Below are 57,530 nucleotides of genomic sequence, written 5' to 3' on the forward strand. Positions count from 1 at the left end.
TATCTCTTCCTCCCTCTATTTTATTCGCCGTGGCGTGGTTAATCTGGCGGATCAGAAGCTCAATATCTTCATGACTTTTATCGGCTCAATGAGCGGCGCGCTGTTGGTTCAGCATGTGCAGTCAGATATTCTGCGCCAGATCCTGCCGGTTCTGGTTATCTGTATTGGCCTTTACTTTCTGTTGATGCCTAAAGTGGGGGAGGAGGACCGACAGCGTCGGTTGCATGGGTTGCCTTTCGCGCTGGTGGCCGGGGGCTGCGTCGGCTTTTACGATGGCTTTTTTGGTCCGGCTGCGGGGTCGTTCTACGCGCTGGCTTTTGTCATGCTGTGCGGCTACAACCTGGCGAAATCGACGGCCCACGCCAAAGTATTAAATGCCACATCGAATATCGGCGGGCTGTTGCTGTTTGCCCTCGGCGGCAAAGTGATTTGGGCGACCGGATTTGTGATGCTCATTGGCCAGTTTATTGGCGCACGGATGGGTTCACGGCTGGTGCTCAGTAAAGGACAAAAACTCATTCGGCCAATGATCGTCATTGTCTCCGCCGTGATGAGCGCCAAGCTACTTTATGATAATCATGGACAGGAGATTCTCCACTGGCTGGGGATGAACTAATGAATAATACCCATCACTACGAACAGTTAATTGAGATTTTTAACGGCTGCTTTGCCGATGAATTTAATACCCGTCTGATTAAAGGCGATGACGAACCGATCTATCTTCCTGCGGATGCGGAATTACCGTATCACCGTATCGTTTTTGCGCATGGCTATTACGCCAGCGCGTTACACGAAATTTCACACTGGTGCATCGCCGGTAAGGCGCGGCGTGAACTGGTCGACTTCGGTTACTGGTACTGTCCGGACGGACGCGACGCGAAGACGCAATGCCAGTTTGAAGATGTGGAAGTGAAGCCACAGGCGTTTGACTGGCTGTTTTGCATGGCGGCGGGCTACCCGTTTAACGTCAGTTGCGACAACCTTGAAGGGGACTTTGAACCGGATCGCGTGGTATTCCAGCGCCGTGTTCATGCTCAGGTGATGGAGTACCTGGAAAAGGGGATCCCTGAACGTCCGGCGCGCTTCATTAACGCGTTACAGAATTATTATCACACGCCTGAACTTAAGGCGGAACAATTCCCGTGGCCCGAAGCGCTCAACTGAAGTCGCTGCCACGTTTACAATGAGGAAAGAAGATGATCGCGGAGTTTGAATCACGCATTCTGGCATTAATCGACGATATGGTAGAGCACGCCAGCGATGATGAGTTGTTTGCCAGTGGCTATTTGCGTGGACACCTGACGCTGGCCGTGGCCGAACTGGACGCTGGCGAGGACCATTCCGCTGAGGCATTGTACGCCAATGTGACCAGCAGCCTGGAAAAAGCCATCAGCGCAGGCGAACTATCGCCGCGTGACCAGGCGTTAGTGAAAGAAATGTGGGACACTCTGTTCCAGAAGGCTACTGCACAATAATTGCGGTAAATTGTGCCGGATGGCGACGCTCTGGTGTCTTATCCGGCCTACCTTGTTGGGGTGTTTGTAGGCCTGATAAGCGTAGCGTCATCAGGCCATGACGAGAGGGCACCCCATCCTTTTATTTCACCGCTTTACCCTTCAATAACTTCCTGACCCACAGACGATTTGGATTTAGCGCCGCCAGCGTGCTGGCATCCATGGGAATCGGTTCATTGCTCATTTGCGACGCCAGAATTTCTGCACACAGTGGGGCAGTACACAGCCCGCGCGATCCCAGCGCGCCCAGCATAAATAAATCGGAATAAACCGGCGCGCTTACGGCGTGCTCTTTGTCTGCAGCAAGTGTGGTGTACTGGCTGAGCGTGGCGTCATAGTCCGCGACGTTGCCGACCATTGGCATGTGATCGCGCGTGGCGCAGCGCACCCCACAGCGGGCGGCATTGTCACTAACGTCTACCTCTTTTGCCCACACAGCGTTCGGGAAGCAGTCGATTAAGCGTTGACGGTTTTGTTGCTGATCGTCCTCGCGATACGCTGTCTCTTCACTCCCTCGATGATAGCTGGCGCCAATGCAGTGCTGCTGATTTTGCGGGTTGTGCGGCGTGAGGTAGCCGTCATAGCACAGCACCTGACGTAACGCTGAAAGTGCAGGTGTGGTGGGAATATGACTCACCTGACCGCCCACGGAGTACACCGGTAGTGGCTGCGTTTGCTCAAAGCTGCTAATGAGATGGCCGTTAGCCAGAACGACTGCTGCGTGAGAGGCGGTTTCTCCACTGGAAAACTGCAATTGCCAGCTTGCTGTCTGGCGAGTCAGTGAGGCCAGCGTATGTTGGTAGCGGGTGCGTAATCCCAGGGTTGTTGCATAGTCCAGTACCGCGGCGGTTAACTGCGCCGGGTACAGCCATCCTCCGGCTGGATACTGAATCCCGCCGCATCCGGTTTCCACACCTGTTGTTTGTAAAACCTGCTGTGCGTCAACCCCGACGGCGAGCGCAGCGGGCAGTTCAAGGGACAGCATCTGGGTGATTTTTTGCTGGCTTTTCTCATCCCACGCGAGTTGCGTCACGCCGCACCAGTCATGCGCGAACTCAACGGGGAGGGCGTCATACAGTCGACGGGCAAAGGTAAACGCAGTGGGGAAAAAGAGATTAATGGCTGCGTCATGTTTGCTAAGTAGGGGGTAGAGCGCCCCCTGGCGATTACCGGATGCGCCCCCGGCAGGTTTATCGTCGGCGCAATACAGCGTTACCTGCCAGCCGCGGCGCAATAACGCCAGTGACAGCAATGCGCTGGCAATTCCTCCACCAATAATGGCGGCTTCGCGCTTATCTGTTCCCGTACGCGCAAACCATGGCGCCGAGGACGTGAGCGTCTGAGTCTGTTCCATCACGCCACAGAGCATTTCGCGTTTGCGCCCAAAGCCTTTGCATTTTTGCATTGTAAATCCGGCTTCCTGCAACCCCCGACGTACAAAGCCTGCCGATGTAAAGGTTGCCAGCGTCCCGCCGGGACGAGCCAGTCGGGCCATCGCGTTAAACAGCGTTGGCGTCCACATATCCGGGTTTTTTGCCGGTGCGAAACCGTCCAGGAACCAGGCGTCCACCTTTTGATTCAGAGAGTCATCCAGCGTACTGGTCAGTTCGTTAATATCGCCAAACCACAGATCCAGCGTGACGCGCCCATCATCAAGCAGCAGGCGATGACATCCCGCCAGCGGCAACGGCCATTGTTCTTGCAGTGCCGTGGCCCACGGGGCAAGTTCTGGCCAGTGCTGGTGGGCTAAGGTGAGATCTTCACGCGTCAGCGGATATTTTTCAAAGCTGATGAAATGTAATCTTTCCAGGGTAGCTTCTGGGTGGGTATCGCGAAAATCGGCAAATGCCTGCCAGAGCGTGAGGAAGTTAAGTCCGGTGCCAAACCCGCTTTCTGCCACCACGAAGAGAGGACGTGAATGCGCAGGGAATCGTTGTGCGAGATGGTTACCGCCGAGAAAGACGTAACGTGTCTCTTCCAGCCCGTTATCATTAGAAAAATAGACATCGTCAAAATCTCGGGAAACAGGTGTACCCTCAGCGTTGAATTCAAGGTTGGCAGGTTGTATAGCGTATTGTTTCACGTAAGTTACTCGTCTGACAGGCTGTGCCCCGATCTTAGCGATGAGTGCCTGGCTGCGCAAATTTCCACATAAAATGGCTGATCGGACTTGTTCGGCGTACAAGTGTACGCTATTGTGCCACTCGAAACTTTAAAATAGTGCGACTTACAGAGGTATTGAATGAAACGTGCAGTGATTACTGGCTTGGGCATCGTTTCCAGCATCGGTAATAACCAGCAGGAAGTCCTGGCATCTCTGCGTGAAGGACGTTCAGGGATCACTTTCTCTCAGGAGCTGAAGGACTCCGGCATGCGTAGCCACGTTTGGGGCAACGTAAAACTGGATACCACTGGCCTCATTGACCGCAAAGTAGTGCGCTTCATGAGCGACGCATCCATCTATGCATTCCTATCAATGGAGCAGGCAGTGGCTGATGCCGGCTTGGCTGCAGAAGATTACCAGAACAACCCGCGCGTTGGCCTGATTGCAGGTTCCGGCGGCGGCTCCCCACGTTTTCAGGTGTTCGGCGCTGACGCAATGCGTAGCCCACGTGGTCTGAAAGCGGTTGGCCCGTATGTGGTCACCAAAGCGATGGCGTCCGGCGTTTCTGCCTGCCTCGCAACGCCGTTCAAAATCCACGGCGTAAACTACTCCATCAGTTCTGCCTGTGCGACATCTGCGCACTGCATCGGCAACGCGGTAGAACAAATTCAGTTGGGCAAACAGGATATCGTTTTTGCTGGCGGCGGCGAAGAGCTGTGCTGGGAAATGGCGTGTGAATTCGATGCAATGGGCGCGCTGTCTACCAAATACAACGACGATCCGTCAAAAGCTTCCCGTACCTATGACGCAAACCGCGACGGTTTCGTTATTGCTGGCGGCGGCGGTATGGTCGTGGTTGAAGAACTGGAGCACGCTCTGGCACGTGGCGCGCACATCTATGCGGAAATCGTCGGTTACGGCGCAACGTCCGATGGCGCAGACATGGTTGCTCCGTCTGGCGAAGGCGCAGTACGTTGCATGCAGATGGCGATGCACGGTGTAGACACGCCGATCGACTACCTGAACTCTCACGGTACCTCGACTCCGGTTGGCGACGTGAAAGAACTGGGCGCAATCCGCGAAGTGTTTGGCAACAACAGCCCGGCAATCTCCGCAACCAAAGCGATGACCGGTCACTCACTGGGCGCGGCTGGCGTGCAGGAAGCTATCTACTCTCTGCTGATGCTGGAACATGGCTTTATCGCGCCAAGCATCAACATTGAAGAGCTGGATGAGCAGGCGGCAGGTCTGAACATCGTGACCAAACCGACCGAGCAGGCGCTGACCACCGTGATGTCCAACAGCTTCGGCTTTGGCGGCACCAACGCTACGCTGGTTATGCGTAAGCTGAAGGCGTAAGTCTCAGCTTGAATACGAAAAAAGGGAGCCAACAGGCTCCCTTTTTACTGTGTTTACTTCGGCATTTTTTCGTATTCCGTCGCGATCTCAGCGGACCATGCTCTGGCTCGCGTAATTTCTCCGGCATTGTAAATGGGCTGCTCGTAATGACGACCCGCGTCCCGGACACGATAAATTTTCCACCGTCCTTCCTCCCAACGGGTATAAACCTCCAGTCGAATAGGGGCTGACTCAGTGCCTAACTGCAGGTTCAGTTTTTCACCGCCGAGGAATGGCTGCGCCTGTCCAACCCGCAACAGCGGGATCCATGCCGGTGCGTAATCCTGCACATACATAAAGTAGTCCGCTTGCACGATCTCCTGCTCATAAAGCGTATCAATTAGCGCCAGACGCCCGATAACCTCTTTGGCGACATAGCGTTGCAGTAATGCTGATGTTTCGCGGGGCGCATCCGGATCCTGAGTGTAGTTCTTCATCCACGAAAGATAGAACTGTTTCACATCCTGCGTGCTGTCACGGTGAGAAGGGGTACAGCCACAAATCAGCAGGATGAGAACAATCAGTGGAAAGGCTTTCATTACTTCTTCCTGTAAATGGTGTATGACGGCTTTGCGGTCCGATAACCCGGACCGGCCCACATGTCTCGCTGTTTGAAGTCGGAATACCAGTCATGACCGTCATATATCGCCATGTGACCGCTCGGGTTTCCATTAGCATAAGGTTGAATGATGATGACATCCCCTTCGCGCGGCTCTTCAAGCGCGCCAATGGCGCTGAAACCGGCGTTTTTCAGCATCGGACCATAATCTTTGGCATGGTAAGTGCGCCCAAGAGTAACGCCGCCTGCCTGAACAGCTTTGCGGGTATATTCCGCACAGCGCCCTTGTGAATGTGAACTCGCGTGCGATTTGGCGTAATTGACCGCCACCTTTTTATCCCAACTCATAACGACTCCTGTTAATAACATACGTAATAGCAATTACGTGATGCTTTAACAGTATTTACGCAATTGGAAATGGCAAATAGTGCTATTAATATTCTCAATATATTAAGCTGGGATATTTATTAATTTATATGCTCGTTAAATTACGAGTGATCTATTTAATATTCAGTATTACTTGTTTTATCCTCTGGCTGCTGGCGTGGATAGCGTGACGGCCAAATCACGTCTGGCGAGGTTTCGAGCGCCTGCGCAATGATCTGCTCCGCTCTGGGCCAGCTTCGGGTAAATACATTGCGCAGTGAATCGGGCGATAATCCAGCCGCACGAGAAAGATCTCTGAGCGTGATTCCTTTTTTTTCCAGTGCACTTTTAATATCTGCACGATGCCAGTCTTGGCTTTTGTGTTCCATTCTGTAATCCTAAGGAAATGTGTTATCGGCGCCGATATTTTTCAGGGTATAAACCAGAGAAACAAAAGAATGTAACTTTCTTTTTGGTCACTGGAATATTGCCAGAATAAAACTGAAATTTCGCGTAAAAGAAAAAATATTTTTTATTCCACAGGCAGAAAGGAAAGAAACTAATGGCAAAAGAGTGGTTCACGGTAAAGGAATGTCTTGAATTGCCGGGGTTTCCAGGAAGCGCGCCTGCGGTTCGTTCCCGTTTAAACATGTACAGTGAAGGCAAAGAGGGCGTGAAGCGCAAACGTGTTAAATCAAAGGCTGAGGAGTTTCATATCTCCATTTTCCCTTTGTATCTCCGTCCTTACCTGAAAGAAACTGAAAAGGTGCTGGCCTTAGAGAGCCGTTGCGTACAGGAAGCGGAACCGAAAGAGATCTGGGATATGATGTTCAGACTGCTGACGCCGGGGCAGCGCAAGCAGGTGACCGGACTGTTTGGCACAAAAGGAATTGATGCGGTATTTCCTTTTTTATTCGACGAAAAGTCGTCTTTACCGTGAACCGACCTGGTGAGATTTCAGGGTTGACAAATTTAGTGGCTCACAGGCAGACTTCGCACTCAACATTATCTATCTGATAATGCGTAAGCGTTTAACGTTATCCAACGCACCTTAATCCTGAAAGTCAGGTAGAGGGGGCGTGGACATTCCTCGCCTTACTCTGCATTTTGGAGTAACGCATGACAGCTGTAACCCAACAAGAAAAAACACCTTCGGCGAACTTTTCGCTGTTTCGTATCGCTTTTGCAGTTTTCCTGACCTATATGACGGTCGGCCTACCTTTGCCCGTTATTCCTCTGTTTGTGCATCAGGAGCTGGGCTATGGCAACACCATGGTTGGTATCGCCGTAGGCGTACAGTTTCTGGCAACGGTATTAACGCGCGGCTACGCCGGGCGCTTAGCCGATCAATATGGCGCCAAACGTTCGGCGCTACAGGGGATGTTTGCCTGTGGGTTGGCGGGCGCGGCGTGGCTGTTAGCCGCGCTATTGCCTGTCTCTGTCCCTGTAAAATTTGCATTGTTAATCGTCGGGCGTTTGATCCTCGGTTTTGGCGAAAGCCAACTGCTCACCGGAACGCTGACCTGGGGGCTTGGGCTGGTCGGTCCAACACGCTCGGGTAAGGTGATGTCGTGGAACGGGATGGCTATTTACGGTGCGCTGGCCGCCGGTGCGCCGCTGGGCTTGCTGATCCATAGCCACTTTGGCTTCGCGGCGCTGGCGGGAACGACAATGGTATTACCGCTGCTGGCATGGGCATTCAACGGCACCGTTCGCAAAGTGCCTGCTCATGCAGGAGAACGCCCTTCTTTATGGAGCGTGGTAGGGCTTATCTGGAAACCGGGCCTGGGCCTGGCGCTGCAGGGCGTTGGCTTTGCGGTGATCGGTACGTTTATTTCACTCTATTTTGTCAGCAACGGCTGGACGATGGCGGGGTTCACCCTGACCGCGTTTGGCGGGGCGTTTGTGCTGATGCGCATTCTGTTTGGCTGGATGCCGGATCGGTTCGGAGGCGTGAAGGTAGCCGTTGTCTCCTTACTGGTTGAAACCGCGGGGCTGATTCTGCTGTGGCAGGCCCCATCAGCATGGATTGCGCTGCTCGGGGCGGCATTAACCGGGGCAGGGTGTTCGCTTATCTTCCCGGCATTGGGCGTAGAGGTTGTGAAGCGAGTGCCCGCGCAGGTTCGCGGTACGGCGCTGGGCGGTTACGCCGCGTTTCAGGATATCTCCTACGGCATAAGCGGCCCGGTCGCCGGGGTGCTGGCCACCGCGTACGGTTATCCCTCGGTATTCCTTGCCGGAGCGATATCCGCCGTGGTGGGGATTGTCGTGACGCTGCTTACGCTGCGCAAAGGTTAAGCGACCAGCCAGAAAATGGCTAATGCGATCATTAACGCGACAAACAGCAGTCCCGGTCGTGCCGACAGAGATTTTACCGTTTCAATCATCGGCGCGAACGGGCTGTAAATAGGCTGAAGATGGCGCGGATCGTTTAGCTCGCGTTCCCGTTCTACGCGGCGCAGGAAGATTTGATTCAGCAAGTCCTGCACCTGCACCGTGGTCAGAATCGTTTGTGGTTGGATCTGATACGTCTGCTGCGCGTACTCTTTTATTGCCGTCAGCTCATTCGGCTCTAATGGCAGCTTCAGGGCCGCCTGGAGCGTTTGTAGCGTCGGGGCGCTTTGTAGGCTGAGCGTCTGGCGCGCCTGCAGCCAGGTGACCAGATGAGTAAACTGTTTGGCGGGGATCAGCTCACCGCTTTTTACGCCAGACAGCTCTAACATTGACTGCCAGATCATCTTACCTGACTCTCCCGTGGCCGCCGCCAGTTTGGTAACCAACTGGTTCAGCGTATTGTGCTCTGCGGGTAACAACGGACGATCGGTGGCCGGGCGCTGTTGCGGTTGCGGTATAGAAAGCTGCCCTTGTTGCAGCAGCGTGAGCACGTTCTTCAATTGCTCAGGCGTGAGCTGGCTGAGCGCCGTTTGCCCATACTGCTGACGGATAAAATCACTTACCGCCTGGCGGTTATTTCCCTGACTCAGTAATTCAGTGAGTTGTGAGAGAACCTGACGATTAGCATGATTTTGCTGAGCAACACCCAGCCGCTGGTTCAGGTTTTGCTCCGCGGCAGGAAAGTGACGTGATTGCAGCGGCGTATCACTTTTGACGCCCAGATCGTGCTTCATTCCGGCCCACACCTCGGCGCTTTGCTGTTGGGTGAGTGAAATCAGACGGGTAATCAGTCGTTCCAGCACAGTACGTTGTTGTGTGGATAACGGTTGTTCACCCGCAGCAGAAGGGGCATTTTGGCCTTCGCCGGGAGGGCGTGCGGGTGTACCTGAAATGGGCTGCATCATCTCTGTTCCTTAAATCTGTGCTGACCAGGTCTCGCAGTATGCCTGGCGGCGAGATTATGGCACACTTGCCCGGTTAACTCTCGTTCTCAAACAGGTGCGAAAGACGTGAAAATCCTCGTTGATGAAAATATGCCCTATGCCCGCGAACTGTTCAGTCGTTTGGGGGAGGTCAAAGCGGTTCCCGGTCGCCCGATTCCCGTTGCCGAACTGGATGATGCGGATGCCTTAATGGTGCGCTCGGTGACGAAAGTAAATGAATCACTGCTTAGCGGAAAACCGGTTCAATTTGTCGGTACGGCAACCGCAGGCACGGACCATGTGGATGAAGCCTGGCTTGCGCAGTCGAAGATCGGCTTTTCCGCAGCGCCCGGCTGTAACGCGATTGCGGTCGTAGAATATGTTTTTTCAGCGTTGCTGATGCTGGCGGAGCGCGACGGGTTTGCGTTACGCGATCGTACTGTAGGCATCGTAGGCGTGGGCAATGTGGGCGGCCGTTTGCAGGCACGTCTGGAAGCACTGGGGATCCGCACGCTGCTGTGCGATCCGCCGCGAGCCGATCGCGGTGACGAGGGAGATTTCCGCTCGCTGGACGAACTGGTAGAGCAAGCCGATGTGTTGACTTTCCATACGCCGCTGTTTAAAGACGGACCGTACAAAACGCTGCACCTGGCAGATGATGCGCTGATTAGCCGGCTGAAGCCAGGCACCATTGTGATCAACGCCTGCCGCGGGCCGGTCATCGACAATACGGCATTGCTGAACCGATTGAATGCCGGGCAGTCGCTGAGCGTCGTGCTGGATGTCTGGGAAGGGGAGCCGGATCTCAATGTGGCATTGCTGGAGAAAGCCGATATCGGCACGGCGCACATTGCCGGGTATACCCTGGAAGGAAAAGCGCGCGGCACCACGCAGGTCTTTGAGGCTTTTAGCAAGTTTATTGGTCGCGAACAACACGTTGCGCTCAATACCCTGTTACCTGCACCGGAATTTGGTCGTATCACACTGCATGGCCCGTTAGATCAGCCAACGCTGAAAAGGCTGGTGCATTTAGTGTATGATGTGCGCCGCGATGATGCGCCGCTGCGTAAAGTCGCTGGAATTCCGGGTGAGTTTGATAAGCTGCGTAAAAATTATCTTGAGCGCCGTGAATGGTCGTCTTTATACGTGATGTGTGACGACGCAACGGCTGCTGCCTTGCTGTGTAAGCTGGGTTTTAACGCTGTTTATCACCCGGCACATTAATGTCTTCTTAATGCTCCCTGTCGAATAATGCGACAGGGACGCTTACGTATTTCTGGAGTAAATCACCATGTCTGAAGGCTGGAATATTGCCATTCTGGGCGCAACGGGCGCCGTAGGCGAAGCCCTGCTCGATACGCTGGCTGAACGCCAGTTCCCGGTCGGTGAAATTTATGCGCTGGCGCGTAATGAAAGCGCGGGTGAGCATCTGCGTTTTAACGGTAAATCGGTCCTTGTTCAGGACGTTGTAGACTTTGACTGGACGCAGGCGCAACTGGCATTTTTTGTTGCGGGCGCTGAAGCCACCGCCGCATGGGTGGAAGAAGCGACCAATGCCGGTTGCCTGGTTATCGACAGCAGTGGCCTGTTCGCGCTTGAGCCGGACGTTCCGCTGGTGGTTCCGGACGTTAACCCGTTCGTACTGGCGGATTACCGCAACCGTAATGTGATTGCGGTCCCTTCCAGCCTGACCAGCCAACTGCTGTCTGCGCTGAAGCCGCTAATTGATGACGGCGGGCTGTCACGTATTACGGTGACCAATATTATTTCTGCTTCCGCTCACGGTAAAAAAGCCGTAGATGCGCTTGCCGGACAGAGCGCGAAACTACTGAACGGCATCCCGATTGACGATGACGATTTCTTTGGTCGTCAGCTGGCGTTCAACATGCTACCGATGCTGCCGGATCGCGAAGGTAGCGTGCGCGAAGAGCGTCGTATCGTCGATGAAGTGCGCAAAATTATGCAGGACGACGGGCTACTTATCTCCGCCAGCATCGTGCAGTCGCCGGTATTTTATGGCCACGCACAGATGGTGAATTTTGAAGCTCTGCGTCCGTTGGCGGCGGAAGAAGCACGCGATGCGTTTTCACGCGGTGAGGACGTAGTGTTGTCAGAAGAGACCTATATCCCGACGCAGGTTGGCGATGCGTCAGGTACTCCGCACCTTTCAGTTGGCTGTGTGCATAACGATTACGGGATGCCGGAACAGGTTCAGTTCTGGTCTGTGGCAGACAACGTACGCTTTGGCGGTGCGTTGATGGCGGTGAAAATTGCGGAAAAACTGGTGCAGGAGTACCTGTACTAATGTCTGACCTGCAACAGCCGTCAACCCATAAAATTGCGCTGGGCATTGAGTATGACGGCAGCAAATATTATGGCTGGCAGCGCCAGAACGAAGTGCGTAGCGTTCAGGAAAAACTGGAAAAAGCGCTCTCTCAGGTGGCGAATGAACGCATCACTGTCTTTTGTGCGGGACGCACGGATGCGGGCGTTCATGGCACAGGGCAGGTCGTGCACTTTGAAACGACTGCCCAGCGTAAAGATGCAGCCTGGACACTGGGGGTAAATGCGAATTTACCTGGTGACATTGCTGTGCGCTGGGTGAAAGCTGTACCCGATGATTTCCATGCCCGATTTAGCGCCACGGCTCGCCGTTATCGCTACATCATCTACAATCATCGGTTGCGCCCTGCGGTTTTAGGTAAAGGGGTAACCCATTACTATGAACCGCTGGACGCTGAGCGTATGCATCGTGCGGCCCAGTGTTTGATTGGTGAAAATGATTTTACCTCGTTTCGGGCGGTGCAGTGTCAGTCGCGCACACCGTGGCGTAACGTGATGCACATTAACGTTGAACGTTTTGGTGCATATGTGGTGGTGGATATTAAAGCGAATGCCTTTGTACATCATATGGTCAGGAATATTGTCGGCAGCCTGATGGAAGTAGGCGCCAACAACCAGCCGGAGAGCTGGATAGCAGAACTGCTAGCGGCGAAGGACAGAACGCTGGCAGCGGCAACGGCGAAAGCGGAAGGACTGTATCTGGTTGCAGTAGATTACCCGGAACGGTTCGACTTGCCAAAACCGCCTATGGGCCCGCTATTTCTGGCGGACTAATTTGAGTCGTATAAAGGCAAAACTATGGACCTGATTTACTTTCTTATCGATTTTATCCTGCACATTGATGTGCATCTGGCGGAGCTGGTTGCGGAATACGGTATCTGGGTATACGCGATTCTGTTTCTGATCCTGTTCTGCGAAACCGGGCTGGTGGTGACGCCGTTCCTGCCGGGAGACTCGCTGCTGTTTGTCGCTGGCGCGCTTTCTGCGCTGCCAACTAACGATCTCAATGTTCATCTGATGGTGATGTTGATGATTGTGGCGGCGATTATCGGCGATGCGGTGAACTACACGATTGGTCGTTTGTTCGGTGAAAAACTCTTCAGTAACCCGAACTCTAAAATTTTCCGTCGCAGTTACCTGGATAAAACCCATGCGTTCTACGAGCGTCATGGCGGCAAAACGATTATCCTCGCGCGTTTCGTACCTATCGTGCGTACATTTGCACCGTTTGTTGCCGGTATGGGACACATGTCCTACCGTCATTTTGCGATGTATAACGTCGCAGGCGCGCTGCTGTGGGTATTGCTGTTCACCTATGCAGGCTATCTGTTCGGCGATCTGCCGATCGTTCAGGAAAACCTGAAATTACTGATTGTGGCGATCATCGTCCTTTCCGTATTGCCGGGCATAATTGAAGTGATTCGCCATAAACGCGCTGCGTCACGGGCTGCAAAATAGAAAGTAACTCAGCGGTTCGACCACTTTTTTATCCAAAGTTTCGGGCTGTTATGTTTTAATGTGCAACATTCATGGTCTGTTAGGGGCAAAAATGGCATTATGCGCCCCTTATAACAAAGCTGACTAGGGTTCAGGCAGAAAGGTCACCAATGAGCTGGATTGAACGAATTAAAAGCAACATTACTCCCACCCGCAAGGCAAGCATTCCTGAAGGGGTGTGGACCAAGTGTGATAGCTGCGGTCAGGTTTTATACCGTGCTGAGCTGGAACGTAATCTTGAGGTCTGTCCGAAGTGTGACCATCATATGCGCATGTCGGCGCGCAATCGCCTGCATAGCCTGTTAGATGAAGGTTCTCTTGTGGAACTGGGTAGCGAGCTTGAGCCGAAAGATGTGCTGAAGTTTCGTGACTCCAAAAAGTACAAAGACAGACTGGCTTCTGCGCAGAAAGAAACTGGCGAGAAAGATGCGCTGGTGGTAATGAAAGGCACGCTGCACGGTATGCCGGTCGTTGCTGCTGCATTCGAGTTCGCGTTTATGGGCGGCTCCATGGGCTCTGTGGTCGGCGCGCGTTTTGTCCGTGCCGTTGAGCAGGCGCTGGAAGATAACTGTCCGCTGATCTGCTTCTCCGCTTCTGGCGGGGCGCGTATGCAGGAAGCGCTGATGTCTCTGATGCAGATGGCGAAAACCTCTGCTGCGCTGGCGAAAATGCAGGAACGCGGTTTACCGTATATTTCTGTACTGACCGACCCAACAATGGGCGGTGTTTCTGCTAGCTTCGCGATGCTGGGCGATCTCAACATTGCAGAACCGAAAGCACTGATCGGCTTTGCTGGTCCGCGTGTTATCGAGCAAACCGTACGTGAGAAACTGCCGCCGGGATTCCAGCGTAGCGAGTTCCTGATTGAAAAAGGCGCTATCGATATGATCGTCCGCCGTCCTGAAATGCGCCTGAAACTGGCAAGCATTCTGGCGAAGCTGATGAATCTTCCTACGCCGAATCCGGATGAGCCGCGTGAAGGCGAGGTGGTACCTCCGGTTCCCGATCAGGAATCAGAGGCCTGATAGTTTACTCTATGGGTTTCGGGTTGCAGGCAGGCGATAAGAGAGTTAATCCCGATGAGCTTACACAGGTAAGTGATTCGGGTGAGCGAGCACAGCCAACGCATCTGCAACGTGAAAAACAACGTGTAAAAAAGGGCAGGCCGGTTGGTGCTGCCCTTTTGCTTTTCTCAACGTAAAGAATCTACAGCCATCATGGACAATAAACGTATTCCTCAAGCCGCGTCGCCCCTGGCATCGTGGCTTTCTTATCTGGAAAACCTGCACAGTAAAACCATCGATCTCGGCCTGGAACGCGTAAGTCAGGTGGCGCGCAAACTGGGTGTGTTGAAACCCGCGCCATTTGTTTTTACGGTGGCGGGAACCAACGGGAAAGGCACAACCTGCCGTACGCTGGAATCTGTGCTGACCGCAGCAGGTTATAAAGTTGGCGTTTACAGTTCGCCGCATCTGGTACGCTACACGGAACGCGTACGCGTGCAGGGACGTGAACTGCCGGAATCAGCGCATACCGCCTCGTTTGCTGAGATTGAAGACGCGCGTGGCGACATTTCCCTGACCTATTTTGAATACGGTACGTTATCGGCGCTCTGGCTGTTTAAACAGGCCCAACTGGATGTCGTCATCCTGGAAGTTGGGTTAGGTGGTCGCCTTGACGCGACCAATATCGTGGATGCAGATGTTGCGGTGGTCACCAGTATTGCGCTTGACCATACTGACTGGCTGGGCCCGGATCGCGAAAGCATTGGTCGTGAGAAGGCGGGAATTTTCCGTGCAGAGAAACCGGCTATCGTCGGCGAGCCGGAAATGCCTTACACCATCGCCGATGTTGCACAAGAGAGCGGGGCGATTTTGCAACGCTGCGGCGTGGACTGGCGCTATGCGGTCACGGAGAACGACTGGTCCTTTACGGACGATCACGGCACGTTGGCGCACCTGCCGTTGCCGCAGGTCCCGCAACCTAACGCCGCTACCGCACTGGCCGCACTGCGCGCAAGCGGGCTTAACGTCAGCGAGCAGGCCATTCGTGACGGTATTGAACAGGCGATTTTACCGGGGCGCTTCCAGATTGTGAGCGAGTCGCCGCGGGTGATTTTTGATGTTGCCCATAACCCGCATGCGGCGGAGTATCTGACCGGCCGTCTGAAAAAGTTAGTGAAAAGCGGGCGTGTACTTGCGGTTATCGGTATGCTACATGATAAAGATATTGCCGGTACGTTAGCCTGGTTAAAAAGCGTGGTTGACGCCTGGTACTGTGCGCCCCTGGAAGGGCCGCGTGGTGCTACTGCAGAACAACTGCTGGAGCATCTGGGCAAAGGCTACGCCTATGACAGCGTGGCGCAGGCATGGTCTGCGGCGCTAGCTGAGGCGAAGCCAGAAGATACCGTGTTGGTGTGTGGATCGTTTCACACTGTCGCACATGTCATGGAAGTGATAGACGTGGGGAGAAGCGGTGGCGAGTAAGTTTCAGAATCGATTAGTCGGCACAATTGTGCTGGTCGCGCTGGGGGTGATTGTGCTCCCCGGGCTGCTTGACGGGCAGAAAAAGCATTATCAGGATGAGTTTGCGGCGATCCCGCTGGTGCCGAAACCCGGCGATCGCGATGAACCAGACATGATGCCTGCAGCAACGCAGGCGCTGCCGACGCAGCCACCGGAAGGGGCGGCTGAAGAGGTGCGCGCGGGTGATGCTGCCGCGCCATCGTTGGATCCGTCACGTTTGACGACGGCAAACAGCGCGGAGTTAGATCCTGTCCCCGCGCCTGTAGAACAGCCGAAACCCAAACCGAAGCCGCAGCCGGTTGCCGTCGCTCCGACGCCAGCACCGGCTCCAGCGCCGAAACCGGCCGCGGTGGAACCGCCAGCTCCGACCGGCAAAGCGTACGTTGTACAGCTCGGTGCGCTGAAAAATGCGGATAAGGTCAATGAGATCGTGGGTAAACTTCGTGGCGCGGGCTTCCGGGTATATACTTCCCCGTCAACGCCGGTGCAGGGTAAAATAACCCGTATTCTCGTAGGACCTGACGCCTCCAAAGATAAGCTGAAGAACTCGCTGGGCGAGCTGCAGAAGATCTCCGGTCTGAGTGGCGTAGTGATGGGGTACACCCCTAATTAAGGGATTGCGCTGTTCACGGCGCTGCTCTTAATTCAGGACGGATAGGGCGTTTATACCGCTATCCGGCAGTGCCCGAAGAGGCATAAAACGGTATGGCGTTGAAGATTTTTTCAGCGCCATTTTTATTTACGCGTGGAAAGGAAATCCCTACGCAAACGTTTTCTTTTTCTGTTAGAATGCGCCCCGAACAGGACGACAGGGCGTTAAATCGTGGGACACTTATGGTCTGGATTGATTACGCCATTATCGCGGTGATTGGTTTTTCCTGTCTGGTTAGCCTGATCCGTGGCTTTGTTCGTGAAGCATTATCGTTGGTGACTTGGGGTTGTGCTTTCTTTGTCGCCAGCCATTACTACACTTACCTGTCTGTCTGGTTTACGGGCTTTGAAGACGAACTCGTTCGAAATGGGATTGCTATCGCGATACTGTTTATCGCGACACTTATCGTCGGCGCTATCGTTAACTTTGTGATAGGCCAACTGGTAGAGAAAACAGGCCTGTCGGGTACCGACAGGGTGTTGGGGATCTGCTTTGGTGCTCTGCGAGGAGCGCTGATCGTCGCCGCCATACTGTTCTTTCTCGATACCTTTACAGGTCTGTCGAAAAGTGAAGACTGGAGCAAGTCGCAGCTGATCCCGCAGTTCAGTTTCATCATCAGATGGTTCTTTGACTATCTGCAAAGCTCGTCAAGTTTCTTGCCCAAAGTATAAACTTTGGGTTGTTGCTGAACGAGGAAAAGACGTATGTGCGGTATTGTCGGTATCGCCGGTGTTATGCCGGTAAACCAGTCGATTTATGACGCGTTAACGGTGCTCCAGCATCGTGGTCAGGATGCCGCAGGCATCATCACCATTGATGCCAACAACTGCTTCCGCTTGCGTAAAGCAAACGGAATGGTGAGCGATATTTTTGAAGCGCGCCATATGCAGCGTTTGCAGGGCAATATGGGCATCGGTCATGTGCGTTACCCAACGGCTGGCAGCTCCAGCGCCTCCGAAGCTCAACCTTTTTACGTCAACTCACCGTATGGCATCACGCTTGCCCATAATGGCAACCTGACCAATGCGCATGAGCTGCGTAAAAAGCTGTTTGAAGAAAAGCGCCGCCACATCAATACCACTTCAGACTCTGAAATTTTGCTGAATATTTTCGCCAGCGAGCTGGATAACTTCCGCCATTATCCGCTGGAAGCCGATAATATTTTTGCTGCTATTGCGGCAACCAACCGCCAGATCCGCGGCGCCTATGCCTGCGTGGCGATGATTATTGGCCACGGTATGGTTGCCTTCCGCGATCCTAACGGTATCCGTCCGCTGGTACTGGGTAAACGCGATATCGGGGATGGTCGTACCGAGTATATGGTGGCCTCCGAGAGCGTGGCGCTGGATACGCTGGGCTTTGAATTCCTGCGCGATGTGGCACCTGGCGAAGCGGTGTATATCACCGAAAAAGGTCAGCTGTTTACTCGCCAGTGTGCCGATAACCCGGTCAGCAATCCGTGCCTGTTTGAATACGTTTACTTCGCTCGTCCTGACTCCTTTATCGACAAGATTTCCGTCTACAGCGCCCGTGTAAATATGGGTACCAAGCTTGGCGAAAAAATTGCTCGTGAGTGGGAAGATCTGGACATTGACGTGGTGATCCCGATTCCGGAAACCTCCTGCGATATCGCGCTGGAAATTGCCCGTATTCTCGGTAAGCCGTACCGTCAGGGTTTTGTGAAAAACCGCTACGTGGGTCGTACCTTTATCATGCCCGGTCAGCAGCTGCGCCGTAAATCCGTGCGCCGTAAGCTGAACGCCAACCGTGCGGAATTCCGTGATAAAAACGTGCTGCTGGTGGATGACTCCATCGTGCGCGGTACCACCTCGGAACAGATTATCGAGATGGCGCGTGAAGCCGGAGCGAAGAAAGTGTATCTGGCCTCTGCGGCCCCGGAAATTCGCTTCCCGAACGTTTATGGTATCGATATGCCTACGGCGACGGAGCTGATTGCTCATGGTCGCGAAGTGGACGAGATTCGCCAGATAATCGGTGCAGACGGTCTTATCTTCCAGGATCTGAACGATCTGATTGAAGCGGTCCGCGCTGAGAACCCGGATATTCAGCAGTTTGAATGTTCAGTGTTTAACGGTGTGTACGTCACCAAAGACGTCGACCAGCAATATCTCGATTTCCTTGACTCCCTGCGTAATGACGATGCCAAAGCAATTTTGCGTCAGAACGAAGCGGAAAACCTCGAGATGCATAACGAAGGGTAATGTTCTGTTGCAGGTCAGGACACATAGAGTGGACTGACTTGCAACTGCGCATAAAAACCTGCAAAGTCAGCCCTGAAGCAAGTAAGGGCGAAAAAATGAAACGACTCATTGTAGGGATTAGCGGTGCCAGTGGCGCGATTTATGGCGTGCGCCTGCTGCAGGTTTTGCGTGACGTTACTGATGTGGAAACCCATCTGGTGATGAGTGCTGCTGCCCGACAGACGCTGGCGCTGGAAACTGACCTCTCTGTACGCGACGTGCAGGCACTGGCGAATGTAAATCACGATACGCGCGATATCGCCGCCAGTATCTCTTCCGGCTCTTTTCAGACCGCCGGAATGGTAATATTACCTTGTTCAATCAAAACGCTTTCAGGCATCGTCCACAGTTACACCGATGGGCTGCTTACCCGTGCGGCAGACGTGGTGTTGAAAGAACGCCGCCCGCTGGTGCTGTGCGTGCGTGAAACGCCGCTGCATCTGGGGCATCTGCGGCTGATGACGCAGGCGGCAGAAATTGGCGCGGTGATTATGCCGCCAGTCCCGGCATTCTATCATCGCCCGCAAACGCTAGATGATGTGATTAATCAAACGGTTAACCGCGTACTCGACCAGTTTGATATCTCCCTTCCACAGGATCTGTTCACCCGCTGGCAAGGGGCGTAAAACCGTTCCATCAGCGTGCAAAGAAACATCCGTTGCCCTGTTTCAGGGCAATTTTGTAACCGCGATCATATCCTCAACATTTAATTCGTTAAAACTCAACGAAACGCTGCGGTTCAACCGTCAGACCTGCTATCTTCAAAATCAGGACATTATTGCAACGTTTTATTAACATATTTAACGTCGAATATCCTCATCGACGCGAAAATGGCATAAGACCTGCATGAAAAAGTCTGCAAACACACAACACAACGTAAAACATAATAAAATTACGCCACTTGAGGGTTATGTATGAAGAAGACGGTTCTTGCTTTGTCTTTGCTGGTAGGACTCTCCGCCACCGCGGCCAGCTACGCAGCACTTCCGCAGACGGTTCGTATTGGTACAGATACAACGTACGCACCTTTTTCCTCTAAAGATGCCAAAGGCGACTTTGTCGGCTTTGATATCGATCTGGGAAATGAGATGTGTAAGCGCATGCAGATCAAATGTACTTGGGTAGCCAGCGACTTTGACGCGCTGATCCCGTCGCTGAAAGCGAAAAAAATTGATGCCATCATCTCCTCGCTTTCAATTACTGAGAAGCGTCAGCAAGAGATTGCGTTCTCAGACAAACTTTACGCAGCAGACTCACGTCTGATCGCCGCGAAAGGTTCCCCAATTCAACCGACTCTTGATTCCCTCAAAGGTAAACATGTTGGCGTACTGCAAGGCTCGACTCAGGAAGCCTATGCTAATGACAACTGGCGCAGCAAAGGCGTAGATGTGGTGGCCTATGCGAACCAGGACCTTATCTATTCTGACCTGACAGCGGGGCGTCTGGACGCGGCGTTGCAGGATGAAGTCGCGGCCAGCGAAGGCTTCCTGAAGCAGCCTGCCGGTAAGGACTACGCTTTTGCTGGTCCGTCGGTGAAAGATAAAAAATACTTTGGTGACGGCACCGGGATTGGCTTGCGCAAAGATGATGCAGAGCTGAAAGCTGCTTTCGATAAAGCGCTGGGCGAACTGCGCAAAGACGGCACCTACGACAAAATGGCGAGCAAGTATTTTAACTTCAATGTCTACGGCGATTAATACGCCGCAGCGGGGAATGGACTGCACCATTGCGGTGCATAATAAATTCAGTGCACTGTTTTGGTGCTTTTGTCGCTGTCTTAATAAGCATGAGTGCATACTTAAGCGCTTTTCATGCAAATAAATACCGTCGACAGGGTAGAATGCTTTGCCTTGTCGGCCCGATTAATGGCACGATAACTGCACCTGGTCCTGTAAAGATCCCCTATAAAAGACAGTCTGTTGAGGATAGTTATGAAAAAACTGGTGTTGTCTCTTTCTCTGGTCCTGGCTTTCTCCAGTGCTACCGCAGCATTTGCAGCCATTCCGCAAAAAATTCGTATCGGTACCGATCCTACTTATGCGCCGTTCGAATCGAAAAATGCACAGGGTGAATTAGTCGGTTTTGATATCGATCTGGCTAAAGAGCTGTGCAAACGTATCAATACACAATGTACCTTCGTGGAAAACCCGCTGGACGCGCTTATCCTGCCGGTAAGGACTACGCTTTTGCTGGTCCGTCGGTGAAAGATAAAAAATACTTTGGTGACGGCACCGGGATTGGCTTGCGCAAAGATGATGCAGAGCTGAAAGCTGCTTTCGATAAAGCGCTGGGCGAACTGCGCAAAGACGGCACCTACGACAAAATGGCGAGCAAGTATTTTAACTTCAATGTCTACGGCGATTAATACGCCGCAGCGGGGAATGGACTGCACCATTGCGGTGCATAATAAATTCAGTGCACTGTTTTGGTGCTTTTGTCGCTGTCTTAATAAGCATGAGTGCATACTTAAGCGCTTTTCATGCAAATAAATACCGTCGACAGGGTAGAATGCTTTGCCTTGTCGGCCCGATTAATGGCACGATAACTGCACCTGGTCCTGTAAAGATCCCCTATAAAAGACAGTCTGTTGAGGATAGTTATGAAAAAACTGGTGTTGTCTCTTTCTCTGGTCCTGGCTTTCTCCAGTGCTACCGCAGCATTTGCAGCCATTCCGCAAAAAATTCGTATCGGTACCGATCCTACTTATGCGCCGTTCGAATCGAAAAATGCACAGGGTGAATTAGTCGGTTTTGATATCGATCTGGCTAAAGAGCTGTGCAAACGTATCAATACACAATGTACCTTCGTGGAAAACCCGCTGGACGCGCTTATCCTTCGTTAAAAGCGAAGAAAATCGATGCGATTATGTCCTCGCTTTCCATCACTGAAAAACGTCAGCAGGAAATCGCCTTTACCGACAAGCTTTATGCAGCCGACTCGCGTCTGGTTGTCGCTAAAGATTCTGCTATTCAGCCAACCATTGAGTCGCTGAAAGGTAAACGTGTTGGCGTGCTGCAGGGCACGACTCAGGAAACCTTCGGCAACGAGCACTGGGCGCCAAAAGGCATTGAAATTGTCTCTTATCAGGGGCAAGACAATATCTATTCTGACCTGACTGCCGGGCGTATTGATGCTGCTTTCCAGGATGAAGTCGCGGCCAGCGAAGGCTTCCTGAAACAGCCGGTCGGTAAAGATTACAAATTCGGCGGCCCATCTGTAAAAGATGAGAAGTTATTCGGCGTGGGTACCGGTATGGGGCTGCGCAAAGATGATAACGAACTGCGCGAAGCACTGAACAAAGCCTTTGCCGAGATGCGAGCTGACGGTACTTACGAGAAGCTGGCGAAAAAGTACTTCGATTTTGATGTTTACGGCGGTTAATCACCGCAGGTGCTGATAAAGCCCGTAGATTTTTGACGAGTTGAATTTATGCCTGATCGCGCTGCGCGTATCCGGTCTACAGCAATTTTGTAGGCCGGATAAGGCAGAGCCGCCATCCGGCATTTAACGATTTGTCTGAAATCAAAAGAGGCTTATTACTCCACCACACACGACAGGACAGGCAGCATGTTGTATGGCTTTTCAGGTGTTATTTTACAGGGCGCAATTGTTACGCTGGAGCTGGCACTTAGCTCGGTGGTACTGGCGGTTCTGATAGGCCTTGTCGGCGCGGCAGCAAAGCTGTCGCAAAGCCGGGCGCTGGCGCTTATTTTCGAAGGGTACACAACGCTTATCCGCGGCGTGCCCGATCTGGTCTTAATGCTGCTCATCTTTTACGGATTACAAATCGCGCTGAATACCCTTACCGATGCAATTGGTATCAGCCAGATTGATATCGATCCGATGGTCGCGGGTATTATTACGCTCGGGTTTATCTACGGAGCCTATTTTACCGAAACATTTCGTGGCGCATTTATGGCCGTGCCAAAAGGACATATTGAAGCCGCGACGGCATTCGGTTTTACCAGTTCACAAATATTTCGCCGCATTATGTTCCCGGCGATGATGCGCTATGCCTTACCGGGAATTGGCAACAACTGGCAGGTCATTCTTAAGGCCACTGCGTTGGTATCGTTGCTCGGCCTGGAAGACGTAGTGAAAGCCACTCAGCTTGCCGGAAAAAGTACCTGGGAGCCGTTCTATTTTGCCGTAGTGTGCGGGGTCATCTATCTGGTGTTTACCACTGTTTCTAATGGTGTGCTGCTGTACCTTGAGCGCCGCTATTCCGTGGGTGTGAAGAGGGCTGACCTGTGATTGAGATTATTCAGGAATACTGGAAGTCCCTGCTGTGGACCGACGGGTATCGCTACACCGGCGTGGCTATCACCCTGTGGCTTCTGATTTCATCGGTGGTGATGGGCGGGATACTGGCGCTGTTTTTGGCAATTGGTCGTGTTTCCAGTAATAAATTTATCCAGTTTCCCATCTGGCTGTTCACCTATATTTTTCGTGGGACGCCGCTGTACGTCCAGTTGCTGGTGTTTTATTCCGGGATGTATACGCTGGAGATAGTCAAAGGCACGGACTTCCTCAACGCGTTTTTCCGCAGTGGGCTAAATTGCACCGTGCTGGCGCTGACGCTGAATACCTGCGCCTATACCACGGAGATTTTCGCCGGGGCTATTCGTTCCGTACCCCATGGTGAGATTGAAGCCGCGCGCGCTTACGGTTTCTCGTCATTTAAACTGTATCGCTGCATTATTTTGCCTTCCGCGCTGCGTATTGCGCTGCCGGCTTACAGCAATGAAGTTATTTTAATGCTGCACTCCACGGCGCTGGCATTTACCGCAACGGTGCCTGATTTGTTGAAAATCGCCCGCGATATCAACTCGGCAACGTATCAGCCGTTTACCGCCTTCGGTATTGCCGCTGTTCTGTATTTGATTATTTCGTATGTCCTGATCAGTCTGTTCCGTAAAGCGGAAAAACGCTGGTTGCAGCATGTATCCTCTAAATGATTCGAGTAACACGATGTCTGAAAATAAATTAAACGTTATCGATTTACATAAGCACTACGGCGAACATGAAGTGCTGAAAGGGGTATCGCTGCAGGCCAATGCGGGTGATGTTATCAGTATTATTGGCTCGTCAGGTTCCGGTAAAAGTACCTTCCTGCGCTGCATTAACTTTCTCGAGAAACCGAGCGCCGGGTCGATTGTCGTCAGTGGTCAGAACATTGGTCTGGTACGCGACAAAGACGGCCAGCTTAAGGTTGCAGACAAAAATCAGCTGCGCTTGCTGCGCACGCGACTGACGATGGTCTTTCAGCACTTTAATCTGTGGAGCCACATGACGGTGCTGGAAAACGTGATGGAAGCGCCGATCCAGGTGTTGGGGCTGAGCAAGCAGGAAGCTCGCGAACGTGCGGTGAAGTATCTGGCGAAAGTGGGTATTGATGAGCGCGCTCAGGGCAAATATCCGGTGCATCTGTCCGGTGGTCAGCAGCAGCGTGTCTCCATTGCTCGTGCGCTGGCGATGGAACCGGAAGTGTTGCTGTTTGATGAACCCACGTCGGCACTTGACCCGGAGCTGGTGGGCGAAGTGCTGCGCATTATGCAACAACTGGCCGAAGAGGGAAAAACCATGGTGGTCGTGACCCACGAAATGGGGTTTGCCCGTCATGTCTCCACGCACGTGATTTTCCTGCATCAGGGAAAGATTGAAGAAGAGGGCGATCCGGAGCAGGTATTTGGTAATCCGCAAAGCCCGCGTTTGCAGCAGTTCCTCAAAGGTTCGTTGAAGTAAGTCACCTGCCCGGAGGCGCTACGCTTTCCGGGCCTGGGATTTTAGCGCGTCGCACTCCAGACGATAAACCCAGTCGTCGTAGGCGATACCATCAATCTCATACGCCTTTTCCAGCACCTGCGTACGCACGAACCCCGTTTTTTCCAGAATCCGTATTGAGCCCTTATTATCCGCCAGTGCGTAAGCATTTATCGCCGTGACCTCCGCGTGCTCGAAGGCGTACTGGCACACCGCGCGTACGGCTTCGCTGGCAATACCTTTCCCCTGCGCCTGTGGCAAGATGGCGTAGCCGAGGTCGGCTTCGTGCGGGTAGATATGGCTGATTTGCAGACCAATATCGCCGAGCGGCGTCGGGTTGTTGTGCTCGCGGATGACAAAAGTGTGCTGAGCGGCAAGGCGTCTGGCGAATAACAGACGCGTATCTTTCGCCGGGGCGATGTTGCCCATATAGCGCATGACTTCAGGACATTCACGTAGTTTCTGGAAAAATGACCAGTCAGAAAACTGAAACAAAGAGAGGGTAAGTCGGGGAGTCGAAATTATCGCCATAACGTCGCCATTGCAGAAATCTGGCCTATAACCTTACCACCACAATGGCGACCGTGAATAGCGCTTAGGGGTTATCGGATGACATCCGCCAGCGCTTCTTCTAAATCGTACCAGCGAAACGCGAAACCGGACGCTTCCAGGCGTTTTGGCAACGCTCGTTGCCCGCCGAGAACCAGCACTGAAGATTCGCCCATCAGCAACCGCATTGCGGTGGCGGGAACGCGCAGAATGGCAGGGCGGTTCAGGGCGTGGCCCAGCGCGTGGGCAAACTGCTCATTGTGCACCGGGTACGGTGAAACCATGTTGAAGGGACCGCGCAGATCGTTATCCAGCAGCCAGAGAATTCCGTTGACCATATCATCAATATGGATCCAGGCCATATACTGGCGTCCGTTGCCAATTGGTCCGCCTAAGCCAAGACGAAACGGCGGGACCATTTTCGCCAGAATGCCGCCAGCAGAGGCCAGTACCACGCCGGTGCGCAGCATACACACGCGGGTTTTATCGCTTTGCGCGGTGCTGGCAATTTGCTCCCAGCGGGCGCACAGCTTATGGGTAAATTCGTTATGCGGCGGCTCTTCTTCTGTGACCACCACTTCGCCTAAATCGCCGTAGTAACCGGTAGCGGAACCGGAAATTAGCACTGCGGGCGGTGTCTCGCTGGCATTGATTAAATCGACCAGCTTCTGCGTGATGACCCAGCGGCTCTGACACAGGCGTTCCTTTTGCTGGGCACTCCAGCGCTTGTCCGCAATCGGCTCTCCGGCAAGGTTAATGACGGCATCAATGTCATTGAGATTTTGCCGCTCTTCCAGCCCTTTGGACAGCGTAACCCGGGAGTCGAGAATCTGACGGGCCTTATCAGGAGAACGGGTCACTACGGTTATCTGATGCCCCAGCCCCAGCAAGCGGGGGATCAGATGACGTCCAATCAGGCCAGTACCGCCGGTAATCAGAATCTGCATGTCGCCTCCCGGGTTATGTTTTAGCGCTGCCAGCTCAGCGTCATAGAGACTGAGTCGGCGTAACGTAATGCGTGAAGTTTATCTATCTCTACTTGAGCATAAGTGACCCAGTGATGTTCGCGTGCGATATCGAGCACATCTTGAGTTAATTTTTCTAACAATGAGAAGCGGTTACCCTCCACGTGGGCAATGATGCTCTTGGTGATAGTGCGATAATTCAGCGCGTCGTTGATATCTTCGCTGGTACGGGCTTTGTCTGCCGGATAGAGAATGGCAATGTTGATGACGATATCCTGGCGGTTAAGGATCTCCTCTTCTTTGATGCCGATAAAAGTGCGCAGACGAAGGTTTTTTATACGAATAATTGCGTCAGGTTGTGACATTGCAGGTTTCCTCCATGTATGAACCTTTGCATGATACACGAGAACCGAATCGCGTCACCGCTTCTCACTTTGTGCTTGTTGCATGGCGCGTTCCGTTGCGGGACGCGTACGGATGCGTTCATGCCAGTTATTGACCGCCGGGTAGTTGTCGAGGTCGATGCGCTGACGCTGATGGGCGTGGATCCACGGCCAGCAGGCAATGTCGGCAATGCTGTAGTGATCGCCTCCCAGCCAGGGGGACGTTTCCAGACGTTTATTCATCACGTTGTACAGGCGCTGGGTTTCAACCTGGTATCTTTCAATGGCGTAGGGAATCGTTTGTGGGGCGTAGTGGCTAAAATGATGATTCTGACCCAGCATGGGTCCGAGGCCGCTGACCTGCCAGAACAACCACTGCAGCGTAGTGTGGCGTTCACGTAACTCACCGCTCAGCAGCTTACCGCTCTTTTCTGCCAGATAGAGTAAAATTTCTCCGGACTCAAACAGGCTGATGGGCTTTCCGCCGTCTACCGGGGCACTGTCGATAATGGCCGGGATTTTATTGTTTGGTGAGATTTGCAGAAAATCAGGGTGAAACTGGCTACCTTTGCTGATATCGACATGAATCAGACGGTATTGCAGTTGCGCCTCTTCAAGAAACAGCGTGATTTTGTGACCGTTTGGCGATGGAGTGTAATAGAGATCGATCATTTTCAGCGTCCGTTTTGTCATGAACCGGGTCATAACAAGTATAGAGCCTGTTGGCGTGCGTGAGTTTTCATCAAGTGACAGTGAGAGAAAGACTCTATATTTTGAAGGCAAGCCAATACATTTCAGAGGACATTATGAGCAAATCTGCAATTACGCTGTGGTCAGATGCCAATTTTTTCTCCCCTTACGTGCTGTCTGTTTATGTCGCTCTGCAAGAGAAAGGACTGCCTTTTACGCTGAAAACCGTTGATCTCAACAGCGGCGAACACTTGCAACCTTCATGGCAAGGGTATGCGTTAACGCGGCGCGTGCCGGTGCTTGAAATCGACGGTTTCGAGCTGAGCGAATCATCAGCGATAACTGAGTTCCTGGAAGAGAGCTTTGCACCACCGCAGTGGGAGCGTATCTACCCACACGATTTGCAAAAGCGCGCGCGGGCGCGCCAGGTTCAGGCGTGGATCCGCAGCGATCTGATGCCTATCCGTGAAGAACGCTCAACGGACGTAGTTTTTGCTGGCGTGAAGAAAGGTCCGTTAAGCGAAGCGGGAAAAGTCAGTGCGGAGAAATTGTTCGCCACTGCGAGCCATTTATTGAGCCACGGGAAGCAGAATTTATTTGGCGAATGGTGTATTGCCGACTGCGATTTAGCGCTAATGCTGAATCGTCTGGTTCTTAACGGCGATGAGGTTCCCGAAGCGCTTGCAGAATATGCCGCCTTCCAGTGGCAGCGCGCTTCAGTCCAGCGTTTTATCGCGCTTTCAGCGAAGCGTTCCTGCTGAAAAACGGGGCGTAATCCAGTATCATTACAAGGTACTTTTCAACGAGGAGTGAGTGATGAAACTGATGTTCGCATCGGACATTCATGGTTCGTTGCCAGCCACGGAACGCGTACTTGAACGGTTTGCCGCAAGCGGTGCGCAATGGCTGGTGATATTGGGTGATGTTTTAAACCACGGACCGCGTAATGCGCTCCCGGAAGGCTATGCGCCTGCGCAGGTTGCTGAGCGGTTGAATGCGCTGGCAGCGCGGATTATCGCTGTGCGTGGCAATTGTGACAGCGAAGTGGATCAGATGCTTCTGCATTTTCCGATGAACGCGCCGTGGCAGCAAATTCTGACAGAAAACCAGCGACTCTTTTTGACGCACGGGCATCTTTTTGGCCCGCAAAATATGCCGGCGCTCAACGTGGGAGATGTGCTGGTTTATGGACATACACATCTGCCCGTCGCTGAGCGTCAAGGGGATGTTTACCACTTCAATCCCGGCTCGGTAAGCATCCCGAAAGGGGGCTTTGCGGCAAGTTACGGGATTCTGGATGATAATGTTCTCAGCGTAATGGCACTCAATGATCAAAGTGTTATTGCACAGGTCGAGATTAATCCGTAATTTACCCCACAAACATAAACGCGCCGTAAGAGCGCAAGAAAAAAGAAGGTTTCCTGATGGTGGAACAGCGTCGTTTGGCAAGTACGGAATGGGTGGATATTGTGAATGAAGACAACGAAGTCATTGCACAATCCAGCCGGGAACAAATGCGGGCGCAACGCTTACGCCATCGTGCAACGTATATCGTCGTGCATGATGGTATGGGCAAAATTCTGGTTCAGCGTCGTACTGAGACAAAAGATTTTTTGCCCGGCATGCTGGATGCCACCGCTGGCGGTGTTGTGCAGGCTGACGAGCAACTACTGGATTCAGCGCGCCGTGAAGCGGAAGAGGAACTGGGGATTGCGGGCGTGCCGTTTGCCGAGCATGGGCAGTTTTATTTTGAAGACCAGAACTGTCGCGTATGGGGTGGGCTGTTTAGCTGTGTTTCCCACGGACCGTTTGCGCTTCAGGAAGAAGAGGTTAGTGAAGTTTGCTGGCTGACGCCGGAAGAAATTACCGCGCGTTGCGACGAATTTACGCCGGACTCACTGAAAGCCCTGGCGCTGTGGATGACCCGCAACGCTAAGAATGAAGGGGCGAAAGCCGAAAAGCAGGAAGAAGCTGAGTAAAATCTGCTCATCCGGCCTACAGCGTCGAGAAATCGTGTAGGCCGGGCAATCGTTTTTTAATGGTAACCCATTATCTGCGCGCCAATTACCACCACGCTGGACATAATAAACAGCAGTCCCAACAGCGTGGCGCCTACCTTCAGCCAGTTACGAAAATCCACCCGACACACGCCTAACGTTGCCATCAGCGATGCCGACGTAGGATAGATAATATGGCTGAATCCGTCGCCAAACTGGAAGGCCAGTACGGTGACCTGACGGTTTACGCCAACCAGATCGCCTAAGGGTGCTAATAACGGCATGGTCAATGCAGCCTGACCAGAGCCGGAAGTAACGAAGAAATTAAACACCGCCTGGAACAGCAGCATAAACCACGCCGCGATGGCGTTATCCAGCCCGCTGATGCCGTTGGCAATGCTGTGCAGCAGCGTGTTCAACACGCTGGCTTCACCCGCCTCTCCATTACCGACCAGCAGTAATATGCCCTTGGCAAAACCGACCAGCAGGGCAGGGGCAATCATCATTCGCGCGCCTTCAGTGAATGAGGAGGCCATGATGTTGACCGTCATGCCGTTGAGACGAAAGACCACGCCGATGATGCCAATTACCAGGCCCATGGTGAAGAACTGACTGGCGATCTCAGGAATAAACCACGCGTTGACGATCACGCCCCAGACAACCCAAATCATTACCGCGGTCAGCACCAGCAGCACCAGCCAGTCGCCCAGCGTGAAGCGTCGTTCCACAACGTCGTCCTGCTGTTCGCGAAAGAAACGGTCGGATTCATGTACCCGGGACAAAAGCGGATTCTTTTTGATGCGCGCCGCATAGGCCAGCGTGAAGGTCAGCCCTATCAGGGTCGCAACCACCCACACAATGATACGCAGACCGGAACCAGAGAGCACCGGCACGCCCGCAATCCCCTGCGCGACGACCACGCAGAACGGGTTCATCCATGAGCTGGCGAATCCAATTTGAGTCGCAATATAGGTGACCAGAACGGTGGTGATACTGTCGTAACCTAACCGTACCATTAACGGTGCGATAATAATGGCAAAGGCGACCGCCTCTTCCCCCATGCCAAACACCGCGCCGCCTAATGAGAAGAGAACAAACAGCACCGGGATAAACAGGACTTCGTTTCCTCGCGTATGGCGGATGAGCGCCAGGATGCCGTTATCGATGGTTCCGGTACGCATAACGATGCCGAATGCGCCGCCAATCACCAGCATAAACATAATAATGCCGACGGCAGTGCCGAATTTAGAGCCGGAGGTTAACCCTTCAAACGGAAAATTCATCAGGCCAGGGCGCTCATCACCGGTGGTGAAAAACTGCACCCGGTGATACTGCTCTTCGCCCGCGTCGTTGGTCAGAATTCGAAAAGAATGGGGGTCGACCACCTTACGGGTTTTGGTTTGTCCATCAACCTGATACTGCACTTCCTGACTGTCGAACATCCCGACGGGAACAACCCATGTCGCCAGACTGGTTAAAATGGCAACGAAAAAAATAATCACCAACGTATCGGGCATCGCCCATTTTTTAGCTGGCTGTGTTTCTGTTACTGCTGACATGAAAGACTATCCCTGTTGCAATGCAAAAGAGGATAAGTATGCAAACAGGAGAATAGTTATTCATTGATGCAGCGCATCCTGGCAAATGTTTCAGAATATGCCAACGGGAAAAACAGGTATAAAAAAACCGGAAATATAAGCTATTTCCGGTTTAATAAGCAGAAGTGTTGCCGGATAAGACATCCGGCACACTCGACAGATTACTGCTGCTGTTGGGAAGACTGGATCGCGGTCAGAGCGATGGTGTAGACGATGTCGTCAACCAGCGCGCCACGAGACAGGTCGTTCACAGGCTTGCGCATACCCTGCAGCATCGGCCCAATGGAGATCAGGTCGGCAGAACGCTGTACCGCTTTGTAGGTGGTGTTACCGGTGTTCAGATCCGGGAAGATGAACACGGTAGCGCGACCTGCAACCGGAGAGTTCGGCGCTTTGGATTTTGCTACGTCAGCCATAACGGCGGCGTCATACTGCAGCGGACCGTCGATCATCAGGTCAGGACGTTTTTCCTGCGCCAGACGCGTGGCTTCACGAACTTTTTCTACGTCGCTACCTGCACCAGAAGTACCGGTGGAGTAGGAGAGCATTGCTACGCGCGGTTCGATACCGAAGGCAATGGCGGATTCAGCGGACTGAATCGCGATTTCTGCCAGTTGCTCTGCAGTCGGATCCGGGTTGATCGCGCAGTCGCCGTATACGTAAACCTGATCCGGCAGCAGCATGAAGAACACGGAAGACACCAGGGAACTACCCGGTGCAGTTTTGATCAGCTGCAGCGGCGGACGGATGGTGTTCGCGGTGGTATGAACTGCACCAGAAACCAGACCGTCAACGTCGTCCTGTTCCAGCATCAGGGTACCGAGAACCACGTTGTCTTCCAGCTGTTCGCGGGCAACGGTTTCGGTCATACCTTTGTTTTTACGCAGTTCGACCAGGCGAGCAACGTAGCTTTCGCGAACCACATCTGGATCAACGATTTCTACGCCAGCGCCCAGCTCAACGCCCTGAGAGGCCGCAACGCGGGTGATCTCATCCGGGTTGCCCAGCAGTACGCAGGTTGCGATACCGCGTTCAGCACAGATAGCCGCCGCTTTAACGGTACGCGGCTCGTCACCTTCCGGCAGAACAACGCGCTTGCCGGCTTTACGTGCCAGCTCGGTCAGCTGATAACGGAACGCTGGCGGAGACAGACGACGGCTGCGCTCAGAGGTCGCGGTCAGGGATTCAATCCAGTCAGCGTTGATGTAGTTAGCAACGTATTCCTGAACTTTCTCAATACGTTCGTGATCGTCAACCGGAACTTCCAGGTTGAAGCTCTGCAGGCTCAGAGAGGTCTGCCAGGTGTTGGTGTTCACCATGAATACCGGCAGGCCGGTTTCAAATGCACGTTCGCACAGTTTAGTGATACGCGCGTCCATTTCGTAGCCGCCAGTCAGCAGCAGGGCACCGATTTCCACGCCGTTCATGGCTGCCAGGCATGCTGCAACCAGCACGTCAGGACGATCGGCGGAAGTCACCAGCAGAGAACCGGCACGGAAGTGCTCCAGCATGTGCGGAATGCTGCGTGCGCAGAAAGTCACAGACTTCACGCGACGGGTGTTGATATCACCTTCGTTAACGATAGTGGCGTTCAGATGACGCGCCATATCGATTGCACGCGTTGCGATCAGATCGAAGCTCCATGGCACCGCGCCCAGAACCGGCAGCGGGCTGGATTCTTGCAGTTTAGCCGGATCAACTTTGATCACTTTTGCTTTGGAAGAGTCGTCGAAAATCTCGGACAGATCCGGGCGAGTACGGCCCTGCTCATCAACCGGTGCGTTCAGTTTGTTAACGATTACGCCGGTGATGTTGGTGTTTTTCGCGCCGCCGAAGCTGCTGCGAGTCAGTTCAATACGCTCGTTCAGCTGTTCCGGGGTATCGGTACCCTGAGACATTACGAAGACGATTTCTGCGTTCAGCGTTTTCGCGATTTCGTAGTTCAGAGACTGCGCGAACTGATGTTTACGGGTTGGGACCAGGCCTTCAACCAGTACAACTTCAGCGTCTTTAGTGTTCGCGTGGTAGTTCGCGATGATCTCTTCCATCAGCACATCTTTCTGATTGCTGGACAACAGAGATTCAACGTGGCTCATCTTCAGCGGCTCAGCGGCTGGCAGAGAAGAGTTAGCACGGACGATGCTGGTAGTCTGGTCTGGCGCATCGCCACCGGCACGCGGTTGAGAGATCGGCTTGAAGACGCTCAGACGAACGCCTTTGCGTTCCATTGCGCGGATCACGCCAAGGCTGACGCTGGTCAGACCGACGCTGGTTCCGGTAGGGATCAGCATAATAATACGGGACACGGTTTATCCTCTTTCGTTACCGTCGATGTAGACGGGTTACAAAACAGCACCGCCAGCTAGGCTGGCGGTGTGAAATCAGGCAGTCAGACGGCTCGCGTCTTGCGCGATAACCAGTTCTTCGTTGGTTGGGATAACCACCGCAGGACGGGTACCTTCTTTGTTGATGAAACCAGATTTGCCGAAACGTGCGGCCAGGTTACGTTCGTGGTCAACTTCAAAGCCCAGAACGCCCAGTTTGCCCAGAGACAGCTCACGAACCATCGCTGCGTTTTCACCGATACCACCGGTGAAGACAACTGCATCCAGACGACCATCCATCAGCGCAGTGTAAGAACCGATGTATTTCGCCAGACGGTGACAGTAAACGTCCATTGCACGTTTAGCGTCTTCTTTAGTCGCGTAGTTATCTTCAACATAACGGCAGTCGCTGGTGACTTCGGTCAGACCCAGCAGGCCGGACTCTTTGGTCAGCATTTTGTTGATCTGGTCAACGCTCATGCCCAAGGTGTCGTGCAGGTGGAAGATGATCGCCGGGTCGATGTCACCGGAACGCGTACCCATCACCAGACCTTCCAGCGGGGTCAGACCCATGGAGGTATCAACACATTTACCGTTACGGATAGCAGAAACAGAACCGCCGTTGCCCAGGTGGCAAGTGATGATGTTGAGCTCATCAACCGGTTTGTTCAGAATTTTTGCCGCTTCCTGAGTTACGAAGAAGTGGCTGGTACCGTGCGCGCCGTAACGACGAACACCGTGTTCTTTGTACAGGCTGTATGGCAGAGCATAGAGGTAAGACTCTTCCGGCATGGTCTGATGGAACGCGGTGTCGAATACAGCCACGTTTTTGTCTTTCAGATTCGGGAAGGATTTCAGCGCTTCTGCGATACCGATCAGGTGTGCAGGGTTATGCAGCGGTGCAAAAGAGGCTGCGTCTTTGATACCCTGAATAACAGAATCGTCGATAACCACAGAGCCGGTGTATTTCTCGCCGCCGTGAACAACACGGTGACCAATCGCAGTCAGCTGAGCAGACAGTTCTGGTTTTTGTGCCAGAATAGTATTAACGATAAAATTCAGCGCTTCACTGTGAGCGGCGCCTGCACCTAAAGCCGCTTCTTGTTTACCGCCGTCCATTTTCCACTTGATACGTGCTTCTGGGAGATGGAAACATTCGGCTAAACCAGAGAGGTATTCTTCACCGTTTACTGCATCGATGATGGCAAATTTCAGTGAGGAGCTACCGCAGTTCAGAACCAGTACTAACTTACTCGACATGGAAGTACCTATTTATGATACGTGGCTAAAAAAACGTCAGGAAGTCATAGAGCGTAGCGCATGATGACACCGACGTTTATGATTAACATCATGCGCCATAGTCGTTTTGGGCACGATGGAATAAATACCTTTGAGTCTATGTCATTTTGCGTATTTTTCAGCCAATGGCATACTATGTGTCAATTTGACGACTCAATGATTTTGGACTAAAGGCCTTACAGGCCGGCACAGGATACCTGAATGTGGGTATTAAAGACAAAATGTTTTGAACGATGTCCTTTGTAGTTGTTGTTTTGCACAAATTTTTTAATTTTTATATGTGAAGTTGAGGTAACCGCCATGTCGACACCGGATAATCGTTCCGTCAATTTTTTTAGCTTGTTTCGCCGGGGGCAGCACTATGCGAAGACGTGGCCAATGGAAAAGCGCCTCGCGCCAGTGTTTGTAGAGAACCGCGTGATCCGCATGACGCGTTACGCGATCCGTTTTATGCCGCCTATCGCCGTCTTCACCTTATGCTGGCAAATTGCGTTAGGGGGGCAGTTGGGACCGGCCGTGGCGACTGCGCTGTTTGCGCTCAGCCTGCCGATGCAGGGCATGTGGTGGCTGGGTAAACGTTCTGTAACGCCGCTGCCGCCTTCAATACTCAACTGGTTCTACGAAGTTCGGGGTAAATTGCAAGAAGCCGGGCAGGCGCTCACTCCGGTAGAAGGAAAGCCTGATTATCAGGCGCTGGCTGACACGCTTAAGCGCGCCTTCAAACAACTGGATAAAACTTTCCTCGATGATTTGTAATTGACCCCAGATTACGCATATAAAAGAAGGCACAAGATGCCTTCTTTTTTTTCATCGCAGTAGTAGTGATACAGGAGTCCCAAATGGAAATGACCAACGCTCAACGTCTGATTTTGTCTAATCAGTACAAAATGATGACTATGCTCGATCCCACTAACGCCGAGCGTTATCGTCGTTTGCAGACGATTATTGAACGCGGTTACGGCTTGCAGATGCGCGAGCTGGATCGTGAGTTTGGTGAGCTGACGGAAGAAACCTGTCGTACGATTATCGATATTATGGAGATGTATCACGCATTACATGTGTCCTGGACTAATCTTAAGGACGCGCAGGCTATTGATGAGCGCCGCGTGACCTTCCTTGGCTTTGACGCCGCAACGGAAGCCCGTTACCTCGGGTACGTACGTTTTATGGTTAATGTAGAAGGTCGTTATACCCACTTTGATGCGGGTACGCATGGCTTCAACGCCCAGACCCCGATGTGGGAAAAATATCAGCGTATGCTGAATGTCTGGCACTCTTGCCCGCGCCAGTATCACCTGAGTGCGAATGAAATTAACCAAATCATTAATGCCTGAGGGGGCGAGCGTGCAGTGCAAAGGTTTTCTGTTTGATCTGGATGGAACGCTGGTCGATTCCTTACCCGCAGTTGAACGCGCGTGGTGCAACTGGGCCGATCGTTTTGGCCTCGATCACGCCGAGGTGCTCGGCTTTATTCATGGCAAGCAGGCCATTACCTCCCTGCGACACTTTATGGTGGGCAAATCTGAGGCTGAGATCGCCGCGGAATTCACCCGCCTGGAGCAGATCGAAGCGACGGAAACCGCTGGGATCACTGCGCTGCCGGGAGCGGTTGATTTACTCAACCACCTCAATAAAGCGGGTATTCCATGGGCGATTGTGACCTCCGGATCCATGCCGGTCGCACGAGCGCGTCATCGTGTCGCGGGTCTGCCTGCTCCTGAAGTGTTTGTCACCGCCGAGCGGGTAAAAAGAGGCAAGCCCGAGCCTGACGCCTATCTGTTAGGCGCCCAGCTTCTGGGTCTTGCGCCACAGGAATGCGCGGTGGTGGAAGATGCGCCCGCTGGGGTGCTTTCAGGACTGGCTGCAGGGTGTCATGTGATAGCGGTCAACGCGCCAGTGGACACGCCGCGTCTGGATGAGGTCGATTTTTCGCTGACCAGTCTGGAACATATTTCTGTGACCAAACAGCCTAACGGAAATGTGGTCGTGGTAAGAAATACCTGAACATGATTTAGCCCCAGATTGTTGGGGCTTTTTTATGGCAGAATCGATCCATCCCTCTCATTTAACAAGGATATGTTGTGAACGGTGAATTGATATGGGTTCTCTCATTGCTGGCGATTGCCGTCGTCTTGTTTGTCACTGGCAGAGTGCGTATGGACGCGGTCGCTTTGCTGGTCATCATTGCCTTTGTTCTGAGCGGAACATTGAGCATCACAGAAGCCTTTTCCGGATTCAGCGATCCTAACGTTATTTTGATAGCGGCATTATTCATTATCGGCGACGGCCTGGTGCGTACCGGGGTGGCGACGGTAATGGGTGCCTGGCTGGTGAAGGTGGCTGGCAGCAGTGAAGTCAAAATGCTGGTGTTGCTGATGATTACCGTTGCCGGGCTCGGGGCGTTTATGAGTTCGACCGGCGTGGTCGCCATCTTTATCCCGGTGGTCTTAAGCGTTTCCATGCGCATGGAAATTTCCCCTTCACGCCTGATGATGCCGCTGAGCTTTGCCGGATTGATAAGCGGCATGATGACGCTGGTGGCGACGCCGCCGAACCTGGTCGTCAATAGTGAACTGTTACGTGAAGGACTTAACGGGTTCAGCTTTTTTAGCGTTACCCCGCTGGGGCTGGTGGTTCTGGTACTCGGCATAATTTATATGCTGCTGATGCGCTTTATGCTCAAGGGAGAAGATTCCAGGCAGCCGGGAGACGGCTGGAAACGCCGGACCTTTCGCGATCTGATTAAAGAATATCGCCTGACCGGGCGCGCGCGTCGGCTGGCGATTCGTCCCGGTTCTCCTATGATTGGCCAGCGTCTGGATGATCTGAAGCTGCGTGAGCGCTACGGAGCAAACGTGATTGGCGTGGAACGCTGGCGTCGCTTTCGTCGCGTAATAGTCGACGTTAACGGGGTTTCTGAGTTTCGCGCCCGTGACGTATTGCTGATTGATATGTCCGCGGCCGATGTCGACCTGCGTGAATTTTGCAGTGAACAGTTTCTGGAACCAATGGTACTGCGCGGCGAATACTTCTCGGAGCAGGCGCTTGATGTGGGGATGGCCGAGATCTCTCTGATCCCTGAATCGGAATTGATCGGCAAAACGGTACGGGAAATCGCTTTTCGTACCCGCTACGGGCTGAATGTCGTTGGGCTGAAGCGCGATGGCGCGGCTCTGGCTGGAGCGGTGGTGGATGAGCCATTGCTGATGGGCGATATCATATTAGTGGTGGGCAACTGGAAGCTCATCACACTGTTGGGACAAAAAGGGCGTGATTTTGTCGTGCTGAATATGCCCGAGGAAGTCAGTGAAGCTTCTCCGGCGCACAGCCAGGCACCGCATGCGATTTTCTGTCTGGTGCTGATGGTTGCTCTGATGCTCACTGATGAAATCCCCAATACGGTGGCTGCGATCATCGCCTGTCTACTGATGGGGAAATTTCGCTGTATTGATGCCGAAAGTGCCTATAAAGCGATTCACTGGCCAAGCATTATTTTGATTGTCGGGATGATGCCCTTCGCGCTGGCTTTACAAAAAACCGGCGGTGTCGACTTGGTGGTGAAAGGGCTGATGGATGTCGGCGGCGGGTATGGCCCGTATGTGATGTTGGGCTGCCTGTTCGTGCTGTGTGCGACTATCGGGTTATTTATCTCCAACACCGCGACGGCGGTGCTGATGGCGCCAATCGCGCTTGCGGCTGCAAAGTCGATGGGCGTTTCACCGTATCCTTTTGCGATGGGGATTGCGATGGCGGCATCCGCAGCCTTTATGACACCGGTCTCTTCCCCGGTAAACACTCTGGTGCTCGGACCTGGCAACTACAGCTTTAGCGATTTCGTGAAGATTGGCGTACCGTTTACCATCATTGTGATGGCGGTGTGCGTGGTGATGATCCCGATGCTGTTTCCGTTTTGATGTTGTTGGCGGATGGCGACGGGGATATCTTCGCCGCCACCGGGTCATGCTTTTATAGCGGAGAATCCTGGCTGATTTCATCTAATGAGAGGTGAAAACTCGGGACAAACACGTCCATAAAGTAGTCCATCTCTTCGCTGCGTCGCGACTCCAGCGTTTTTTCCAGACGCGTCTTGGCAAGCAGAAATTCGTTATTACCGGCAGAGAGTTCCTCCAGACACTTCAGATACGCGCACAGGGCATCGGCCTGTTTAACAATCGATCTCTCTTCTTCACTTAAGGCATGTTCATCAATGAGCGGCGCAAAAATATCGCGCAGTTCATCAGGTACCATATCGACCAGCTTTTGCTGAGCAATTTTCTCTATCGCTTTATATTCCTGCGCAATCTGCGAGTTGAAATATTTCACCGGGGTAGGGAGATCACCGGTCAGCACTTCTGACGCATCGTGATACATCGCCAACAGAGCAATACGCTCAGCATTAACCTGACCACCAAATTTACGGTTTTTGATCGCGGCCAGCGCATGGGCAACCATGGCAACCTGCAGACTGTGTTCAGACACGTTTTCGGTGCGCACGTTGCGCATCAGCGGCCAGCGATTAATGAGCTTCAGACGGGAGAGGTGGGCAAAAAAATGGCTCTGCTTCATAACGACCCTTATATGATGGCAACCTAAAAGTCATTTTGCGCAGAGAAGGCTGTCAGATGCAAATACTCGTCATCCATCCGACAGCCTTTGTTTAATTACAGCTGGTGATACCCTGACAGGAAACGCTCAAATTTACTCAACGACATTTCAATATCGTCAATACGCGGCAGCGTGACGATGCGGAAATGATCCGGCCACGGCCAGTTGAACGCTGTTCCCTGAACCAGCAGTACTTTTTCCTGCAGCAGGAAGTCGAGCACCATCTTCTGGTCGTCATGAATGTTGAAGCGTTTAGCATCAATTTTCGGGAACATATACAGCGCGCCGCGCGGTTTTACGCAGGAGACACCGGGAATGTCATTGAGCAGTTCCCAGGCGCGGTTGCGTTGTTCATACAGACGCCCACCAGGCATGATAAATTCGCTGATGCTCTGGTATCCGCCCAGCGCGGTCTGAATGGCATGTTGCGCCGGAACGTTGGCACACAGGCGCATAGAGGCCAGCATCTCAAGACCTTCAATATATCCTTTAGCATGTTTCTTCGGCCCGTTCAGCACCATCCAGCCCTGACGGAAACCGGCAACGCGATAGGTTTTTGACAGGCCATTGAAGGTGATGGTCAGCAGATCCGGCGCCATTGCAGCGATGGAGTGGTGTTCAGCATCGTCGTAGAGAATTTTGTCGTAAATCTCATCCGCAAAGATGATGAGGTTGTTCTGGCGAGCAATCTCAACAATCTCCATCAGCAGCTCTTTAGAGTAAACAGCGCCGGTTGGGTTGTTTGGGTTGATGATGACGATCCCACGCGTACGCGGCGTGATTTTGGCGCGGATATCATCCAGGTCCGGGAACCAGTCTGATGATTCGTCACACAGGTAGTGCACGGCATTACCGCCGGAGAGCGATACTGCCGCCGTCCACAGCGGATAATCAGGAGCAGGAACCAGCATTTCGTCCCCACTGTTCAGCAATGCCTGCATAGCCTGCACAATTAATTCAGAAACGCCGTTGCCGATATAAATATCTTCCACGGTTACGTCGCGCATACCACGGGCCTGGTAATGCTGCATAATCGCTTTCCGGGCGGAATAAAGGCCTTTGGAGTCGCAATATCCTTGCGCTGTTGGCAAATTGCGGATCACATCCACCAGTATTTCATCTGGCGCTTCAAACCCGAATGGCGCCGGGTTGCCGATGTTCAGTTTCAGAACCTTATTGCCTTCTTCTTCCAGGCGCTTTGCTTCCTTCAGAACCGGGCCGCGAATGTCATAACAGACGTTTTCTAATTTGCTGGATTTTTCAATGGGGGACATGAACGTTGACCTTTTTAGCTGTGAATGCCACTCCCTGCCATGGAAGTCAGCCCAGCACAATGTACTCCCACGGCGGTGAGTTTTGAAGGGTCTTTAGTAGAAGATTTTGAAAAGCTATGAAGTGATAATTAACTGTTAACAACTAAATAATGTAAATATTATGAGATAATAATCTATCTGGATGTGTTTTGTTGGTAGTATATTTTGTTTTATTGGTTTGGTTGTGGTGATTTGTTTGGTCAAAAAAAGTTAAGCCTGTAAAGCGAAATGTCACGGGTGTCTAAGCTGGATGTGGTAATTCGAAAATACTGAGGTTTTAACTGCGGGACCTGTTATCGGCCTGATCCGTACGTGATACGGTGTGAATTCATTGTTAAGCAGAATTAATGAATTGAAGAATTCTTAATTAATTATTATTTAATATTTAAACGACATTAAATTGAATGGGCCAATAATAGCAAAACCGCTGCTCTGACATAACACCTGGTAGCCTGGAATTATTCACGATAACACTTATAAATATAGTGGTTTTAGGTTAAGATAAGTCTCATGAAATGGTAAGTAGTCTGAATTTTAAGATAATTCAAATGTTTGTTGGTTGTTCCTAACACACTGAAAAGTTAGTTTTTAATGTGTAAATTATTGTTCGTTAACTTTTTTTTAAATTTACAAAATTTACATGTTTTCCCTAAGTCAGAATCATCCAGCAGCTAAAAATTCGGCTCTTTCTCGTTGCTATATTCCGATGAATATCACGGGTATTAAAATAGCCAGGAAAGAGAATTGTTTCGTTTGTTAAACCAAATACATCCTTATTTTCACTTGGTTACACTAAGGAAGGTGCGAATAAGCGGGGAAATTCTTCTCGGCTGACTCAGTCATTTCATTTCTTCATGTTTGAGCCGATTTTTTCTCCCGTAAATGCCTTGAATCAGCCTATTTAGACCGTTTCTTCGCCATTTAAGGCGTTATCCCCAGTTTTTAGTGAGATCTCTCCCACTGACGTATCATTTGGTCCGCCCGAAACAGGTTGGCCAGCGTGAATAACATCGCCAGTTGGTTATCGTTTTTCAGCAACCCCTTGTATCTGGCTTTCACGAAGCCGAACTGTCGCTTGATGATGCGAAATGGGTGCTCCACCCTGGCACGGATGCTGGCTTTCATGTATTCGATGTTGATGGCCGTTTTGTTCTTGCGTGGATGCTGTTTCAAGGTTCTTACCTTGCCGGGGCGCTCGGCGATCAGCCAGTCCACATCCACCTCGGCCAGCTCCTCGCGCTGTGGCGCCCCTTGGTAGCCGGCATCGGCTGAGACAAATTGCTCCTCTCCATGCAGCAGATTACCCAGCTGATTGAGGTCATGCTCGTTGGCCGCGGTGGTGACTAGGCTGTGGGTCAGGCCACTCTTGGCATCGACACCAATGTGGGCCTTCATGCCAAAGTGCCACTGATTGCCTTTCTTGGTCTGATGCATCTCCGGATCGCGTTGCTGCTCTTTGTTCTTGGTCGAGCTGGGTGCCTCAATGATGGTGGCATCGACCAAGGTGCCTTGAGTCATCATGACGCCTGCTTCGGCCAGCCAGCGATTGATGGTCTTGAACAATTGGCGGGCCAGTTGATGCTGCTCCAGCAGGTGGCGGAAATTCATGATGGTGGTGCGGTCAGGCAAGGCGCTATCCAGGGATAACCGGGCAAACCGACGCATGGAGGCGATTTCGTACAGAGCATCTTCCATCGCGCCATCGCTCAGGTTGTACCAATGCTGCATGCAGTGAATGCGTAGCATGGTTTCCAGCGGATAAGGTCGCCGGCCATTACCAGCCTTGGGGTAAAACGGCTCGATGACTTCCACCATGTTTTGCCATGGCAGAATCTGCTCCATACGGGACAAGAAAATCTCTTTTCTGGTCTGACGGCGCTTACTGCTGAATTCACTGTCGGCGAAGGTAAGTTGATGACTCATGATGAACCCTGTTCCATGGCTCCAGATGACAAACATGATCTCATATCAGGGACTTGTTCGCACCTTCCCTAAGCGAAACTGCGAGGGAGGCACATTACAAATGGAGTTGTTTGATTCCAAATGCACAGCATTAACCCGGTATGACCCGCGAGTAAGTGAAAAACTATGATAAATGCAAATCGTCCGATAATTAACCTCGACCTCGATCTGCTGAGAACCTTCGTTGCTGTTGCCGACCTGAATACCTTTGCGGCTGCGGCAGCTGCGGTATGTCGAACTCAGTCTGCGGTGAGTCAGCAAATGCAGCGTCTTGAGCAACTCGTGGGGAAAGAGTTGTTCGCGCGCCATGGACGCAACAAACTACTGACCGAACATGGTATACAACTGTTGGGTTACGCCAGAAAAATACTGCGCTTTAATGATGAGGCATGCTCATCATTAATGTTTAATAATCTTCAGGGAGTGTTAACTATCGGTGCTTCTGATGAATCAGCCGATACCATACTGCCTTTCCTGCTCAACCGGATAAGTTCGGTTTATCCGAAGCTTGCGCTGGATGTGAGGGTCAAGCGTAACGCCTACATGGTGGATATGCTGAGGTCGCAAGAAGTGGACTTGGTTGTGACTACCAACCGTCCTGGCGATTTTGAATGTCTGAATCTGCGTACCTCGCCAACGCATTGGTACTGTGCTGCCGAATATATTCTGCAAAAAGGTGAGCCGGTACCGTTGGTTCTGCTGGACGATCCGAGCCCGTTTCGCGATATCGTGCTGGCGACATTAAATGCTGCTCAGATCCCGTGGCGTCTGGCTTATGTCGCTTCAACCTTACCTGCGGTTCGCGCGGCGGTAAAAGCAGGGCTCGGCGTCACTGCGCGGCCTGTTGAAATGATGAGTCCAGATTTACGCGTACTGGGCGCCGCCGACGGATTACCGCCATTGCCTGATACTGAGTATCTGTTGTGCTGCGATCCGTCCACGCAAAATGAGTTGGCAGAAGTTATCTTTAAGTCGATGCAAACGTATCAAAATCCTTGGCAATACAATCAGTTTACCCCTGAAGGGGGAGATGACTCGCTGATTGTTGAAGGCGACTTTGAGTAATCCGTCACATAAAATCGTTTTAAAATGTTAGTGTAAAAAAGAGCCTCTGGTGATGAAAAAACATCCAGCGGCTCTTTTTTTATGTAAATATTGCCGCTTTATGTCATTTGCTATACTAAAACTTAACAAAATCAGAAGGTAAAAAAACGGCCTGACACCTGGCTGAAAAATAAGCAGCAGCGTTACTAATTGTTTCCATGTTAAAAAACTAGAGAAATTGTTGCTGTTTTTTATGGTGAATTAACAAAAGCGTGTCACAGATCAAGAAAATACTCCCATTTAGGGGGAGGCATCTGGGTGAATTCCTGTCAAAATAGGTGAGTATTATCTTTTTTACTTCACTACGGACACGATTCAACAACATTAAAAATGACCGATGATGCGATCGAAATTGGTCTAAATAGCACTTTATGTTAATGAAGTTGGAGCGGTGTAAAATAATGTGAGGAAACTTTTGTTAAAGTTGACAAAAGGTTATAGAAAGGAGTAAAAAACCCCATCAATTAGCTGTATAAAATGGTTTTTCACAGTGATTGTAAGGTTTTTTTTATTCCTCCCCATGAATCGATGTGGCGTTCATCTGCCGAAAAGAGCAGAGAATTTGGCGCTACTTTTGATGAGTAAGCAATGAGTATGTCAACATCCACTGAAATCATCGCTCATCACTGGGCATTCGCTATCTTTCTTATTGTTGCCATTGGCCTGTGCTGCCTGATGCTCGTCGGCGGCTGGTTTTTAGGTGGTCGCGCGCGCGCGAGATCTAAAAACGTGCCGTTTGAATCAGGTATCGACTCGGTCGGCACCGCCCGCTTGCGCCTGTCTGCCAAGTTTTATCTGGTAGCCATGTTCTTCGTTATCTTCGACGTTGAAGCGCTGTATCTGTTCGCATGGTCAACTTCTATCCGTGAAAGCGGCTGGATTGGCTTTGTGGAAGCTGCAATTTTTATTTTTGTGTTACTGGCAGGTCTGGTTTATCTGGTGCGTATTGGCGCGCTGGACTGGACGCCCGCGCGTTCACGCCGCGAGCGTATGAACCCGGAAACGAACAGTATCGCTAATCGTCAACGCTAACCGCGAGGCATTAAGATGGATTATACGCTCACCCGCATAGATCCTAACGGTGAGAACGACCGTTACCCCCTGCAAAAACAGGAGATCGTAACCGACCCCCTGGAGCAAGAAGTTAACAAAAACGTGTTCATGGGCAAGCTGCATGACATGGTTAACTGGGGCCGTAAAAACTCAATTTGGCCATATAACTTTGGCCTTTCCTGTTGCTACGTTGAGATGGTGACCTCGTTTACCGCCGTGCACGATGTGGCCCGTTTTGGTGCGGAAGTACTGCGTGCATCGCCGCGTCAGGCTGACCTGATGGTCGTAGCCGGAACCTGCTTTACCAAAATGGCGCCGGTTATTCAGCGCCTCTACGATCAGATGCTGGAACCGAAATGGGTTATTTCCATGGGCGCATGCGCCAACTCCGGCGGTATGTACGACATCTATTCTGTGGTGCAGGGCGTTGATAAATTTATTCCGGTCGATGTGTACATCCCGGGATGCCCGCCGCGTCCGGAAGCGTATATGCAGGCTCTGATGCTGCTGCAAGATTCCATTGGCAAAGAACGCCGTCCGCTCTCCTGGGTGGTTGGCGATCAGGGCGTTTATCGCGCCAATATGCAGTCAGAACGCGAGCGTAAACGCGGCGAACGTATTGCTGTAACGAATCTTCGTACACCAGACGAGATTTAATTTGCGCCTGTCGGCAGCAGCACTTCCTTCGCTTATCACTACATAAATAGCGCGAAGCACTGCCGACCACCACGGACCATTTGCAATGGTGAACAATATGACCGACTTAACCGCGCAAGACGCTGTATGGCAAACACGGGATCACCTTGATGACCCGGTCATTGGCGAACTGCGCAACCGTTTTGGGCCGGATGCCTTTACCGTTCAGGCGACTCGCACCGGGGTACCTGTTGTTTGGGTCAAGCGTGAACAATTACTGGAAGTTGGCGATTTCTTAAAGAGACTGCCGAAACCTTACGTCATGCTGTTTGACTTACACGGCATGGACGAACGTCTGCGTACGCACCGCGAAGGGTTACCTGCCGCGGATTTTTCCGTTTTCTATCACCTGATCTCCATTGAACGCAATCGCGATATCATGCTCAAGGTGGCATTGTCTGAAAACGACCTGCGCGTACCGACGTTCACCAAACTGTTCCCGAACGCCAACTGGTATGAGCGTGAAACCTGGGAAATGTTTGGCATCGACATCGAAGGTCACCCGCACCTGACGCGTCTGCTGATGCCGCATACCTGGGAAGGTCATCCGCTGCGTAAAGACTACCCGGCGCGTGCGACCGAATTCGATCCGTTTGAGCTGACTAAAGCCAAACAGGATCTGGAAATGGAATCACTGACCTTCAAACCAGAAGAATGGGGCATGAAGCGTAGTTCCGAAAACGAGGACTTCATGTTCCTCAACCTCGGTCCTAACCACCCGTCTTCTCACGGTGCGTTCCGTATTGTGCTGCAGCTTGATGGCGAAGAAATCGTCGACTGCGTGCCTGACATCGGCTACCACCACCGTGGCGCTGAAAAGATGGGTGAACGTCAGTCCTGGCATAGCTACATTCCGTACACCGACCGTATCGAGTACCTCGGCGGCTGCGTTAACGAAATGCCTTACGTACTGGCCGTTGAGAAACTGGCTGGCATCACCACGCCGGATCGCGTCAACGTGATTCGCGTTATGTTGTCTGAACTGTTCCGTATCAACAGCCACCTGCTGTACATCTCCACGTTCATCCAGGACGTCGGCGCGATGACGCCGGTCTTCTTCGCCTTTACCGACCGTCAGAAAATCTATGACGTAGTGGAAGCGATCACCGGTTTCCGTATGCACCCGGCCTGGTTCCGTATCGGCGGTGTGGCACACGATCTGCCGCGCGGTTGGGACAAACTGCTGCGTGACTTCCTCGACTGGATGCCAAAACGTCTGGATTCCTACGAGAAAGCCGCACTGCGTAACACCATCCTGAAAGGCCGTTCGCAGGGCGTTGCCGCTTATGGTAAGAAAGAAGCGCTGGACTGGGGTTGTACCGGTGCTGCGCTGCGTGCGACCGGTATTGATTTTGACGTGCGTAAAGCGCGTCCATACTCTGGCTACGAAAACTTTGACTTTGAAGTCCCGGTTGGCGGCGGCGTGTCCGACTGCTATACCCGCGTGATGCTGAAAGTTGAAGAGCTGCGCCAGAGTCTGCGCATCCTTGAGCAGTGCCTCAACAACATGCCGGAAGGCCCGTTCAAAGCGGATCACCCGCTGACTACGCCGCCGCCGAAAGAGCGCACGTTGCAACATATCGAAACCCTGATCACCCACTTCCTGCAGGTTTCGTGGGGACCGGTTATGCCGGCAAACGAGTCCTTCCAGATGGTGGAAGCGACCAAGGGTATTAACAGTTACTACCTGACCAGCGATGGCAGCACCATGAGTTACCGTACCCGTATCCGTACCCCGAGCTATGCGCACCTGCAGCAGATCCCGGTAGCGGTACGTGGCAGCCTGGTGTCCGACCTTATCGTCCACCTGGGTAGTATCGATTTTGTTATGTCAGATGTGGACCGCTAATTATGCACGAGAATCAACAACCACAAACCGAGGCTTTTGAGCTGAGTGCGGCTGAGCGTGAAGCGATTGAGCACGAGAAGCACCACTACGAAGACCCGCGTGCGGCGTCCATTGAAGCGCTGAAAATCGTTCAGAAACAGCGTGGCTGGGTGCCGGATGGGGCGATCTATGCGATCGCTGATGTGCTGGGGATCCCGGCAAGCGACGTAGAAGGTGTTGCCACGTTCTATAGCCAGATCTTCCGCCAGCCGGTAGGTCGCCACGTGATCCGCTATTGCGACAGCGTGGTGTGCCATATCAACGGCTATCAGGGGATCCAGGCTGCGCTTGAGAAAAAACTCAACATCAAGCCGGGGCAGACGACCTTTGACGGTCGTTTTACGCTGCTCCCGACCTGTTGCCTGGGGAACTGCGATAAAGGGCCGAACATGATGATCGATGAGGATACTCATGCTCACCTGACCCCGGAAGGCATTCCCGAACTGCTGGAGCGGTATAAATGAAAGACATTATCCGTACTCCCGAAACGCATCCGCTGACCTGGCGTCTGCGTGATGACAAACAGCCGGTCTGGCTGGACGAATACCGTAGCAAGAACGGCTACGAAGGTGCACGTAAGGCCCTGACCGGGCTGTCACCGGACGAAATCGTTAATCAGGTAAAAGACGCTGGCCTGAAAGGGCGCGGCGGTGCGGGTTTTTCCACCGGTCTGAAGTGGAGCCTGATGCCGAAAGACGAATCCATGAACATCCGTTACCTGCTGTGTAACGCCGATGAAATGGAGCCGGGTACCTATAAAGACCGTCTGCTGATGGAACAGCTGCCGCACCTGCTGGTGGAAGGCATGCTGATCTCCGCGTTTGCGCTGAAAGCGTACCGTGGTTACATCTTCCTGCGTGGTGAATATATCGAAGCGGCTGTGCATCTGCGTCGCGCGATTGCCGAAGCAACCGAAGCCGGCTTGCTTGGCAAAAACATCATGGGCACCGGTTTCGACTTCGAACTGTTTGTCCACACCGGGGCAGGGCGCTATATCTGCGGTGAAGAGACGGCGCTGATTAACTCCCTTGAAGGTCGTCGTGCTAACCCACGCTCTAAGCCGCCGTTCCCGGCAAGCTCTGGCGCTTGGGGTAAGCCGACCTGCGTTAACAACGTCGAAACCCTCTGTAACGTACCAGCTATCCTCGCGAACGGCGTGGAGTGGTACCAGAACATTTCGCAGAGCAAAGACGCGGGCACCAAGCTGATGGGCTTCTCAGGTCGCGTGAAGAACCCTGGCCTGTGGGAACTGCCTTTCGGTACTACCGCGCGCGAGATCCTCGAAGATTACGCGGGCGGCATGCGCGATGGCCTGAAATTCAAAGCCTGGCAGCCGGGCGGCGCGGGTACGGACTTCCTGACTGAAGCGCACCTCGATCTGCCGATGGAATTCGAAAGCATTGGTAAAGCCGGTAGCCGTTTGGGCACCGCGCTGGCAATGGCTGTCGATCACGAGATTGGCATGGTTCCTCTGGTGCGTAACCTCGAAGAGTTCTTTGCCCGCGAGTCCTGCGGCTGGTGTACGCCGTGCCGTGACGGTCTGCCGTGGAGTGTGAAAATTCTGCGCGCGCTGGAGCGTGGCGAAGGCCAGCCTGGGGATATCGAGACGCTTGAGCAACTGTGTCGTTTCCTCGGCCCGGGTAAAACCTTCTGTGCACACGCCCCGGGTGCGGTGGAGCCGCTGCAGAGCGCCATTAAATATTTCCGCGAAGAATTCGAAGCTGGCATCAAGCAGTCCTTCAGCAATACCCATCAGATTGGTGGTATTCAGCCGAACCTGCTGAAAGAGCGCTGGTAATAGCAGGGTAACCCTGAATCGCGATCAGAAATTCGATTAACGCTCGGTTTTAGACCGAGCCAACTGGAAGCATGCTGACTATGGCTACGATTCATGTAGACGGCAAAGAATATGAGGTCAACGGAGCGGACAACCTGCTGGAAGCTTGTCTGTCTCTCGGCCTTGATATTCCGTACTTTTGCTGGCACCCGGCGCTGGGAAGCGTCGGTGCTTGCCGCCAGTGTGCGGTGAAGCAATATCAAAACGCGGAAGACACGCGTGGTCGCCTGGTGATGTCTTGTATGACACCGGCCACCGAAGGCACCTTTATTTCAATTGATGACGAAGAAGCGAAGCAGTTTCGCGAAAGCGTAGTGGAGTGGTTGATGACTAACCACCCGCACGACTGTCCGGTCTGTGAAGAGGGCGGTAACTGCCACCTTCAGGATATGACCGTCATGACCGGTCATAGCTTCCGTCGCTACCGCTTCACGAAGCGTACTCACCGCAACCAGGACCTGGGGCCGTTCATCTCTCACGAAATGAACCGCTGCATCGCCTGCTATCGCTGCGTACGTTACTACAAAGATTACGCCGATGGTGCGGATCTGGGCGTCTATGGCGCACATGACAACGTCTACTTTGGTCGTCCGGAAGACGGTACGCTCGAAAGCGAATTCTCCGGTAACCTGGTGGAAATTTGCCCGACCGGCGTCTTCACCGATAAAACGCACTCCGAGCGTTATAACCGTAAATGGGACATGCAGTTTGCGCCGAGCATCTGCCAGCAGTGTTCTATCGGTTGTAACATCAGCCCGGGCGAGCGCTACGGTGAACTGCGTCGTATCGAAAACCGCTACAACGGTACCGTTAACCACTACTTCCTCTGCGACCGTGGTCGTTTTGGCTATGGTTACGTGAACCTGAAAGACCGTCCACGCCAGCCGGTACAGCGTCGTGGCGATGACCTGATCACGCTGAACGCCGAACAAGCGATGCAGGGCGCGGCAGATATTCTGCGTCAGTCGAAGAAAGTGATTGGTATCGGCTCCCCGCGTGCCAGCGTTGAAAGTAACTTTGCGCTGCGTGAACTGGTCGGTGCGGATAACTTCTATACCGGTATTGCCCAGGGCGAGCAGGAACGTCTGCAACTGGCTCTGAGCGTGCTGCGTGACGGCGGTATTCATACCCCGGCACTGCGCGAAATCGAGTCATACGATGCGGTTCTGGTCCTGGGCGAAGATGTCACCCAAACCGGCGCGCGCGTTGCGCTGGCAGTGCGTCAGGCGGTGAAAGGTAAAGCGCGTGAAATGGCGGCGGCGCAGAAAGTGGCCGACTGGCAGATTGCGGCAATCCTCAACATCGGCCAGCGCGCCAAGCACCCGCTGTTCGTTACCAACGTCGATAACACCCGTCTGGATGATATCGCGGCATGGACCTACCGTGCGCCGGTTGAAGATCAGGCGCGTTTAGGTTTCGCTATCGCCCATGCGTTGGATAACAACGCCCCGGCGGTTGACGGTATCGACCGTGACCTGCAGAACAAAATTGACGTCATCGTTCAGGCTCTGGCCGGGGCGAAGAAACCACTGATTATTTCCGGTACCAACGCCGGTAGCGCCGACGTGATTCAGGCTGCTGCCAACGTGGCGAAGGCGCTGAAAGGCCGTGGCGCAGACGTCGGAATCACCATGATTGCTCGCTCTGTTAACAGCATGGGGCTGGGTATGATTGGCGGTGGTTCCCTTGACGACGCGCTGACCGAACTGGAAACAGGTCGTGCTGACGCCGTTGTGGTGTTGGAAAATGACCTGCATCGCCATGCTTCAGCAACGCGTGTGAACGCCGCGCTGGCGAAAGCGCCGCTGGTACTGGTCGTTGACCATCAGCGCACGGCTATTATGGAAAACGCCCATCTGGTGCTTTCCGCCGCTAGCTTCGCCGAAAGCGATGGTACGGTAATTAACAACGAAGGTCGCGCCCAGCGTTTCTTCCAGGTCTATGACCCATCCTACTACGACAGCAACACCGTAATGCTGGAAAGCTGGCGCTGGCTGCACTCGCTGCACAGTACCGTGCAGAGTCGTGAAGTGGACTGGACGCAGCTCGACCATGTTATCGACGCGGTCGTTGAGAAGTTACCGCAGTTGGCGGGTATTAAAGATGCCGCGCCGGATGCAAGCTTCCGTATCCGTGGACAGAAACTGGCACGTGAACCGCACCGCTACAGTGGCCGTACCGCAATGCGCGCCAACATCAGCGTCCACGAACCACGCCAGCCGCAGGACAAAGACACCATGTTCGCTTTCTCTATGGAAGGGAACAACCAACCGTCTGCGCCGCGTTCACAAATTCCGTTTGCCTGGGCTCCGGGCTGGAACTCCCCACAGGCGTGGAACAAGTTCCAGGATGAAGTGGGCGGTAAACTGCGTCATGGCGATCCGGGCGTGCGTCTGATCGAAGCTTCTGCAGATGGTCTGGATTACTTCACAACCGTTCCGGCGAGCTTCCAGGCTCAGGATGGTCAGTGGCGTGTCGCGCCTTACTATCATCTGTTTGGTAGTGACGAAATGTCCCAGCGTGCGCCTGTCTTCCAGACCCGTATGCCGCAGCCGTACATCAAACTCAACCCGGCTGATGCCGCGAAGTTGGGTGTGAATGCCGGTACGCGCGTTTCTTTCAGCTACGATGGCAACACGGTTACGCTGCCGGTTGAAATCGCTGAAGGATTAACGGCAGGGCAGGTTGGTTTGCCAATGGGTATGCCTGGCATCGCGCCGGTTCTGGCTGGTGCACGTCTTGAGGATCTGCAGGAGGCACAACAATGAGTTGGATTACACCCGATCTGATTGAGATCCTGCTGAGCGTTCTCAAAGCGGTCGTGATTCTGCTGGTGGTGGTCACCTGCGGGGCATTCATGAGCTTTGGCGAACGTCGTCTGCTCGGTCTGTTCCAGAACCGTTACGGACCGAACCGTGTTGGCTGGGGCGGTTCGCTCCAGCTGGTTGCGGACATGATCAAGATGTTCTTTAAAGAAGACTGGATCCCGAAATTCTCGGATCGCGTCATCTTTACCCTGGCACCGATGATCGCCTTTACCTCGCTGCTGCTGGCTTTCGCCATCGTGCCGGTGAGCCCGAACTGGGTGGTTGCTGACCTGAACATCGGGATCCTGTTCTTCCTGATGATGGCAGGCCTCGCGGTATACGCGGTGCTGTTCGCAGGCTGGTCCAGTAACAACAAATACTCGCTGCTCGGTGCGATGCGCGCGTCTGCGCAGACGCTGAGCTACGAAGTATTCCTCGGACTTTCCCTGATGGGCGTGGTGGCGCAGGCCGGTTCATTTAACATGACCGACATCGTCAACAACCAGGCTGATATCTGGAACGTTATTCCGCAGTTCTTTGGTTTTGTCACCTTTGCCATCGCGGGCGTGGCGGTGTGTCACCGTCACCCGTTTGACCAGCCAGAAGCCGAGCAGGAACTGGCCGACGGTTACCACATTGAATACTCCGGTATGAAATTCGGTCTGTTCTTCGTGGGTGAGTACATCGGCATCGTCACCATTTCTGCACTGATGGTTACCCTGTTCTTCGGTGGCTGGCATGGTCCGTTCTTACCGCCATTCGTCTGGTTCGCGCTGAAAACCGCGTTCTTCATGATGATGTTCATTTTGATTCGTGCGTCGTTACCGCGTCCTCGTTATGACCAGGTAATGTCCTTCGGCTGGAAAGTCTGTCTGCCGCTGACGCTCGTCAACTTGCTGGTAACGGCGGCTGTCATTCTCTGGCAGGCGCAATAAGGGACACAAAGACCATGACCTTAAAAGAATTGTTAGTAGGTTTCGGCACCCAGGTACGCAGTATCTGGATGATCGGCCTGCATGCGTTCGCGAAACGCGAAACGCAGATGTATCCGGAAGAGCCAGTCTATCTACCGCCCCGTTTTCGTGGTCGTATCGTTCTGACCCGTGACCCGGACGGCGAAGAGCGCTGCGTTGCCTGTAACCTGTGTGCAGTAGCGTGTCCGGTAGGCTGTATCTCTTTGCAAAAAGCAGAGACCAAAGACGGCCGCTGGTATCCAGAGTTTTTCCGCATTAACTTCTCACGCTGCATTTTCTGCGGCCTGTGCGAAGAAGCCTGTCCGACAACGGCTATTCAGCTGACTCCAGATTTCGAGCTGGGTGAGTACAAGCGCCAGGACCTGGTTTACGAGAAAGAGGATCTGCTGATCTCCGGTCCGGGTAAATACCCGGAATATAACTTCTACCGGATGGCAGGTATGGCAATCGACGGCAAAGATAAGGGCGAAGCAGAGAACGAAGCCAAGCCTATCGACGTCAAGAGCCTGTTACCGTAAGGAGAGGGGCAATGGAGTTCGCTTTTTATATCTGTGGCCTGATAGCCATTCTCGCAACCTTGCGGGTGATCACCCACACCAATCCGGTACACGCACTGCTGTACCTGATTATTTCGCTGCTGGCGATTTCCGGGGTGTTCTTCTCGTTAGGTGCTTACTTCGCGGGGGCGCTGGAAATAATCGTCTACGCGGGCGCCATCATGGTGTTGTTCGTGTTCGTGGTCATGATGCTCAACCTCGGTGGTTCTGAAATTGAACAGGAACGCCAGTGGCTGAAACCGCAGGTGTGGATTGGACCGGCAATTCTGTCGGCCATCATGCTGGCGGTTATTGTTTATGCCATTCTGGGTGTTAACGATCAGGGCATCGACGGGACGCCAATTAGCGCGAAAGCTGTCGGTATTTCCCTGTTCGGACCGTATGTACTGGCGGTCGAGCTGGCTTCGATGCTGCTGCTGGCAGGTCTGGTTGTAGCCTTCCACGTAGGGCGCGAAGAGCGTTCTGGTGAAGTGCTGAGCAATCGCACCGATGACCGCGTGAAAAGAAAAACGGAGGAGCACGCATGATCCCCTTACAACATGGACTGATCCTCGCGGCTGTCTTATTCGTACTGGGCTTAACCGGTCTGGTTATCCGCCGCAATCTGCTGTTTATGCTGATCGGGCTGGAAATCATGATTAACGCCTCCGCGCTGGCCTTCGTGGTCGCCGGAAGCTACTGGGGCCAGACCGATGGTCAGGTGATGTATATTCTCGCCATCAGCCTTGCGGCTGCGGAAGCGAGCATTGGACTTGCGCTGTTGCTGCAACTTCATCGCCGTCGCCAGAACCTGAACATCGATTCAGTAAGTGAGATGCGTGGATGAACATGCTTGCCTTAACCATTATTCTGCCATTTATTGGCTTTGTATTACTGGCGTTCTCTCGCGGTCGTTGGTCAGAAAATCTGTCCGCGACCGTGGGCGTCGGGTCGATTGGCCTGGCGGCGCTGGTGACCGCGTTTGTTGGCGTTGACTTCTTTGCTAATGGTCAACAGGCCTACAGCCAGCCGCTGTGGACGTGGATGTCTGTCGGTGACTTCAATATCGGTTTTAACCTGGTGCTGGACGGCCTGTCGCTGACCATGCTCAGTGTGGTGACCGGTGTGGGTTTCCTGATCCACATGTTCGCCTCCTGGTATATGCGCGGTGAAGAGGGATACTCCCGTTTCTTCGCCTACACCAACCTGTTTATCGCCAGCATGGTGGTTCTGGTACTGGCGGATAACCTGCTGCTGATGTACCTCGGCTGGGAAGGCGTGGGCCTGTGCTCCTACCTGCTGATCGGTTTCTATTACACCGATCCGAAGAATGGCGCTGCGGCAATGAAAGCCTTCGTCGTGACCCGTGTGGGTGACGTGTTCCTCGCCTTCGCATTGTTTATCCTCTACAACGAGCTGGGCACGCTGAACTTCCGCGAAATGGTGGAACTGGCACCTGCTCACTTTGCAGATGGTAACAACATGCTGATGTGGGCAACCCTGATGCTGCTGGGCGGTGCGGTGGGTAAATCCGCGCAGCTGCCGTTGCAGACATGGCTTGCTGACGCGATGGCAGGTCCGACGCCTGTCTCCGCGCTGATCCACGCCGCGACGATGGTTACCGCCGGTGTCTATCTGATTGCACGTACTCACGGCCTGTTCCTGATGACGCCGGAAATCCTGCATCTGGTGGGGATTATCGGGGCTATCACTCTGGTACTGGCTGGTTTCGCCGCGCTGGTACAGACCGACATTAAACGCGTTCTCGCATACTCCACCATGAGCCAGATTGGTTATATGTTCCTGGCTCTCGGGGTTCAGGCGTGGGACGCGGCGATTTTCCACCTGATGACGCACGCCTTCTTTAAAGCGCTGCTGTTCCTGGCATCTGGCTCGGTTATCCTGGCCTGTCACCACGAACAGAACATCTTCAAGATGGGCGGCCTGCGTAAGTCTATTCCGCTGGTGTATCTCTGCTTCCTGATCGGTGGCGCGGCGCTGTCGGCTCTGCCGCTGATTACCGCAGGCTTCTTCAGTAAGGATGAGATTCTGGCCGGTGCGATGGCGAACGGTCATATTAATCTGATGGTTGCAGGTCTGGTCGGTGCGTTCATGACCTCTCTGTACACCTTCCGTATGATTTTCATCGTGTTCCACGGTAAAGAGCAAATTCACGCTCACGCAGGGAAGGGGATTACACATCATCTGCCGCTGATTGTGCTGATGATCCTGTCCACCTTCGTTGGCGCACTGATTGTGCCACCGCTGCAGGGTGTACTGCCTGCGACGACCGAGCTTGAGCATGGTCGCGTGATGACGCTGGAAATTACCTCCGGTATCGTCGCGATTGCAGGCATTCTGATCGCTGCATGGCTGTGGCTGGGTAAACGTACTCTGGTGACGTCGATTGCCAACAGTGCGCCAGGCCGTCTGCTGGGTACCTGGTGGTATAACGCCTGGGGCTTCGACTGGCTGTACGACAAAGTGTTCGTCAAGCCGTTCCTGGGCGTTGCATGGCTGCTGAAACGCGATCCGCTGAACGCAATGATGAACATTCCGGCGATCCTTTCCCGCTTTGCAGGTAAAGGCCTGTTGTTAAGCGAGAACGGCTATCTGCGTTGGTATGTAGCATCAATGAGCATCGGTGCCGTCGTTGTGCTGGCTCTGTTGATGGTACTGCGTTGATCGTAAAGTGAATTTTATCCAAATTCGTTGAAAATCAGGCCTCTATTAGGGGCCTTAAAAAGGAATAAAAATCGCCATGTTACTACCCTGGCTAATATTGATTCCCTTTATCGGTGGCTTTCTGTGCTGGCAGACCGAACGCTTTGGCGTGAAGGTGCCGCGTTGGATCGCGCTGATTACCATGGGACTGACGCTGGCGCTTGGCCTGCAACTTTGGTTGCAGGGCGGCTATTCACTGACGCAATCCACTGGCATTCCGCAGTGGCAGTCTGAGTTTGTCCTGCCGTGGATCCCACGCTTTGGCATCTCGATTCATCTTGCTATCGACGGTCTGTCGCTGCTGATGGTGGTGCTGACCGGCCTGCTCGGTGTTCTGGCGGTACTTTGCTCCTGGAATGAAATCGAAAAATACCAGGGCTTTTTCCACCTGAACCTGATGTGGATCTTAGGCGGCGTAATCGGCGTGTTCCTTGCCATCGACATGTTCCTGTTCTTCTTCTTCTGGGAAATGATGCTGGTGCCGATGTACTTCCTGATCGCGCTATGGGGGCATAAAGCCTCTGACGGTAAAACGCGTATCACGGCAGCAACCAAGTTCTTCATTTATACCCAGGCGAGTGGTCTGGTGATGTTGATTGCCATCCTGGCGCTGGTGTTTGTGCACTACAAAGCGACCGGTGTGTGGACTTTCAACTATGAAGAATTGCTGAATACTCCGATGTCCCACGGCGTGGAATACCTGCTGATGCTGGGCTTCTTCATCGCTTTCGCGGTGAAAATGCCGGTGGTTCCGCTGCACGGCTGGTTGCCGGATGCTCACTCCCAGGCACCGACCGCAGGTTCCGTTGACCTGGCAGGTATCTTGCTGAAAACCGCAGCCTACGGTCTGCTGCGCTTCTCCCTGCCGCTGTTCCCGAATGCGTCAGCGGAGTTTGCACCTATCGCAATGTGGCTTGGCGTCATCGGCATCTTCTACGGCGCGTGGATGGCCTTTAATCAGTACGACATCAAACGTCTGATTGCTTACACCTCCGTATCCCACATGGGCTTCGTACTGATTGCTATCTACACCGGCAGCCAGCTGGCATACCAGGGTGCGGTGATTCAGATGATCGCGCACGGCCTGTCCGCAGCCGGTCTGTTCATCCTGTGTGGTCAGCTGTACGAACGTCTGCACACGCGTGATATGCGTATGATGGGCGGCCTGTGGGGCAAAATGAAATGGTTGCCTGCGCTGTCAATGTTCTTTGCAGTGTGTACGCTGGGTATGCCGGGTACAGGTAACTTCGTTGGCGAATTTATGATTCTGTTCGGCAGCTACCAGGTGGTTCCGGTTATTACCGTGATCTCGACATTTGGTCTGGTGTTTGCTTCTGTTTACTCGCTGGCGATGCTGCATCGCGCTTACTTCGGTAAGGCGAAGAGCCAGATTGCCAGTGTTGAACTGCCAGGGATGTCGCTGCGTGAGCTGTTTATCATCCTGTTGCTGGTCGTGCTTCTGGTACTGCTTGGCTTCTATCCACAGCCGATTCTGGATACCTCGCATTCTGCGATGAGCAACATCCAGCAGTGGTTTGTTAATTCCGTTACTACTACAAGGCCGTAAATCGCCATGACAATAACTCCACAACACCTGATTGCGCTGCTACCGCTGCTGATCGTCGGCTTGACGGTGGTGGTTGTGATGCTCTCCATTGCGTGGCGACGCAATCACTTCCTCAATGCCACGCTGTCGGTCATTGGGCTTAACGCCGCACTGGTTTCGCTCTGGTTTGTTGGCCAGGCGGGCGCTATGGACGTCACCCCGCTGATGCGGGTTGACGGTTTCGCCATGCTCTACACCGGGCTGGTGCTGCTGGCGAGTCTTGCCACCTGTACCTTCGCTTACCCGTGGCTGGAAGGCTACGACGACAACCGGGAAGAGTTCTATCTGCTGGTGCTGATTGCCGCGCTCGGCGGTATTCTG

56 protein-coding genes and 2 pseudogenes (2 of these 58 cut by a window edge) are annotated in these 57,530 nt (G+C 53.0%); 43 read left to right on the forward strand and 15 right to left on the reverse strand.

Annotated features, from left to right (window positions below):
- The 3 genes in view from HV311_RS07370 to HV311_RS07380 are tightly spaced (at most 32 nt apart) and all read left to right on the forward strand, a layout consistent with a single transcriptional unit that may run on beyond the window.
- Positions 1–616, forward strand: the 3' portion of a protein-coding gene (locus tag HV311_RS07370; RefSeq protein WP_016153874.1) for a sulfite exporter TauE/SafE family protein. Its footprint begins 194 nt before the window's first position; only the last 616 of its 810 coding nucleotides appear in the window; its start codon lies off the left edge, out of view; it ends in the stop codon at positions 614–616.
- Complete coding sequence (locus tag HV311_RS07375; protein ID WP_016153873.1) at positions 616–1,164, forward strand: elongation factor P hydroxylase; 549 nt, start codon at positions 616–618, stop codon at positions 1,162–1,164. The genes HV311_RS07370 and HV311_RS07375 overlap by 1 nt, the downstream gene beginning before the upstream one ends.
- A gap of 32 nt (positions 1,165–1,196) precedes the next feature.
- On the forward strand, positions 1,197–1,475 hold the full coding sequence (locus tag HV311_RS07380) for a YfcL family protein (RefSeq protein WP_016157057.1): 279 nt from the start codon (positions 1,197–1,199) through the stop codon (positions 1,473–1,475).
- Between the two features lie 121 nt (positions 1,476–1,596).
- On the opposite strand, the gene mnmC is transcribed toward HV311_RS07380, so the two are convergent.
- Positions 1,597–3,597, reverse strand: coding sequence for a bifunctional tRNA (5-methylaminomethyl-2-thiouridine)(34)-methyltransferase MnmD/FAD-dependent 5-carboxymethylaminomethyl-2-thiouridine(34) oxidoreductase MnmC (gene mnmC / locus HV311_RS07385; RefSeq protein ID WP_169329941.1), 2,001 nt, complete (start codon positions 3,595–3,597; stop codon positions 1,597–1,599).
- A gap of 159 nt (positions 3,598–3,756) precedes the next feature.
- Between mnmC and fabB the strand changes: the two genes are divergently transcribed.
- Positions 3,757–4,977, forward strand: a complete 1,221-nt coding sequence (gene fabB, locus HV311_RS07390; protein WP_016157055.1) for a beta-ketoacyl-ACP synthase I — start codon at positions 3,757–3,759, stop codon at positions 4,975–4,977.
- A gap of 53 nt (positions 4,978–5,030) precedes the next feature.
- On the opposite strand, the gene HV311_RS07395 is transcribed toward fabB, so the two are convergent.
- From HV311_RS07395 to HV311_RS07405, 3 genes are all read right to left on the reverse strand, one after another.
- On the reverse strand, positions 5,031–5,555 hold the full coding sequence (locus HV311_RS07395; RefSeq protein WP_191220916.1) for a YbjP/YqhG family protein: 525 nt from the start codon (positions 5,553–5,555) through the stop codon (positions 5,031–5,033).
- Entirely contained in the window at positions 5,555–5,923 is a 369-nt protein-coding gene (locus tag HV311_RS07400; RefSeq protein ID WP_016153868.1) for an NlpC/P60 family protein, read from the reverse strand. Before HV311_RS07400 ends, HV311_RS07395 begins: the two co-directional genes overlap by 1 nt.
- Before the next feature lie 155 nt (positions 5,924–6,078).
- The gene (locus HV311_RS07405) at positions 6,079–6,330 is read right to left on the reverse strand and encodes a helix-turn-helix domain-containing protein (protein ID WP_016153867.1); all 252 of its coding nucleotides are present in this window, start codon (positions 6,328–6,330) and stop codon (positions 6,079–6,081) included.
- 173 nt (positions 6,331–6,503) lie between these two features.
- Here HV311_RS07405 and HV311_RS07410 point away from each other — a divergent pair, with 173 nt between their 5' ends.
- Entirely contained in the window at positions 6,504–6,881 is a 378-nt protein-coding gene (locus HV311_RS07410; RefSeq protein ID WP_181627166.1) for a hypothetical protein, read from the forward strand.
- 179 nt (positions 6,882–7,060) lie between these two features.
- Positions 7,061–8,239 (forward strand): MFS transporter, encoded by a 1,179-nt coding sequence (locus HV311_RS07415; protein ID WP_016153865.1) that lies wholly within the window; start codon positions 7,061–7,063, stop codon positions 8,237–8,239.
- On the opposite strand, the gene flk is transcribed toward HV311_RS07415, so the two are convergent.
- Positions 8,236–9,237: a flagella biosynthesis regulator Flk gene (gene flk, locus HV311_RS07420; RefSeq protein ID WP_016153864.1), complete on the reverse strand. Its 1,002-nt coding sequence runs from the start codon at positions 9,235–9,237 to the stop codon at positions 8,236–8,238. The two genes, HV311_RS07415 and flk, sit on opposite strands and share 4 nt — an antisense overlap.
- A gap of 108 nt (positions 9,238–9,345) precedes the next feature.
- Between flk and pdxB the strand changes: the two genes are divergently transcribed.
- The 16 genes and pseudogenes from pdxB to hisP all read left to right on the forward strand — a co-directional run bounded on the left by pdxB (position 9,346) and on the right by hisP (position 24,281).
- A complete protein-coding gene (pdxB, locus tag HV311_RS07425; protein WP_016153863.1) occupies positions 9,346–10,482 on the forward strand; it encodes a 4-phosphoerythronate dehydrogenase PdxB in 1,137 nt (378 codons plus the stop codon).
- A gap of 67 nt (positions 10,483–10,549) precedes the next feature.
- A complete protein-coding gene (locus HV311_RS07430) occupies positions 10,550–11,563 on the forward strand; it encodes an aspartate-semialdehyde dehydrogenase (protein WP_131405184.1) in 1,014 nt (337 codons plus the stop codon).
- Positions 11,563–12,375, forward strand: coding sequence for a tRNA pseudouridine(38-40) synthase TruA (gene truA / locus HV311_RS07435; protein WP_016157050.1), 813 nt, complete (start codon positions 11,563–11,565; stop codon positions 12,373–12,375). Before HV311_RS07430 ends, truA begins: the two co-directional genes overlap by 1 nt.
- A 24-nt stretch (positions 12,376–12,399) precedes the next feature.
- Positions 12,400–13,059, forward strand: coding sequence for a DedA family protein (locus tag HV311_RS07440; RefSeq protein WP_016153860.1), 660 nt, complete (start codon positions 12,400–12,402; stop codon positions 13,057–13,059).
- 149 nt (positions 13,060–13,208) lie between these two features.
- Positions 13,209–14,123: an acetyl-CoA carboxylase, carboxyltransferase subunit beta gene (gene accD, locus HV311_RS07445; RefSeq protein ID WP_016153859.1), complete on the forward strand. Its 915-nt coding sequence runs from the start codon at positions 13,209–13,211 to the stop codon at positions 14,121–14,123.
- A 192-nt stretch (positions 14,124–14,315) separates the two neighbouring features.
- On the forward strand, positions 14,316–15,584 hold the full coding sequence (folC, locus tag HV311_RS07450) for a bifunctional tetrahydrofolate synthase/dihydrofolate synthase (RefSeq protein ID WP_047500877.1): 1,269 nt from the start codon (positions 14,316–14,318) through the stop codon (positions 15,582–15,584).
- On the forward strand, positions 15,574–16,236 hold the full coding sequence (dedD, locus tag HV311_RS07455; RefSeq protein WP_016153857.1) for a cell division protein DedD: 663 nt from the start codon (positions 15,574–15,576) through the stop codon (positions 16,234–16,236). Before folC ends, dedD begins: the two co-directional genes overlap by 11 nt.
- Positions 16,237–16,457: 221 nt before the next feature.
- Positions 16,458–16,946: a colicin V production protein gene (cvpA, locus tag HV311_RS07460; protein ID WP_005129678.1), complete on the forward strand. Its 489-nt coding sequence runs from the start codon at positions 16,458–16,460 to the stop codon at positions 16,944–16,946.
- A 33-nt stretch (positions 16,947–16,979) separates the two neighbouring features.
- Positions 16,980–18,497 carry an amidophosphoribosyltransferase gene (gene purF, locus HV311_RS07465; RefSeq protein WP_005129677.1) on the forward strand — a complete coding sequence of 506 codons (1,518 nt, stop codon included), beginning with the start codon at positions 16,980–16,982 and terminating at the stop codon, positions 18,495–18,497.
- 95 nt (positions 18,498–18,592) lie between these two features.
- The gene (locus HV311_RS07470; protein ID WP_019077299.1) at positions 18,593–19,162 is read left to right on the forward strand and encodes a UbiX family flavin prenyltransferase; all 570 of its coding nucleotides are present in this window, start codon (positions 18,593–18,595) and stop codon (positions 19,160–19,162) included.
- A 288-nt stretch (positions 19,163–19,450) separates the two neighbouring features.
- Positions 19,451–20,233 carry a lysine/arginine/ornithine ABC transporter substrate-binding protein ArgT gene (gene argT, locus HV311_RS07475; RefSeq protein ID WP_006683634.1) on the forward strand — a complete coding sequence of 261 codons (783 nt, stop codon included), beginning with the start codon at positions 19,451–19,453 and terminating at the stop codon, positions 20,231–20,233.
- Positions 20,234–20,467: 234 nt separating this feature from the next.
- A pseudogene (locus HV311_RS07480) lies at positions 20,468–20,901 on the forward strand (transporter substrate-binding domain-containing protein).
- A 234-nt stretch (positions 20,902–21,135) separates the two neighbouring features.
- A pseudogene (gene hisJ / locus HV311_RS07485) lies at positions 21,136–21,917 on the forward strand (histidine ABC transporter substrate-binding protein HisJ).
- A gap of 186 nt (positions 21,918–22,103) precedes the next feature.
- A complete protein-coding gene (locus HV311_RS07490) occupies positions 22,104–22,790 on the forward strand; it encodes a histidine ABC transporter permease HisQ (protein ID WP_016153853.1) in 687 nt (228 codons plus the stop codon).
- Positions 22,787–23,494 carry a histidine ABC transporter permease HisM gene (gene hisM / locus HV311_RS07495; RefSeq protein WP_003028116.1) on the forward strand — a complete coding sequence of 236 codons (708 nt, stop codon included), beginning with the start codon at positions 22,787–22,789 and terminating at the stop codon, positions 23,492–23,494. The genes HV311_RS07490 and hisM overlap by 4 nt, the downstream gene beginning before the upstream one ends.
- A 13-nt stretch (positions 23,495–23,507) precedes the next feature.
- Positions 23,508–24,281, forward strand: a complete 774-nt coding sequence (hisP, locus tag HV311_RS07500) for a histidine ABC transporter ATP-binding protein HisP (RefSeq protein ID WP_043017062.1) — start codon at positions 23,508–23,510, stop codon at positions 24,279–24,281.
- A gap of 18 nt (positions 24,282–24,299) precedes the next feature.
- On the opposite strand, the gene HV311_RS07505 is transcribed toward hisP, so the two are convergent.
- The 4 genes from HV311_RS07505 to yfcG form a co-directional block, all read right to left on the reverse strand.
- Positions 24,300–24,830 carry a GNAT family N-acetyltransferase gene (locus HV311_RS07505; RefSeq protein WP_191220917.1) on the reverse strand — a complete coding sequence of 177 codons (531 nt, stop codon included), beginning with the start codon at positions 24,828–24,830 and terminating at the stop codon, positions 24,300–24,302.
- A gap of 71 nt (positions 24,831–24,901) precedes the next feature.
- Positions 24,902–25,795 carry a TIGR01777 family oxidoreductase gene (locus HV311_RS07510; RefSeq protein WP_191220918.1) on the reverse strand — a complete coding sequence of 298 codons (894 nt, stop codon included), beginning with the start codon at positions 25,793–25,795 and terminating at the stop codon, positions 24,902–24,904.
- 20 nt (positions 25,796–25,815) lie between these two features.
- Positions 25,816–26,178, reverse strand: coding sequence for a dihydroneopterin triphosphate 2'-epimerase (folX, locus tag HV311_RS07515; RefSeq protein ID WP_191220919.1), 363 nt, complete (start codon positions 26,176–26,178; stop codon positions 25,816–25,818).
- A 54-nt stretch (positions 26,179–26,232) separates the two neighbouring features.
- On the reverse strand, positions 26,233–26,868 hold the full coding sequence (gene yfcG / locus HV311_RS07520; protein ID WP_016153848.1) for a GSH-dependent disulfide bond oxidoreductase: 636 nt from the start codon (positions 26,866–26,868) through the stop codon (positions 26,233–26,235).
- A gap of 134 nt (positions 26,869–27,002) precedes the next feature.
- Between yfcG and yfcF the strand changes: the two genes are divergently transcribed.
- The 3 genes from yfcF to yfcD are packed head-to-tail and all read left to right on the forward strand — an operon-like array spanning position 27,003 to position 28,865.
- Positions 27,003–27,647: a glutathione transferase gene (gene yfcF / locus HV311_RS07525; RefSeq protein WP_191220920.1), complete on the forward strand. Its 645-nt coding sequence runs from the start codon at positions 27,003–27,005 to the stop codon at positions 27,645–27,647.
- A gap of 55 nt (positions 27,648–27,702) precedes the next feature.
- Complete coding sequence (gene yfcE / locus HV311_RS07530) at positions 27,703–28,254, forward strand: phosphodiesterase (protein WP_191220921.1); 552 nt, start codon at positions 27,703–27,705, stop codon at positions 28,252–28,254.
- Between the two features lie 56 nt (positions 28,255–28,310).
- Positions 28,311–28,865 (forward strand): NUDIX hydrolase YfcD, encoded by a 555-nt coding sequence (gene yfcD, locus HV311_RS07535; protein ID WP_006683645.1) that lies wholly within the window; start codon positions 28,311–28,313, stop codon positions 28,863–28,865.
- A gap of 56 nt (positions 28,866–28,921) precedes the next feature.
- Here yfcD and yfcC read toward each other — a convergent pair whose 3' ends face one another.
- The 3 genes from yfcC to ackA form a co-directional block, all read right to left on the reverse strand.
- Positions 28,922–30,442 (reverse strand): putative basic amino acid antiporter YfcC, encoded by a 1,521-nt coding sequence (gene yfcC / locus HV311_RS07540; RefSeq protein ID WP_016157044.1) that lies wholly within the window; start codon positions 30,440–30,442, stop codon positions 28,922–28,924.
- Positions 30,443–30,642: 200 nt separating this feature from the next.
- Positions 30,643–32,787 (reverse strand): phosphate acetyltransferase, encoded by a 2,145-nt coding sequence (pta, locus tag HV311_RS07545; protein WP_016153844.1) that lies wholly within the window; start codon positions 32,785–32,787, stop codon positions 30,643–30,645.
- 75 nt (positions 32,788–32,862) lie between these two features.
- On the reverse strand, positions 32,863–34,065 hold the full coding sequence (gene ackA, locus HV311_RS07550) for an acetate kinase (RefSeq protein WP_016153843.1): 1,203 nt from the start codon (positions 34,063–34,065) through the stop codon (positions 32,863–32,865).
- A 339-nt stretch (positions 34,066–34,404) separates the two neighbouring features.
- Here ackA and yfbV point away from each other — a divergent pair, with 339 nt between their 5' ends.
- From yfbV to HV311_RS07570, 4 genes are all read left to right on the forward strand, one after another.
- Entirely contained in the window at positions 34,405–34,860 is a 456-nt protein-coding gene (gene yfbV / locus HV311_RS07555; RefSeq protein ID WP_016153842.1) for a terminus macrodomain insulation protein YfbV, read from the forward strand.
- Positions 34,861–34,943: 83 nt separating this feature from the next.
- Positions 34,944–35,438, forward strand: coding sequence for a YfbU family protein (locus HV311_RS07560; RefSeq protein WP_016153841.1), 495 nt, complete (start codon positions 34,944–34,946; stop codon positions 35,436–35,438).
- Positions 35,431–36,108, forward strand: a complete 678-nt coding sequence (locus HV311_RS07565) for a sugar phosphatase (protein WP_085951065.1) — start codon at positions 35,431–35,433, stop codon at positions 36,106–36,108. The genes HV311_RS07560 and HV311_RS07565 overlap by 8 nt, the downstream gene beginning before the upstream one ends.
- Before the next feature lie 77 nt (positions 36,109–36,185).
- Positions 36,186–38,018, forward strand: coding sequence for an SLC13 family permease (locus tag HV311_RS07570; protein ID WP_019077293.1), 1,833 nt, complete (start codon positions 36,186–36,188; stop codon positions 38,016–38,018).
- A 52-nt stretch (positions 38,019–38,070) separates the two neighbouring features.
- On the opposite strand, the gene yfbR is transcribed toward HV311_RS07570, so the two are convergent.
- From yfbR to HV311_RS07585, 3 genes are all read right to left on the reverse strand, one after another.
- Positions 38,071–38,670 (reverse strand): 5'-deoxynucleotidase, encoded by a 600-nt coding sequence (gene yfbR, locus HV311_RS07575; RefSeq protein ID WP_003028083.1) that lies wholly within the window; start codon positions 38,668–38,670, stop codon positions 38,071–38,073.
- A gap of 95 nt (positions 38,671–38,765) precedes the next feature.
- Entirely contained in the window at positions 38,766–39,983 is a 1,218-nt protein-coding gene (gene alaA, locus HV311_RS07580) for an alanine transaminase AlaA (RefSeq protein WP_005129483.1), read from the reverse strand.
- Between the two features lie 981 nt (positions 39,984–40,964).
- Entirely contained in the window at positions 40,965–41,945 is a 981-nt protein-coding gene (locus HV311_RS07585) for an IS5-like element IS5 family transposase (RefSeq protein ID WP_064349473.1), read from the reverse strand.
- Between the two features lie 165 nt (positions 41,946–42,110).
- Here HV311_RS07585 and lrhA point away from each other — a divergent pair, with 165 nt between their 5' ends.
- From lrhA to nuoN, 14 genes are all read left to right on the forward strand, one after another.
- Entirely contained in the window at positions 42,111–43,049 is a 939-nt protein-coding gene (gene lrhA / locus HV311_RS07590) for a transcriptional regulator LrhA (RefSeq protein ID WP_191220922.1), read from the forward strand.
- Between the two features lie 627 nt (positions 43,050–43,676).
- A complete protein-coding gene (gene nuoA, locus HV311_RS07595; RefSeq protein WP_003028077.1) occupies positions 43,677–44,120 on the forward strand; it encodes an NADH-quinone oxidoreductase subunit NuoA in 444 nt (147 codons plus the stop codon).
- 15 nt (positions 44,121–44,135) lie between these two features.
- Complete coding sequence (gene nuoB, locus HV311_RS07600) at positions 44,136–44,798, forward strand: NADH-quinone oxidoreductase subunit NuoB (RefSeq protein ID WP_003028075.1); 663 nt, start codon at positions 44,136–44,138, stop codon at positions 44,796–44,798.
- Positions 44,799–44,883: 85 nt separating this feature from the next.
- Positions 44,884–46,686, forward strand: coding sequence for an NADH-quinone oxidoreductase subunit C/D (nuoC, locus tag HV311_RS07605; RefSeq protein WP_016153837.1), 1,803 nt, complete (start codon positions 44,884–44,886; stop codon positions 46,684–46,686).
- Between the two features lie 2 nt (positions 46,687–46,688).
- Entirely contained in the window at positions 46,689–47,189 is a 501-nt protein-coding gene (nuoE, locus tag HV311_RS07610) for an NADH-quinone oxidoreductase subunit NuoE (protein WP_003028069.1), read from the forward strand.
- Positions 47,186–48,523 (forward strand): NADH-quinone oxidoreductase subunit NuoF, encoded by a 1,338-nt coding sequence (nuoF, locus tag HV311_RS07615; RefSeq protein WP_016153836.1) that lies wholly within the window; start codon positions 47,186–47,188, stop codon positions 48,521–48,523. The genes nuoE and nuoF overlap by 4 nt, the downstream gene beginning before the upstream one ends.
- Before the next feature lie 80 nt (positions 48,524–48,603).
- Entirely contained in the window at positions 48,604–51,330 is a 2,727-nt protein-coding gene (nuoG, locus tag HV311_RS07620) for an NADH-quinone oxidoreductase subunit NuoG (RefSeq protein ID WP_032931989.1), read from the forward strand.
- Positions 51,327–52,304, forward strand: coding sequence for an NADH-quinone oxidoreductase subunit NuoH (nuoH, locus tag HV311_RS07625; RefSeq protein ID WP_016153834.1), 978 nt, complete (start codon positions 51,327–51,329; stop codon positions 52,302–52,304). The genes nuoG and nuoH overlap by 4 nt, the downstream gene beginning before the upstream one ends.
- A 14-nt stretch (positions 52,305–52,318) precedes the next feature.
- The gene (gene nuoI, locus HV311_RS07630) at positions 52,319–52,861 is read left to right on the forward strand and encodes an NADH-quinone oxidoreductase subunit NuoI (RefSeq protein ID WP_005129470.1); all 543 of its coding nucleotides are present in this window, start codon (positions 52,319–52,321) and stop codon (positions 52,859–52,861) included.
- Between the two features lie 11 nt (positions 52,862–52,872).
- Positions 52,873–53,427, forward strand: a complete 555-nt coding sequence (nuoJ, locus tag HV311_RS07635) for an NADH-quinone oxidoreductase subunit J (protein WP_191220923.1) — start codon at positions 52,873–52,875, stop codon at positions 53,425–53,427.
- The gene (gene nuoK, locus HV311_RS07640; protein WP_006683663.1) at positions 53,424–53,726 is read left to right on the forward strand and encodes an NADH-quinone oxidoreductase subunit NuoK; all 303 of its coding nucleotides are present in this window, start codon (positions 53,424–53,426) and stop codon (positions 53,724–53,726) included. Before nuoJ ends, nuoK begins: the two co-directional genes overlap by 4 nt.
- Positions 53,723–55,564: an NADH-quinone oxidoreductase subunit L gene (nuoL, locus tag HV311_RS07645; protein ID WP_016153832.1), complete on the forward strand. Its 1,842-nt coding sequence runs from the start codon at positions 53,723–53,725 to the stop codon at positions 55,562–55,564. Before nuoK ends, nuoL begins: the two co-directional genes overlap by 4 nt.
- A 76-nt stretch (positions 55,565–55,640) precedes the next feature.
- Positions 55,641–57,170 (forward strand): NADH-quinone oxidoreductase subunit M, encoded by a 1,530-nt coding sequence (nuoM, locus tag HV311_RS07650; protein ID WP_016153831.1) that lies wholly within the window; start codon positions 55,641–55,643, stop codon positions 57,168–57,170.
- Positions 57,171–57,176: 6 nt separating this feature from the next.
- Positions 57,177–57,530, forward strand: partial view of an NADH-quinone oxidoreductase subunit NuoN gene (gene nuoN / locus HV311_RS07655; protein ID WP_016153830.1) — the 5' end (the start) only. The gene runs 1,104 nt beyond the window's last position; the window shows 354 of its 1,458 coding nt (coding positions 1–354); its start codon is at positions 57,177–57,179; the stop codon falls past the right edge of the window.

It is taken from the genome of Citrobacter sp. RHBSTW-00881, assembly GCF_013728515.1.
Lineage (GTDB): Bacteria > Pseudomonadota > Gammaproteobacteria > Enterobacterales > Enterobacteriaceae > Citrobacter > Citrobacter braakii.

Bases quoted from the DNA above. Each gene is read 5' to 3' on its own strand.
- HV311_RS07375 (WP_016153873.1), top strand. From the start codon at position 616: ATGAATAATACCCATCACTACGAACAGTTAATTGAGATTTTTAACGGC.
- HV311_RS07380 (WP_016157057.1), top strand. From the start codon at position 1,197: ATGATCGCGGAGTTTGAATCACGCATTCTGGCATTAATCGACGATATG.
- fabB (WP_016157055.1), top strand. From the start codon at position 3,757: ATGAAACGTGCAGTGATTACTGGCTTGGGCATCGTTTCCAGCATCGGT.
- HV311_RS07395 (WP_191220916.1), bottom strand. From the start codon at position 5,555: ATGAAAGCCTTTCCACTGATTGTTCTCATCCTGCTGATTTGTGGCTGT.
- HV311_RS07400 (WP_016153868.1), bottom strand. From the start codon at position 5,923: ATGAGTTGGGATAAAAAGGTGGCGGTCAATTACGCCAAATCGCACGCG.
- HV311_RS07405 (WP_016153867.1), bottom strand. From the start codon at position 6,330: ATGGAACACAAAAGCCAAGACTGGCATCGTGCAGATATTAAAAGTGCA.
- HV311_RS07410 (WP_181627166.1), top strand. From the start codon at position 6,504: ATGGCAAAAGAGTGGTTCACGGTAAAGGAATGTCTTGAATTGCCGGGG.
- HV311_RS07415 (WP_016153865.1), top strand. From the start codon at position 7,061: ATGACAGCTGTAACCCAACAAGAAAAAACACCTTCGGCGAACTTTTCG.
- flk (WP_016153864.1), bottom strand. From the start codon at position 9,237: ATGCAGCCCATTTCAGGTACACCCGCACGCCCTCCCGGCGAAGGCCAA.
- HV311_RS07430 (WP_131405184.1), top strand. From the start codon at position 10,550: ATGTCTGAAGGCTGGAATATTGCCATTCTGGGCGCAACGGGCGCCGTA.
- truA (WP_016157050.1), top strand. From the start codon at position 11,563: ATGTCTGACCTGCAACAGCCGTCAACCCATAAAATTGCGCTGGGCATT.
- HV311_RS07440 (WP_016153860.1), top strand. From the start codon at position 12,400: ATGGACCTGATTTACTTTCTTATCGATTTTATCCTGCACATTGATGTG.
- accD (WP_016153859.1), top strand. From the start codon at position 13,209: ATGAGCTGGATTGAACGAATTAAAAGCAACATTACTCCCACCCGCAAG.
- folC (WP_047500877.1), top strand. From the start codon at position 14,316: ATGGACAATAAACGTATTCCTCAAGCCGCGTCGCCCCTGGCATCGTGG.
- cvpA (WP_005129678.1), top strand. From the start codon at position 16,458: ATGGTCTGGATTGATTACGCCATTATCGCGGTGATTGGTTTTTCCTGT.
- purF (WP_005129677.1), top strand. From the start codon at position 16,980: ATGTGCGGTATTGTCGGTATCGCCGGTGTTATGCCGGTAAACCAGTCG.
- HV311_RS07470 (WP_019077299.1), top strand. From the start codon at position 18,593: ATGAAACGACTCATTGTAGGGATTAGCGGTGCCAGTGGCGCGATTTAT.
- argT (WP_006683634.1), top strand. From the start codon at position 19,451: ATGAAGAAGACGGTTCTTGCTTTGTCTTTGCTGGTAGGACTCTCCGCC.
- HV311_RS07490 (WP_016153853.1), top strand. From the start codon at position 22,104: ATGTTGTATGGCTTTTCAGGTGTTATTTTACAGGGCGCAATTGTTACG.
- hisP (WP_043017062.1), top strand. From the start codon at position 23,508: ATGTCTGAAAATAAATTAAACGTTATCGATTTACATAAGCACTACGGC.
- HV311_RS07505 (WP_191220917.1), bottom strand. From the start codon at position 24,830: ATGGCGATAATTTCGACTCCCCGACTTACCCTCTCTTTGTTTCAGTTT.
- HV311_RS07510 (WP_191220918.1), bottom strand. From the start codon at position 25,795: ATGCAGATTCTGATTACCGGCGGTACTGGCCTGATTGGACGTCATCTG.
- folX (WP_191220919.1), bottom strand. From the start codon at position 26,178: ATGTCACAACCTGACGCAATTATTCGTATAAAAAACCTTCGTCTGCGC.
- yfcG (WP_016153848.1), bottom strand. From the start codon at position 26,868: ATGATCGATCTCTATTACACTCCATCGCCAAACGGTCACAAAATCACG.
- yfcF (WP_191220920.1), top strand. From the start codon at position 27,003: ATGAGCAAATCTGCAATTACGCTGTGGTCAGATGCCAATTTTTTCTCC.
- yfcE (WP_191220921.1), top strand. From the start codon at position 27,703: ATGAAACTGATGTTCGCATCGGACATTCATGGTTCGTTGCCAGCCACG.
- yfcD (WP_006683645.1), top strand. From the start codon at position 28,311: ATGGTGGAACAGCGTCGTTTGGCAAGTACGGAATGGGTGGATATTGTG.
- yfcC (WP_016157044.1), bottom strand. From the start codon at position 30,442: ATGTCAGCAGTAACAGAAACACAGCCAGCTAAAAAATGGGCGATGCCC.
- ackA (WP_016153843.1), bottom strand. From the start codon at position 34,065: ATGTCGAGTAAGTTAGTACTGGTTCTGAACTGCGGTAGCTCCTCACTG.
- yfbV (WP_016153842.1), top strand. From the start codon at position 34,405: ATGTCGACACCGGATAATCGTTCCGTCAATTTTTTTAGCTTGTTTCGC.
- HV311_RS07560 (WP_016153841.1), top strand. From the start codon at position 34,944: ATGGAAATGACCAACGCTCAACGTCTGATTTTGTCTAATCAGTACAAA.
- HV311_RS07565 (WP_085951065.1), top strand. From the start codon at position 35,431: ATGCCTGAGGGGGCGAGCGTGCAGTGCAAAGGTTTTCTGTTTGATCTG.
- yfbR (WP_003028083.1), bottom strand. From the start codon at position 38,670: ATGAAGCAGAGCCATTTTTTTGCCCACCTCTCCCGTCTGAAGCTCATT.
- alaA (WP_005129483.1), bottom strand. From the start codon at position 39,983: ATGTCCCCCATTGAAAAATCCAGCAAATTAGAAAACGTCTGTTATGAC.
- HV311_RS07585 (WP_064349473.1), bottom strand. From the start codon at position 41,945: ATGAGTCATCAACTTACCTTCGCCGACAGTGAATTCAGCAGTAAGCGC.
- lrhA (WP_191220922.1), top strand. From the start codon at position 42,111: ATGATAAATGCAAATCGTCCGATAATTAACCTCGACCTCGATCTGCTG.
- nuoA (WP_003028077.1), top strand. From the start codon at position 43,677: ATGAGTATGTCAACATCCACTGAAATCATCGCTCATCACTGGGCATTC.
- nuoB (WP_003028075.1), top strand. From the start codon at position 44,136: ATGGATTATACGCTCACCCGCATAGATCCTAACGGTGAGAACGACCGT.
- nuoC (WP_016153837.1), top strand. From the start codon at position 44,884: ATGGTGAACAATATGACCGACTTAACCGCGCAAGACGCTGTATGGCAA.
- nuoE (WP_003028069.1), top strand. From the start codon at position 46,689: ATGCACGAGAATCAACAACCACAAACCGAGGCTTTTGAGCTGAGTGCG.
- nuoF (WP_016153836.1), top strand. From the start codon at position 47,186: ATGAAAGACATTATCCGTACTCCCGAAACGCATCCGCTGACCTGGCGT.
- nuoG (WP_032931989.1), top strand. From the start codon at position 48,604: ATGGCTACGATTCATGTAGACGGCAAAGAATATGAGGTCAACGGAGCG.
- nuoH (WP_016153834.1), top strand. From the start codon at position 51,327: ATGAGTTGGATTACACCCGATCTGATTGAGATCCTGCTGAGCGTTCTC.
- nuoI (WP_005129470.1), top strand. From the start codon at position 52,319: ATGACCTTAAAAGAATTGTTAGTAGGTTTCGGCACCCAGGTACGCAGT.
- nuoJ (WP_191220923.1), top strand. From the start codon at position 52,873: ATGGAGTTCGCTTTTTATATCTGTGGCCTGATAGCCATTCTCGCAACC.
- nuoK (WP_006683663.1), top strand. From the start codon at position 53,424: ATGATCCCCTTACAACATGGACTGATCCTCGCGGCTGTCTTATTCGTA.
- nuoL (WP_016153832.1), top strand. From the start codon at position 53,723: ATGAACATGCTTGCCTTAACCATTATTCTGCCATTTATTGGCTTTGTA.
- nuoM (WP_016153831.1), top strand. From the start codon at position 55,641: ATGTTACTACCCTGGCTAATATTGATTCCCTTTATCGGTGGCTTTCTG.